44 protein-coding genes, 3 pseudogenes and 1 riboswitch (1 of these 48 running past the window's edge) are annotated in these 57,671 nt (G+C 71.3%); of the genes and pseudogenes, 24 read left to right on the top strand and 23 right to left on the bottom strand.

Annotated features, from left to right (window positions below; genetic code table 11):
- Positions 1 to 347 (bottom strand): annotated as a pseudogene (locus NON19_RS05205) (purine-cytosine permease family protein); it reaches 1,192 nt to the left of the window's first position.
- Positions 348 to 841: 494 nt separating this feature from the next.
- Between NON19_RS05205 and NON19_RS05200 the strand changes: the two are divergent.
- From NON19_RS05200 to NON19_RS05190, 3 genes and pseudogenes are all read left to right on the top strand, one after another.
- The gene (locus NON19_RS05200; RefSeq protein ID WP_255925422.1) at positions 842 to 2,080 is read left to right on the top strand and encodes a zinc metalloprotease; all 1,239 of its coding nucleotides are present in this window, start codon (positions 842 to 844) and stop codon (positions 2,078 to 2,080) included.
- A 13-nt stretch (positions 2,081 to 2,093) separates the two neighbouring features.
- Entirely contained in the window at positions 2,094 to 4,304 is a 2,211-nt protein-coding gene (locus NON19_RS05195; protein ID WP_255925421.1) for a tetratricopeptide repeat protein, read from the top strand.
- 102 nt (positions 4,305 to 4,406) lie between these two features.
- A pseudogene (locus NON19_RS05190) lies at positions 4,407 to 7,106 on the top strand (LuxR C-terminal-related transcriptional regulator); the annotation flags it as partial.
- A 17-nt stretch (positions 7,107 to 7,123) separates the two neighbouring features.
- Here NON19_RS05190 and NON19_RS05185 read toward each other — a convergent pair.
- The 3 genes from NON19_RS05185 to NON19_RS05175 form a co-directional block, all read right to left on the bottom strand.
- Positions 7,124 to 10,180 (bottom strand): helix-turn-helix transcriptional regulator, encoded by a 3,057-nt coding sequence (locus NON19_RS05185; protein ID WP_308213651.1) that lies wholly within the window; start codon positions 10,178 to 10,180, stop codon positions 7,124 to 7,126.
- Between the two features lie 285 nt (positions 10,181 to 10,465).
- The gene (locus NON19_RS05180; protein ID WP_255925419.1) at positions 10,466 to 12,835 is read right to left on the bottom strand and encodes an FHA domain-containing protein; all 2,370 of its coding nucleotides are present in this window, start codon (positions 12,833 to 12,835) and stop codon (positions 10,466 to 10,468) included.
- Between the two features lie 208 nt (positions 12,836 to 13,043).
- Positions 13,044 to 14,339, bottom strand: a complete 1,296-nt coding sequence (locus tag NON19_RS05175; RefSeq protein ID WP_255925417.1) for a serpin family protein — start codon at positions 14,337 to 14,339, stop codon at positions 13,044 to 13,046.
- 147 nt (positions 14,340 to 14,486) lie between these two features.
- Here NON19_RS05175 and NON19_RS05170 point away from each other — a divergent pair, with 147 nt between their 5' ends.
- Positions 14,487 to 15,677: a hypothetical protein gene (locus NON19_RS05170; protein ID WP_255925416.1), complete on the top strand. Its 1,191-nt coding sequence runs from the start codon at positions 14,487 to 14,489 to the stop codon at positions 15,675 to 15,677.
- 156 nt (positions 15,678 to 15,833) lie between these two features.
- On the opposite strand, the gene NON19_RS05165 is transcribed toward NON19_RS05170, so the two are convergent.
- A complete protein-coding gene (locus NON19_RS05165) occupies positions 15,834 to 16,886 on the bottom strand; it encodes a YncE family protein (RefSeq protein WP_255925415.1) in 1,053 nt (350 codons plus the stop codon).
- 140 nt (positions 16,887 to 17,026) lie between these two features.
- Here NON19_RS05165 and NON19_RS05160 point away from each other — a divergent pair, with 140 nt between their 5' ends.
- Positions 17,027 to 17,917 (top strand): LysR family transcriptional regulator, encoded by an 891-nt coding sequence (locus NON19_RS05160; RefSeq protein WP_255925414.1) that lies wholly within the window; start codon positions 17,027 to 17,029, stop codon positions 17,915 to 17,917.
- Positions 17,918 to 17,928: 11 nt separating this feature from the next.
- Here NON19_RS05160 and NON19_RS05155 read toward each other — a convergent pair whose 3' ends face one another.
- The 13 genes from NON19_RS05155 to NON19_RS33300 form a co-directional block, all read right to left on the bottom strand.
- A complete protein-coding gene (locus tag NON19_RS05155; RefSeq protein ID WP_255925413.1) occupies positions 17,929 to 18,453 on the bottom strand; it encodes a hypothetical protein in 525 nt (174 codons plus the stop codon).
- 226 nt (positions 18,454 to 18,679) lie between these two features.
- On the bottom strand, positions 18,680 to 19,141 hold the full coding sequence (locus NON19_RS05150) for a DUF6098 family protein (protein ID WP_255925412.1): 462 nt from the start codon (positions 19,139 to 19,141) through the stop codon (positions 18,680 to 18,682).
- 73 nt (positions 19,142 to 19,214) lie between these two features.
- Positions 19,215 to 19,769, bottom strand: coding sequence for a hemerythrin domain-containing protein (locus tag NON19_RS05145; protein ID WP_255925411.1), 555 nt, complete (start codon positions 19,767 to 19,769; stop codon positions 19,215 to 19,217).
- A 111-nt stretch (positions 19,770 to 19,880) separates the two neighbouring features.
- Complete coding sequence (locus tag NON19_RS05140) at positions 19,881 to 20,099, bottom strand: hypothetical protein (RefSeq protein ID WP_255925682.1); 219 nt, start codon at positions 20,097 to 20,099, stop codon at positions 19,881 to 19,883.
- A 445-nt stretch (positions 20,100 to 20,544) separates the two neighbouring features.
- The gene (locus NON19_RS05130) at positions 20,545 to 20,694 is read right to left on the bottom strand and encodes a hypothetical protein (RefSeq protein WP_255925410.1); all 150 of its coding nucleotides are present in this window, start codon (positions 20,692 to 20,694) and stop codon (positions 20,545 to 20,547) included.
- 54 nt (positions 20,695 to 20,748) lie between these two features.
- Entirely contained in the window at positions 20,749 to 20,955 is a 207-nt protein-coding gene (locus NON19_RS05125; protein ID WP_255925409.1) for a hypothetical protein, read from the bottom strand.
- An 11-nt stretch (positions 20,956 to 20,966) separates the two neighbouring features.
- The gene (locus tag NON19_RS05120) at positions 20,967 to 21,557 is read right to left on the bottom strand and encodes a DUF5947 family protein (protein ID WP_255925407.1); all 591 of its coding nucleotides are present in this window, start codon (positions 21,555 to 21,557) and stop codon (positions 20,967 to 20,969) included.
- Positions 21,554 to 22,105 (bottom strand): NifU family protein, encoded by a 552-nt coding sequence (locus NON19_RS05115; protein ID WP_255925406.1) that lies wholly within the window; start codon positions 22,103 to 22,105, stop codon positions 21,554 to 21,556. The genes NON19_RS05120 and NON19_RS05115 overlap by 4 nt, the downstream gene beginning before the upstream one ends.
- Complete coding sequence (locus NON19_RS05110) at positions 22,098 to 23,900, bottom strand: nickel-dependent hydrogenase large subunit (RefSeq protein ID WP_255925405.1); 1,803 nt, start codon at positions 23,898 to 23,900, stop codon at positions 22,098 to 22,100. Before NON19_RS05110 ends, NON19_RS05115 begins: the two co-directional genes overlap by 8 nt.
- Before the next feature lie 68 nt (positions 23,901 to 23,968).
- On the bottom strand, positions 23,969 to 25,051 hold the full coding sequence (locus NON19_RS05105; protein ID WP_372514007.1) for an NADH-quinone oxidoreductase subunit B family protein: 1,083 nt from the start codon (positions 25,049 to 25,051) through the stop codon (positions 23,969 to 23,971).
- Positions 25,052 to 25,053: 2 nt separating this feature from the next.
- On the bottom strand, positions 25,054 to 25,602 hold the full coding sequence (locus NON19_RS05100; protein WP_255925403.1) for a hemerythrin domain-containing protein: 549 nt from the start codon (positions 25,600 to 25,602) through the stop codon (positions 25,054 to 25,056).
- A gap of 14 nt (positions 25,603 to 25,616) precedes the next feature.
- The gene (locus NON19_RS05095; RefSeq protein WP_372513994.1) at positions 25,617 to 26,741 is read right to left on the bottom strand and encodes a hypothetical protein; all 1,125 of its coding nucleotides are present in this window, start codon (positions 26,739 to 26,741) and stop codon (positions 25,617 to 25,619) included.
- Positions 26,742 to 27,056: 315 nt separating this feature from the next.
- Entirely contained in the window at positions 27,057 to 27,443 is a 387-nt protein-coding gene (locus tag NON19_RS33300; protein WP_255925402.1) for a DUF4291 family protein, read from the bottom strand.
- Here NON19_RS33300 and ctaD point away from each other — a divergent pair.
- Positions 27,327 to 29,084 (top strand): aa3-type cytochrome oxidase subunit I, encoded by a 1,758-nt coding sequence (gene ctaD / locus NON19_RS05085; protein ID WP_255925401.1) that lies wholly within the window; start codon positions 27,327 to 27,329, stop codon positions 29,082 to 29,084. The two genes, NON19_RS33300 and ctaD, sit on opposite strands and share 117 nt — an antisense overlap.
- A complete protein-coding gene (locus NON19_RS05080) occupies positions 29,081 to 29,455 on the top strand; it encodes a hypothetical protein (RefSeq protein WP_255925399.1) in 375 nt (124 codons plus the stop codon). Before ctaD ends, NON19_RS05080 begins: the two co-directional genes overlap by 4 nt.
- 353 nt (positions 29,456 to 29,808) lie before the next feature.
- On the opposite strand, the pseudogene NON19_RS05075 reads toward NON19_RS05080, so the two are convergent.
- Positions 29,809 to 30,457, bottom strand: a pseudogene (locus NON19_RS05075) (SDR family oxidoreductase).
- Positions 30,458 to 30,575: 118 nt separating this feature from the next.
- Between NON19_RS05075 and NON19_RS05070 the strand changes: the two are divergent.
- The gene (locus NON19_RS05070) at positions 30,576 to 30,851 is read left to right on the top strand and encodes a hypothetical protein (protein WP_255925398.1); all 276 of its coding nucleotides are present in this window, start codon (positions 30,576 to 30,578) and stop codon (positions 30,849 to 30,851) included.
- A gap of 176 nt (positions 30,852 to 31,027) precedes the next feature.
- Here NON19_RS05070 and NON19_RS05065 read toward each other — a convergent pair whose 3' ends face one another.
- The 3 genes from NON19_RS05065 to NON19_RS05055 all read right to left on the bottom strand — a co-directional run bounded on the left by NON19_RS05065 (position 31,028) and on the right by NON19_RS05055 (position 34,648).
- Positions 31,028 to 33,337, bottom strand: coding sequence for an FtsX-like permease family protein (locus NON19_RS05065; protein ID WP_255925397.1), 2,310 nt, complete (start codon positions 33,335 to 33,337; stop codon positions 31,028 to 31,030).
- Positions 33,338 to 33,341: 4 nt separating this feature from the next.
- Positions 33,342 to 34,070, bottom strand: coding sequence for an ABC transporter ATP-binding protein (locus tag NON19_RS05060; RefSeq protein WP_255925663.1), 729 nt, complete (start codon positions 34,068 to 34,070; stop codon positions 33,342 to 33,344).
- Positions 34,071 to 34,144: 74 nt separating this feature from the next.
- The gene (locus tag NON19_RS05055; protein WP_255925396.1) at positions 34,145 to 34,648 is read right to left on the bottom strand and encodes a PadR family transcriptional regulator; all 504 of its coding nucleotides are present in this window, start codon (positions 34,646 to 34,648) and stop codon (positions 34,145 to 34,147) included.
- A gap of 296 nt (positions 34,649 to 34,944) precedes the next feature.
- Here NON19_RS05055 and NON19_RS05050 point away from each other — a divergent pair, with 296 nt between their 5' ends.
- The 11 genes from NON19_RS05050 to NON19_RS05000 all read left to right on the top strand — a co-directional run bounded on the left by NON19_RS05050 (position 34,945) and on the right by NON19_RS05000 (position 48,983).
- Entirely contained in the window at positions 34,945 to 36,213 is a 1,269-nt protein-coding gene (locus NON19_RS05050) for an ABC transporter substrate-binding protein (RefSeq protein WP_255925395.1), read from the top strand.
- A gap of 469 nt (positions 36,214 to 36,682) precedes the next feature.
- Entirely contained in the window at positions 36,683 to 38,410 is a 1,728-nt protein-coding gene (locus tag NON19_RS05045) for a glycoside hydrolase family 13 protein (protein WP_255925394.1), read from the top strand.
- Positions 38,411 to 38,444: 34 nt separating this feature from the next.
- A complete protein-coding gene (locus tag NON19_RS05040) occupies positions 38,445 to 39,788 on the top strand; it encodes an ABC transporter substrate-binding protein (RefSeq protein WP_255925393.1) in 1,344 nt (447 codons plus the stop codon).
- Positions 39,789 to 39,799: 11 nt separating this feature from the next.
- Positions 39,800 to 41,203, top strand: coding sequence for a carbohydrate ABC transporter permease (locus NON19_RS05035; protein WP_255925392.1), 1,404 nt, complete (start codon positions 39,800 to 39,802; stop codon positions 41,201 to 41,203).
- Positions 41,200 to 42,081, top strand: coding sequence for a carbohydrate ABC transporter permease (locus NON19_RS05030; protein ID WP_255925391.1), 882 nt, complete (start codon positions 41,200 to 41,202; stop codon positions 42,079 to 42,081). The genes NON19_RS05035 and NON19_RS05030 overlap by 4 nt, the downstream gene beginning before the upstream one ends.
- A gap of 83 nt (positions 42,082 to 42,164) precedes the next feature.
- Positions 42,165 to 43,283 carry an ABC transporter ATP-binding protein gene (locus NON19_RS05025; protein ID WP_255925389.1) on the top strand — a complete coding sequence of 373 codons (1,119 nt, stop codon included), beginning with the start codon at positions 42,165 to 42,167 and terminating at the stop codon, positions 43,281 to 43,283.
- 154 nt (positions 43,284 to 43,437) lie between these two features.
- Complete coding sequence (locus NON19_RS05020; protein ID WP_255925388.1) at positions 43,438 to 44,142, top strand: response regulator transcription factor; 705 nt, start codon at positions 43,438 to 43,440, stop codon at positions 44,140 to 44,142.
- Positions 44,139 to 45,533, top strand: a complete 1,395-nt coding sequence (locus tag NON19_RS05015) for a sensor histidine kinase (RefSeq protein ID WP_255925387.1) — start codon at positions 44,139 to 44,141, stop codon at positions 45,531 to 45,533. Before NON19_RS05020 ends, NON19_RS05015 begins: the two co-directional genes overlap by 4 nt.
- Positions 45,534 to 45,799: 266 nt before the next feature.
- Positions 45,800 to 46,438, top strand: coding sequence for a hypothetical protein (locus NON19_RS05010; RefSeq protein ID WP_255925386.1), 639 nt, complete (start codon positions 45,800 to 45,802; stop codon positions 46,436 to 46,438).
- Positions 46,439 to 46,790: 352 nt separating this feature from the next.
- Positions 46,791 to 47,396: a hypothetical protein gene (locus tag NON19_RS05005; RefSeq protein WP_255925385.1), complete on the top strand. Its 606-nt coding sequence runs from the start codon at positions 46,791 to 46,793 to the stop codon at positions 47,394 to 47,396.
- A gap of 225 nt (positions 47,397 to 47,621) precedes the next feature.
- Entirely contained in the window at positions 47,622 to 48,983 is a 1,362-nt protein-coding gene (locus NON19_RS05000; RefSeq protein WP_255925384.1) for a C1 family peptidase, read from the top strand.
- A 54-nt stretch (positions 48,984 to 49,037) separates the two neighbouring features.
- Here the strand turns inward: NON19_RS05000 and NON19_RS04995 are convergent, their stop codons facing one another.
- On the bottom strand, positions 49,038 to 49,457 hold the full coding sequence (locus NON19_RS04995; RefSeq protein ID WP_255925383.1) for a (2Fe-2S) ferredoxin domain-containing protein: 420 nt from the start codon (positions 49,455 to 49,457) through the stop codon (positions 49,038 to 49,040).
- Between the two features lie 62 nt (positions 49,458 to 49,519).
- Positions 49,520 to 49,643: riboswitch (cobalamin riboswitch) on the bottom strand.
- 355 nt (positions 49,644 to 49,998) lie between these two features.
- Between NON19_RS04995 and NON19_RS04990 the strand changes: the two genes are divergently transcribed.
- The 5 genes from NON19_RS04990 (at position 49,999) to NON19_RS04970 (ending at position 57,375) form a co-directional block, all read left to right on the top strand.
- Positions 49,999 to 51,810 (top strand): methylmalonyl-CoA mutase family protein, encoded by a 1,812-nt coding sequence (locus NON19_RS04990; RefSeq protein ID WP_255925382.1) that lies wholly within the window; start codon positions 49,999 to 50,001, stop codon positions 51,808 to 51,810.
- Positions 51,810 to 53,987, top strand: coding sequence for a methylmalonyl-CoA mutase (gene scpA / locus NON19_RS04985; protein WP_255925381.1), 2,178 nt, complete (start codon positions 51,810 to 51,812; stop codon positions 53,985 to 53,987). Before NON19_RS04990 ends, scpA begins: the two co-directional genes overlap by 1 nt.
- Before the next feature lie 12 nt (positions 53,988 to 53,999).
- Positions 54,000 to 54,986, top strand: a complete 987-nt coding sequence (gene meaB, locus NON19_RS04980) for a methylmalonyl Co-A mutase-associated GTPase MeaB (protein ID WP_255925380.1) — start codon at positions 54,000 to 54,002, stop codon at positions 54,984 to 54,986.
- A gap of 285 nt (positions 54,987 to 55,271) precedes the next feature.
- Complete coding sequence (locus tag NON19_RS33295; protein WP_255925378.1) at positions 55,272 to 56,591, top strand: sensor histidine kinase; 1,320 nt, start codon at positions 55,272 to 55,274, stop codon at positions 56,589 to 56,591.
- 76 nt (positions 56,592 to 56,667) lie between these two features.
- Positions 56,668 to 57,375 carry a response regulator gene (locus NON19_RS04970; protein WP_255925377.1) on the top strand — a complete coding sequence of 236 codons (708 nt, stop codon included), beginning with the start codon at positions 56,668 to 56,670 and terminating at the stop codon, positions 57,373 to 57,375.
- Positions 57,376 to 57,671: the final 296 nt, after the last annotated feature.

Raw genomic sequence — 57,671 nt, 5'->3', positions numbered from 1 at the left:
CCGCGCACCCCGAACGCGGCCCGCCCCAGCACCATGGTCGGCGCCGAACCGCGCTTGCCCGCCACCGCTATGAACCCGCAGAGCAGGAAGGAGAAGACGATGCCGACCGCACCGGCGGCCAGCCCCTGCCAGAAGGAGATCCCGAAGCCCAGGGTGAACGACCCGTAACTGAGCCCGAGGATCGAGACGTTGGCGCCGAACCACGGCCAGAACAGCTGCCGCGGGCGGCCCTTGCGGTCGGCGTCCCCGATCACGTCGATGCCGTGTGCCTCCACGGTGACCGCTCGCACCGCGCCGTCCACCCGACCGCGCGTCCGCACGCCGTCGACGTCCGCCCTGTCGGCCATGGCACCCACCTGCCGTCCGGTATGTGATCCGCTGCACTTCTGGCCCTGATCGTGGCACGTCAAGTGCAGGTAATGCGCGGCAAGTTGGCGGTTCTCGGGGAGACGCGCACCACACGAGCCTGGCGGGGACACGCGTAGGGTCACTGTAGGGATTCCCCCAATGTCCTGGATCCGCCGCGCTGCCAGTCTGGTTGCCGGTCGTCACCCCACCGGTTCGGCGGTGACGCCCCAGTGCCCCGGGTGTCCGCCCGGACGCCCGGTCGTCCCTCAGGACTTCAGGACGGAGATCCCATGAAGAAGATCGCGATCCGCAAGCCCGGTGCCGTGCGGCTGACCGCCGCGGCCCACGCACTGTACGGCTGCACCTGCGTCGCCTACGCCTGACGCTCGTCGGCGCACGAGGTGTTGTCCCGTGGATCCGGCCCTGCCCGGGCCGGATCCGCTTTCCCGGCCCTTTCCGGGCCTCCTGGCCGACGACCTGGAGCATCCCAGCCGTGTCCGCAGTGATCCCCGGTAACGAAAGCACCGGCGCGCAGGCCGGGCGACCGATCGCCCTGCACCCGCTGACCTATCTGGACCAGGGCGATGAGGTCACCGTCGGGCGCGTCGACATCGACTCGTACGCGGTACTGCCCGCCGACGGAGCCGCACTGCTGCGCCGGTTGGAGGCGGGCGCGGCGCCCGAGGTTGCGGCCGCGTGGTACCAGGAGACGTACGGCGAGACGGTCGACATGGAGGACTTCATCGCCGCCTTACGGGAGTTGGACTTCGTCCGCGAGACGGACGAGCCCGCGGCGGCGGTGGTCCCGGTGCGCTGGCGGAGGTTGGGCCGGGCCGTCTTCTCCCCGGTCTCGGCGGTGTGCTTCCTCGCGCTGCTGACGTGCTGCGGGATCGCCATGGCGCGCTCCCCGGTCCTGCTCCCCCGGTACCACAACCTGTTCTTCACGCACTACATGACCGTTCTCGAACTGACCATGTTCATCGGACAGTTCCCGCTGATCCTGCTCCACGAGTCCGCCCACGCGCTGGCGGGGCGCCGACTCGGGCTGCGTTCCAGCCTGTCCATCGGCAGGCGCCTGTACTACATGGTGTTCCTCACCACCATGGACGGCCTGGTCGCGGTGGAGCGGCGCAAGAGGTTCGTCCCCATGCTGGCCGGGATCTTCGCGGACCTCGGTGTCCTCGCGGTCCTGACGCTGTTCGCCGCGGCCACGCTGCGCCCGGACGGCCAACCGTCACTGGCGGGCGCGATCGCCCTCGCCTTCGCCTACATGACGCTGCTGCGGCTGCTGTGGCAGTTCTTCTTCTACCTGCAGACGGACCTGTACTACGTGGTCGTCACCGTGCTGGACTGCGTGGACCTGCAGACCACCGCCCGCCGCGTGCTGCGCAACCGGCTCAACCGCCTGCTGGGCAGGCGGCACGCCCTGCTCGACGAGTCGCGGTGGCACCCCCGGGACCGGGCCGTGGCCCGCTGGTACTCCTGGCTGCTGCTGCTCGGCTGGACCGTGTCGATCGGCACCCTGCTGCTGGGCGTGCTGCCCGTCGCCTGGCGCATCCTGTCGACGGTGGCCGAACGGCTGCTCCACGGACCAGCCGGACAGAGCGCCGCGGGCCTCGCGGACAGCGTCGGCTTCCTCGCCATCAACCTCGCCCAACTCGCGGTGATCGGCTACGTGGTGGCGCGCGACCGGCGGCAACGCGGCCCAGAACTCAAGCACGTGCTGTCCTGACCGGAGGATCCCGATGCCCCTGACCCCCTGTCGCCATCACTGGATCGAAGCCTCAAGCCGCCAACTTGCCCAGGTCACCGCGGGGTTGGAGCTGCCCGAGCCGCTCCTCCCGGTGGTGGACGCCCACCGGCGACTGCGCGGACCCTACACGGCCGCGGGCACGCTGATGCGCGCGCTCGTCCCCGGCGCGCTGGCCGCCGTGCCCAAGCTGGTCGAGGCCCATACGATCGAAATCCTCACGGTGGCACCCGAGTTGCGCACCCTGGTGCCGTCCAGCCACGAGACGCTGACCTCGCTCGCCGTGCCGGAGGAGCGGACCCGCTTCTACTCCAGGTTGCGCACCCTGCGGCTGGCCCATGGACTCACCGAGTTCCTCAGGGACTTCGTGCGGCACACCGCGACCGGGCCGCGCTCGCTGACCTTCGACAACGTCCACGCGGCCGACCAGACCGACCGGGAGCTGCTGTCCGTACTACTGCGCCGCCTGGATCCGGAGTTGGTCACGCTGGTGGTCGGCACCGGTACCGACGAGCCGGACAGCGCGCGGAACCCGGCAGGCGGCGAGGATCCGCTGGCCGCCGCGGTGGGCCGGTACGCCCGCCGGGCCGACGTACCGCGGAGTGACACGCCGCCGGTCGCGGCCCCCTCGCGTCAACTCGCCGAGCGGTACGTCGAATCCGACTGCACCGACGACGCCCCGGGAGCAAGGGCCGCCTACGCCGCGCTGTCCTCCGGGGCGCGGGCCGCGCTCCACGACCGCAGGGCCGACCGGCTGGCGGCCACGGGCGAGCAGAGCCTGCGGCTGGGCGCCATCCCGTACCACCGGGAACACGGTTCGGACCCGTCGGGGGCCGGTGCGCGGGCGCTGCGCGAGGCGTTGGACTACTGCATCGACATGGGGTTCTACGAGGCGACCGTCGACTTCGGGCGGCGCGGCAGGGCGGTGGTCGACTGGCGGCGGGACACCGAGATGTGGTGGGCGTTCACCACCAAGATGACCACCTCACTGGCGGCGCTGGCCCGCCCGGAGGAGGCCGAGGCGCTGTACGACGAGGTCCGTACCGTATCCACCGACCCGGCCGTCCACCTCCAGGCCGCCTACGCGACGGCGATGCTCTACACCCGCCACTTCCCCGACGAGCGACGCGACCACCGAAAAGCGCTTGCCTGGATCAACGAGTCGATCGCGATATCCGCGCTGCTGCCCGACGCCAAGCAGCGGGCGTTCCACACCGTCTTCCACCAGAACGGGTTGGCGCTGATCGAGAACCATCTGGGCCGCCCCGACGAGGCGTTGCGCCTGGTGGACGAGGGACTGGCCCGGCTCGACCGCGAGTTGGAGCCCGGCGAGCACCGGCTGCACCGCTCGGTGCTGCGGTACAACCGGGCCCAGGTGTACATGGCGACAGGCCGGTACGAACAGGCGCTGGCGGACTACACGGCGGTGATCGAGGAGGATCCGAACTACCCGGAGTACCACTTCGACCGGGCGGGAGTGCTGCGCCGGTTGGGACGGGACGACGAGGCGCTGGCCGAATACGAGACCGCGATGCGGCTGAGCCCGCCGTTCCCTGAGCTGTACTGCAACCGCGCGGACCTCCTCGCGGCCAGGGGCGACATCGACGGCGCGCTGGCGGACTTCCGCTATGTGCTGGAGATCGATCCCGAGTACGTGGACGCGCACGTCAATCTCGCGGGGCTGCTCGTCGAGTCGGGCCGTGCGGCGGAGGCGGCGGAGGTCGTGGCGGCCGGTCTGTCCGTGCGGCCCACCCATCCGCATCTGCTGTGCCTGCTGGGCCGGTTGGAGTCGGACGCGGGACGGTACGACACCGCCCGCACCGCCCTGGACACCGCGGTCGAGGCCGATCCCGAGTGCGCGCAGGCGTGGGCCACCCGCGCGGTGCTCGCGTTCGAGACCGGGGACCTGGCCGGGGCGGTCGACGACTTCAGCCGGTCGTTGGAGATCGCCGAGGACGCCGTGGTCCTCCTCAACCGGGGAAGCGTCCACCAGGAACTGAACCGGTGGCACCGCGCGATCGCCGACTTCGACCGCGCGGTGGCGCTCGACCCCGAGGAGCCGGACGGCTGGCTGCGGCGCGGAACGTGCCGCCTGCGGGTGGGTGATCTGCCGGGGGCGCGGCTGGACTTCGAGCGCTTCGTCACCCTGGCACCTGACCGCTCGGCCGAGGTGTCACCGGTGGCGTCCGCCGCGGACCGGGGCTGACCGCGGCCGGGCGTGTTCCCCAGGCGTTGACCGCCGGGGTCGCGTCCGGTTCCGCGCGGTGCCAGCGGGTAGGGGTCGGGTGGCCGGTCGTCGGGGGGAGCGATGGTGCACGGGGAGTCCGACGGGGAAAGACGGGCCGAGCGGCCCGGCGCGTTGCTCGGGCGCGAGGGCGAGTTGTGCCGGGCCGGTGAGGTGCTGCGGGCGCTGGAGGGGGGCGCCACACCGTTCGTCGAAGTCACCGGTGAGCCAGGAGTCGGCAAGTCCCGTCTGCTGGAGGAGATCGCGGCCCGTGCCGAGCGGGCGGGGGCCGCGGTGCTACGGCTCGGCGCCGGGGCGCGGGACGATGCGGCGGTCGCCGAAGTGCCCGTCAGGACGCGGTCCGGTCGTCCGGTGCTGCTCGTCCTTGACGATCTGCACCGGGCCGAGCCGGTCGTGCTCGACGCGGTGCGCCGAGCGCGGCCCGCCGTGCTGTGCGCCTACCGCAGCCGCCAGGCGCCCGCGGCGCTGTCCCGGTTGCTGTGCGGCCTGCCCGCCGACCGGCACCGGGTGCGGATCGCGGTGGGGCCGCTGACCGCCGACGAGGCACGGCGGCTGGCGGGTACGGGGCTCGGCGCGCGGGCGGCGGCCTGGTGCGCGGCGGTCGGGCAGGGGATTCCGCGCTACGTCGAATGGCTGGCGCGCTGCCCGCGGCTGCCGGGCCCGGCGGAGGTCCGCGCCGACATCGACCTTCTGGAACTGCTGCCACTGCCCGCCGAACCGGTGTCGGACGCCGAGTTCGACGGCCTTGACGACATCTGCCGACGGGTGGCGGAGGCGGCCGCGGTGATCGGAGAACCGTTTCGGCCCGATCTGGCGGCCGCTGTCGCCGGGATGACGGCACCCACGCTGTTCGCCGCCGTGGACGAGTTGGCCCGGCGCGACCTCATCCGCGCGGACCCCGGTGACGGCGGCCTGTTCCGGTTCCGCCATCCGCTGCTGCGCGCCCGGCTGTACCAGCGCATGGCACCCGAGCGCCGACTGGCCGCCCACCGGTGCGCGGTACGTCACCTGGGCGGCGCGGACGACGTGCTCGTCCGCGCCCGGCACCTGTCCCGCTGCGCGCGGGCCGGAGAGCCGGGCGCGGTGGCCGCGTTCGAGGCGGCCGCGGTCACCGCGCTGGCCTGGTCTCCGGCGACCGCCGGGTACTGGGCCGCCGAAGGGCTGCGCCGGGTGCCACCGAGCGCGGCGGGCGAGCGGGACCGGCGACGGCTGCTGGTGCTGCTGGCCAGGGCCCTGGGCGGGGACGGGCGGTTGTCCGAGGCACGCTCGGTACTCGACGGACTGCTCACCGCGCCGCCGAGCGGCGACAGCGGCGGCGCCGCGCGGCCCACGGGCGGGACGGCGGCGCAGTACGCGGCGCTGACCCAACTGGCCGCCGGCTACGCGCAGTTGCAGGGCGGCCACGGGGACGCGGCCACGCTGCTGGAAACCGCCCTGGAGCGGCTCGGGCCCGACGGCGCGCAGGCAGCGGCGTTGTCCGTCCAGGCCGGGTGTGCCGCGCTCCTGGCGGGGCAGCCCGGTGCCGCCCGCCAGTACCTGCGGCGCGCCGGGGCCACGGCGGACCACGCGCCGGGACCACGGGTGCGCCGACGCGCGCTGGACGCGGCGGTGTGCGCGCACGACGGCGACACGGCCAGCGCCCGCGGCCAACTGCGGGTAGCGGTGGCCGAGTTGGACGCGCTGCCCGATCCGGGACTGGCGGCACTGCTGGATTCGGTCATCCTCACGGCGTGGAGCGAGTGGCTTGTCGGCACACCCGGTGAGGCGCTTCGCCATGGTGACCGGGCGGTGGGCGTGGCGCGGCGCACCGGTCAACGGCAGTTGCTGCCGGGCGCGTTGCTGATCCGCGGGCTGGCACTGTACGAACTGGGCTGCCTTGACGCGGCCATCGAGTGCTACCGGGAGTCCGCCGAGATCGCGCGGTGCGAACAGGCCCCGGAGCAGACCGCGGTGGCGCTGGCGCTGCTGTGCTGTGCCGAGTCGTGGCAGGGCACGGTGCCGCCAACCGGTGCCCTGGCGGACGAGGCCTGCCGCCGCCTGCGCGCGCTGCCCCGCACGGTGGCGACGGTCGCCGCGAGCGGCCAGCTCTGGGCGGCCGGGTTGTGGAGCGCGCCGGGAGCGGGCCCCGGCGATCCGGAGTCCTTCGTCGCCGTGGCGGGCGGCCCCCGGTTGCGGTGGTTGGCACGATGCAGCCATCCGCGGTGGCTGCGGGAGCTCGCCGAGGCCGAGGCGCGGCGCGGACGCACCCAACGGGCCGACCAGTGGCTCAAGCGGGCCGACTCGGTGGCGGCCGCGTTGGGTTCGCCGGTGCAGTCCGCCCATGTCGACGCCGGGCGGGCCGTGCTCGCGCTGGTCTCGGGGAGGCCCGGTGAGGCGGTGGGTGCGGCGCGGGCGGCGGCCAGCGCGTTCAGCGAGGCGGGCATGGCGCTGGAGGAGGGCCGCGCGCTGCTGGTGCTGGCCCGCGCACTGGCCGGTGTCTGCCAGTGGACCCAGTTGCAGACGGTACTCGGCCGGGTCCGGGCGATCGCCGCCGACTGCGGGGCGGGTCGGCTGCGCGAGTTGGCGGTCGCCGAGCAGCGCCGGTCGATGTCGGTGGCCGGACGGGTGCGCGAGGGCTCACCGGCCGGAGTACCGCCCGCCGCACGGCCGGTGCCGCCGTCCGGCCTGACCCGGCGGGAGTCACAGATCGCCGATCTGGTGGCCCGTGGCCTGGCCAACGGCCAGGTCGCCGCCCGGCTCGGCATCACCGCGAAGACGGTGGAGGCCCATCTGACCCGGATCTACCGGAAGCTGGGCGTCACCTGCCGGTCGTCCTTGGTCCGCGCGCTCTGCGCCGAGCCCTCGGCGCTCGTCGCGGATGGCGCGGTCCAGACGGGCTCGCTGGCCGGATCCGGCCGCTCGTACGGGAGCATCGCCGCGAGTTCAGCGCGGGTGGCCACGCCGAGTTTGCGGTAGGCCCGGGTCAGATGCGCCTCGACGGCCTTCACGGTGACATGCAGGCGGTCGGCGGCCTCGCCGTTGGTCAGGCCGTCCTGTACCAGGACGACGACCTCCCGCTCACGCGGCGTCAGCGCGGCGGGTCTGGTGGCAGCGGCCGGACGCCCAGCGCGGCGCGGCTCTGCGGCGCCGGTCGCGGGCGATCGCCCGGTGCGATGTCCGGCGGCGTGCGCGGCGTCCGGCGGCGGTGCCGCCAACTGCCCGCTGTGGTAGGCCGCCTGATCGCGCAACCAGTGGGCGCCGCAGGACCGCCCTATCGACCAGGCTTTGGCCAACTCGGCCTGGGCGGCCTCCGGTTGGCCGACTGCCCGGCGGCCCGCCGCCACCAGCAGTCGGCAACGGCCTTCGTCCAGTGGCTGGCCGCTGCGCCGGAACGTCGCCGCGGCCCGCAGGGCGGTGGACGCGGCTTGCGCGGGGTAACCCCCGACCAGCTGCGCGTGCGCCATCGCGGCCAGCACATGGGCCCGCTGCGCGGGCAGCCGCGCGGCGGCGGGCTCGCACAGGGCCGAGTCCAGCAGCGCGGTCGCCACCGCCGCGCGCCCGCACAGCAGTTCACCTTCGGCCAGCGCCGCCAACCACATCGGGCGGGTGCACACGTCCACCCGCGGCAGCCCCTGCCCTCCCCCGGTCCGCAGCAGGATCCGGATGGCGTCCTCTCCGTCGCCCTCCAACAGCCGGACCCGCGCCAGGATGCGCCACGCCACCTCGTCCCACCAGTTGCGCCCGGACCGCCCGCCCAGCCGGGTGGCGCTCAGCGCGATCGGCGCCGCCGCGGCCGGGCCGCTGCGCCATATCCGCGCAGCGGCCCGCATGGCGAGGGTGAGGGCCAGCATGGTGTCGCTGCGCAGCAGCCGGGACCGTTCCTCCGCCTCGTCGCAGGCCCGTAACGCGTCCGGCACGTCGCCCTCGCGCAGCAGGGCGAGGCTCTGCCCGATCAGCAGATAGGTCGACAGATGGCTCTGCCCGGTCCGTTCCGCCGCCTTCACGCCGCGCGCGAAATGGACGTTGGCCCGGCCGGGGTTCTCCAACAGCACCTGCGCCCAGCCCAGTTGGCCGAGGCAGTCCAGCAGCGGCGCCACCTCCTCGTCGCTCATCCCGGCCAGCAGCCGACCCGCGCTGGCCGCGGACGCCAGGGCCCACGGGATGCTGCCGCGGCAGGCCTCGACCAACGCACGCGTGCCCAGGCACAGCGCCCGGGTCGCGGCCGCCTGGCCGTCCCGGCAGCGGCGCACCGCCTCCCTCGCGTGGCCGAGAGCCTGCGGGTCGCACGCCAGTACCTCGCAGGCGGCCCGCAGGGCGAGCGAGGCCGCCGCGTCCGGACTGGACGCGCGCGACGGGGCGTCCAGTACGGCAGCCCCCTCCTGGTACCGGCCCTGGACGCGGTTGACCAGGGACAGCAGCCGTACCGTGCGGAGGCGGTGCTCGCCTTCCGCGGGCAGGGCGGCCATCAGGCCGTGCAGGATCTCCCGGCCGCGGTCCAGATCACCGGCCGCGGCGCACGCGTGTGCCAGCAGCAGGGACAGCTCCCCGCGCTCGGCGGTGTCGCCGGCCGGCAGCACGGTGAGCGCCCGGCCCAGCCAGTGGGCGGCGGAGGCGGGCACGCTGGTGAGCACCGAGCGGGCGGCGCGGACCAGCACCTGGGCGGCCGGCCGGTCGCCGGGTCGGGCGAAGCGGGCGACGTGCGGGGCCAGCACGGTCGGCGGTGCCCCGCGCTCGGACAATGCGGCGGCGGCGCGCATGTGGGCGGCCAACAGCCAGCCGGGGCCCGCGTGTTGGTAGACGGTGCTGCGCAGCACCGGGTGCCGGAAGCGCAGCAGCCCCGGGCCGGTCGGTTCCGGACGCACCAGGTCGCGTCGGCGCAGCCGGGCCAGCGCGGCGGGGGCGTCGGTGACCTCGTCGCGGGCCAGGCAGACCACGAACTCCGGGTCGAAGGGGTCTCCGGCGACCGCGGCGGTGCGCAGCACGGCGGTCTCCTCGGGCTCCAGCGACTGGATCTCCGCGAGCAGTACCTGGGAGACCGCGAGGGTCACGTCCCCGCTCCGATCCCGCCCTTCGGTGAAGGAGGTGTCCGCGCTGGCACCGACCGCGACGAGGGCCTGCGCGTACAGCGGGTTGCCCTCGCTCCTGGCGTGCAGCCCGGGCGGGCAGGCCACGCCCGCCGCCTCCACCAGGGTGCGGATCTCGTCCGCTGACAGCGCCTGCAGCGGCATCCGTTCGCGATGGAACTCGGGGGCGGTTTCGGCGAGGGCGGTGACGAGGCGCTCGTCCGCCTGCTGCGGCCGGTAGGCCACGGCCAGCAACAGGGGGGTGCCGGACCGGCCGCGCAGCACGTACCGCAGGAGCTCCAGCGATCCGTTGTCGGCCCAGTGCAGGTCGTCGAGGACGACGACCAGGGGCGACCCGGCGGCGGCCTGGGCCAGTCGGCGCGCCATCAGACGGTGCACGCGGACGCGCTCAAGTCCCGGGAGGGTCACGGGGGTTGGCCCTGCGCCGCCGTCGGTGGGCTCCGCCGCGGTCGGGCTGGCGGCGGGGAGCCCGGGCGGGGCGCCGTCGGGGTGTGCGGGGTTGACGGAGACGTCGATGGCTCCGGCGAACGCCGAGAAGGGGGTCTGCCGTTCGTATTCGGCGCACCGCCCGGCGAGCACGGTGGCATCGGCGGCGTCCGCCAACTTGACCAGTTCGTCCAGGAGCCGGGTCTTGCCGATGCCCGGTTCGCCGGTGATCTCCACCAGGACGGAGGCTCCGGCGCCCAGTCGGCCCACCGCCTCCGCCAACCGCCGCCCCTCCTGGCGGCGCCCGACGAGCCCACCGCCCGCCCCGTTGCGTCTTCGGCCGGTCACCGCGGCCACCGACCGGATCTATTGATCATGTTCATGACCGGGAGGTTAACCGCCCTCCGCCGCGAACACACCTGCCGCCGCAGGCGGTTGCCCGCATGTCACGCATCTGCTCGGCCAGAACAGCGGCCCCGGCTCCCGACCGGATCGTACGGCCGCTACGACAGGCGTCCCACGCCAGCGGAGACCGCCCAGGCGTGCTGGCACCTGGCGACGGGCTGGCGGATGGCGATGAGCGCCGGGCGCCTGCCGCCTCGCCGCCCACCGGGCGAACCTGTCCGGCTCGCGTCACCTGCGCAGGACGGCGGGCTCGTGGCGGCGCAGCAGCTTGCGCACCAGGCCACCGAGCACCACCGCGAGGGCGATCAGCATGCCGATGTCGAGCCCCCACGCCCCGGCGGAGTGCCGGAACAGCGGGTCCGCCGTCGTGACCCCCGGCACGATCCGGTGCAGGTCGACGGTCGCGGCCATGGCGCCCAGCGCCCAGCGCGCGGGGACCAGCCAGGACAGCTGCTGCAGTCCCGGAACCCCGTTCAGCTTGAGCAGTGCCCCGCAGAAGACGACCTGCACGAGGGCGACCAGGACGAGGAGGGGCATGGTGACCTCCTCCTTGCGCACCAGCGCGGAGACCAGCAGGCCGAGCATCATGGCGGTGAACGACAGCAGGGCGACCGCCACCGTGATCTCGGCAAGGGGCGGCAAGCCGACCGCACCACCGCCCTTGACGCCCAGATCGACACCGGCGAGGGCGACCATGGTGAGCACCACCGCCTGCACCACGGTGACCAGGCCCAGCACCACCACCTTGGAGACCAGGTACGCGGTTCTGGAGAGCCCCGCCCCCCGCTCCCGTTGGTAGATCGCCCGTTCCTTGACCAGCTCGCGTACCGCGTTCGCCGCGCCGGTCAGTACACCGCCGACGCACAGGATGAGCAGCGCGTTGACCGAGGTGGTCGGCGTCAGCCTGCTGCCCGCCAGGGCCCGGGTCATCGCGCCCATGATGAACGGCAGCACCACCATGACCACCAGGAAGGTCCGGTCGGCGCTGAGAACCGACGCGTAGCGGCGGACGAGGGTACGCAGCTGTCCCGGCCAGCCCTGCGGCTTCGGCAGCTTCCCGAGGCCAGCCGCCAGGGCACGGGCCGGGCGCCGCGACCGTTCCAGAGCGTCGGTGATGTACTTGCTGCGCAGGGCGGACGCCTGGTACCGGCCCGCCCAGTCGCGTTCGGTGTCGTTCTCGAACGCCTCGAACGCCTCGGGCCACTCCTTGAAGCCGAAGAACGGCAGCGCGGCCCGAGGCGGCCCGTAGTACGCGATCTTCCCGCCGGGGGCGAGCACGAGCAGCCGGTCGCAGACGTCGAGGCTGAGCACGCTGTGGGTGACGACGATGACCGTGTGGCCCTCGTCCGCGAGGCGGCGCAGCATGTTCATGACGGAGCGGTCCATCCCCGGGTCGAGGCCGGACGTCGGCTCGTCGAGGAAGAGCAGGGACGGCTTGGTCAGCAGTTCCAACGCCACACTGACCCGCTTGCGCTGTCCGCCGGAGAGGGTGTGCACCGGCTGGTCCGCCCGTGCCTGCAGTCCCAGCTCGCCGATCACCTCGTCGACCCGCGCCTGCCGCTCGGCCTTCGCGGTGTCCCCGGGGAAGCGCAGCTCGGCGGCATAGCTCAGGGCCCGGCGCACCGTGAGCTGGGAGTGCATGATGTCCTCCTGCGGGACCAGGCCGATGCGCTGGCGCAGCTCCGCGTAGTCCCGGTACATGTCCCGGCCGTCGTACAGCACCGTGCCCTGGTCCGCGGGGCGCAGCCCGGTCAGGGCGTTGAGCAGCGTCGACTTGCCCGCACCACTCGGTCCGACCACCGCCAGCAGGCACTTCTCACCCACCGGGAACGAGACGTGGTCCAGCAGGGTCCTGCGCCCGCCCTCCACCGAGACCGCCAGGTCCTCCGCGGTCAGCGACACCTCGCCGGTGTCCACGAACTCCTGGAGTTCGTCGCCCACCAGGCGGAAGTGCGAGTGGCCGATCCCGACGATGTCCCCGGTCCGAACGGCGCACCGCTGGACCGGCTGACCGTTGACGAACGTACCGTTGTGGCTGCCCAGGTCCACGATCTCGTGGCCGCCGTCCCGCAGCGCCCGCAGTTCCGCGTGGTACCGCGAGGCGAGCAGGTCATCGACGACGACGTCGTTGTCGGCGGCCCGGCCGATGTGAACGCTCCACAGCGGCAGGGGCCGTACCGAGGCGGGACGGCGGAACGACCCCGTGGGCCATGGTTCTTCCGCGGGCGGTGCCGGGGGCGGCGGGGGCGCCGTCCACGGCGGGGGCGCGGGCGAGCGCGGCACACCGGTGACCGTCGCCCATGATCCGTCCAGCGGGTCGCCGAAGCGCAGCACGGTCCCCGGCCGCAGTTGCGCCAACCGCGTGCGGCGGCCGTCGACGTACGTCCCGTGCGCGCTGCCCACGTCCTCCAGGGTCCAGTGGCCCTCGCCAGCACGGATCACCGCGTGGTGCCAGGAGACCCGGGGATCGGTGTAGACGATGTCGCAGGCCGGGTCGCGACCGATCGAGTAGGCCTTGCCCGACCGCATCACCTTCGAGTCGCCCCCGCTCTCCAGAAGCAACTCGGGGGCGGACGGTGCGAAGAGCCCCCTGCCCATGATCAACATGATACCGCCGTACATGCCGCACGACCTGCGAAGCCGTCCGGTGCCGGGCGCGGGGGGGGCGATGCGCCACGGCGCGGCGGCTCGGTCCACGAGGTCACGGCCCTGGCCGGTCGACGCCGGGACGGCCACCTCCGCATCGCCGCCGACCGCGGCTGGGCCGGATCGCGAAGGCATGGGGTGGTGCCTAGGGCGTGACAGGTCAGCGGGCCGGGTCGGTCACTTGGCCGAGGAAGAGGATCTGCCCGGATCGCAGGTCGCGGATCAGGAACAGGAACGCGCGGTCCGCGTGGAAGGCCGTGCTGCGCGACGGGGCGGCCGCCGTCGCGCCCATGGCGATGCCGCTGCCCGCGGCGGCGGTGGTGCCGTCCTCGTCCACCGCGATGTGCGCCTTCTGCACCACGGACCGCACCGCCAGCCCCTGGCCCGCATCGGCGGGGATGCCACCGAAGTCAGCGCCCGCGCCGAAGGCGGTGGCCATACCGAGTTGGGCCAGCGTCTGGTTGAGCGACTCCTGGGAGTCGAAGGTGAAGCGGGGCAGCGCCAGGTCGAGTTCGGTGTCGCGCAGGTTCCCGAGGAGCTGTGAAAGGCGCGCTGCCGTCAGCGACTTGGCGAACCGCGGGAAGCCGTCGCTCGCGGGCAGCAGCACGTCCATGGCCAAATGACCTCCGGCGTAGCGCAGTTCGGCGGCCTGCCAGCCGGGGCCCTGGGCATATCCGTAGCTGCCCTGGTGGCTCATCATCCGCGTCGTGGTGGTGGAGCCGTCGAGGCGGTGGAAGGGACCGTCGACGGTGGCGCCAGGGTCGAACGCGTGCTGCCATTTCGCCTTGAACGTCACCGTGTCCGTGAGCAGGAGCCGGGTGTCCGGGGTGATCGCATCGGATGGGAAGAGGTCCTTGATCTCGCCGTCGGTCTGCCGCCGCACCAGGTCGTTGACGGCCCTGCGGGAGCCCTCCGGATCGGACCGGAAGTCGACGGCGTGTACGCCGGTGCCGAAGGAGGCGGCCAGCTTCTCAAGGTAGGACCGCCGCAGGCCGAACCCCTTCTGCGTCCAGACCGCGTCACCCTCGCGCAGATGGGTCCGGTCGGCGTCGGCCCGCGCCTGTTCGTCCCGGCCGAGGGCGCCCAGCGCGGCCGCGAACCGGTCAGGCGGCAGCGCACTGTGCAGCACCGAGGAGATCTCCGTGGCAGTGCGGCCGCGGGCCCCGGGCAGCAGCATGCCCAGCGCGTTCGCCATGCTCGACGGTGAGATGACCAGGTTGCCAGCGGCGCTCCCGCCCGCCAACGAGTGGTACAGATCAACTCCGAGCGCCGTCGTACCGGTTGCCGCGGCCTGCCGGTCAGCGTCGGGGACCACGGGCCGCGAGGCGGGTGCGGCGACCCTGACCAGGGTCGGATCCGTGTCCTGCGCGGCACAACCGACCGCCGTCAGCAGTGCGGTGACCGCGGCGACGCATCCGTACAGCGCCCGTCCACCGCGCGTACTCACCTTGTTCATGGCTCTCCCCGTATCGCGGTCGGGCTGTCCGCGCCGTGATCTTCGACGGTGCGCAAGGGTGATCGGTTCCACCGCCCGCCGTTGTCAGACCCTGCGTGCAGACTGTCCCAACTGCTCGGTGAAACACCAAGCGTTGAGGGGAGCACCATGCGCACCGTGCTGGACGGAGAAGTGCACGTCCATTACCACCAGCTCTATGTGGAGAGCGACATGGACGACGAGGTGTACGGGATGCGGGACGCCGCGGGGGGCCAGGCCAACGGGCTCTGCGGTGCCGCCATCCCCGGGTTTCTCCATCTGATCACCGGGCTGCACACCGGCAACGTCGGCTTCACCGTCGAAGTGCACGACGAGGAGCCGCCGTTGGACGGCACCTGGCAGGAGGTGGTCGAGGTGTCCTTCACTCCGGCGTCGGAGGAAACCCTCCTCGTCGAGTGGGGCGGCGGCGAGTGCTGGCCGATGGACCTGGCGCCCGTTCCCCACCGGGTGCGGTACTGCGCGACGGGCATGGACGAGGCGAACGCCGCCGACACCAGGATCGACCCGGAGCCGCAGTACGACCGGTACCTCCTCCAGTTCTGGCCCGCACCTCCCGCCGCGGACCGCGTGGTGAAGCAGACGAGCGAGATCGCCGCCTACTGGCACGGCGTCGCACGGGAGCTTCCCCCACCCCCCTCCCCCGAGGAACGGGCCGAGGCCAAACGCCGGGAGCGCCAGGCCGAGGAGGAGGCGGCCGAGCGGCAACGCCGGGAGAGGGAGCTGGAGTGGGAAAGAGAGGAGTGGGGCGGGCGGCTCCCCAGCGAGCGTCTGCGGCAGCTCGGCGGCAACGCGATGGGCATGGCGCGGCTCGACCGTGATCTGGTCGACGTGATCGCCGCCGCGACCGCGAACTCCCAGCGGACACTGGCCTGTTGGGCCGCAGGCCGCGCCTATGCCCTGGCTGGCCTGGCTGAGATCGACTGGATCGCCCCGGCGCTCCGCGCCGCCGAGCACGGCGAACCGCTGCCCGCTCCCTTCGATGACGCTGCCAACGGGTTCGAGCGGGTCTGGGACCGGCTCTGGAGCGATGAGCGCATACCCGATACGAGGGTGCCGTCGATCATCGGGGACACGGACGTTCCGGCCATGTCCCAGCAGGCCATGGCCGTGCCCGCGCTCTTCGCCGCCGTGGAGTCCGACCCCCTCCAGGCCGCGCTGGACGCCCTCTTCGCCGCGGCGGCCGCCTACGGGGCCGACCGTTTCCCGGACCTGCTCGCCGAGGCCCGGCGGACGTTCGCGGCGGCCCACGCCACGGCATCCCGCACGAGTACGAGCGTGCCGCCTGACGTTGCCGGATGAGACCTCTTCGCATGGTCAGCGGCTCCGACCGCGCGGCCACCGCCGCGCCCGCGGCGACGGGGAGTCGGGCACCACCCGCCAGTACCTCGGGAAGGTGACCGCCAGCGGCGCCAACGGTGTCGCCCAACTACCGCCGATTGCTGGCGCGTTGCGGGTTCAGCTCGGACGCGGAATGTACGCCAGTCCATGGGCGCCGGGTTCGCCGAGCTTGGCGATGTCCAACCGCCCCAAGGGGTGCAGGGTGTCCAGGTCAATGATGTGGACGGTGGAGGAGACGCCGCAGGCCACATAGCCGATCCGGCCGTCGGTCGAGGAGGTGACGGTCAGGGGGAAATGACCCACCTCCACCGCACCCAGGCGTTCGTGGCTGTCCGCGGAGAACACCGTGAGGCGTCCAGGTGCGTGCCGCCCGAGCCGGGAGGCCTGGTCGTGTTCCATGCGCACTTCGCCGACGAGCAACTTGCCGGTCGCGGTCAGGTGTACCGGGAAGACGACGTTCTCGGTGGGCAGGGTGTCGACCACGCGCGCCGTCCCGGCGTCGATCACGCGGATTCCGGTGAACGGCCGTTGGGCGCGGGTGGTCGAAAAGGAGCCGTAGGGGGCGGCGACGAAGGCGTGCGCGCCGTCGGCGGATACCGCCAGACCCTCGCTGCCCGGCACCTCGACCTTGGCGGTCAGGGCGCCTCGTTCGAGATCGACGACGGATATGAACGGTGCCTCCTTGTTGGTGGCGTAGCCCGTCGTGCCCGTCGGGTCGATGGCGAACCAGTGCGGACCGGGAGCGTCGGTGTCGATCCGTCCGAGCGGGCGCCGCGTCGCCGTGTCGATCACGACAACGCCACCCGGCCGGTCCTCGCGGGCTTCCACGCTGACGTACAGGCGCCCGCGTGCCGCGTCCAACGCCAGCCCGTGGGGCCCGTGTTCGGGGGCGATGTCGATCACCTCGACGATGCGGCGGCTGTCCGGGTCGATGACGGTCAGCTCGCTGCGCCGACCGCTGTTCGAGTGGTAGTAGCCCGAGCGATAGGTGGTCGTGCACCACAGCAGCCGTTGTGCCGGATCGAAACACAGCTCGTGCGGTTCCGCGAGAACCTCGATCGTCTCAAGATGTTGATCGGTGGCGGCGTCGAAGAACGTCACAGTGGGCCCGCTCTGGCTGACCACAGCCAGGACGTCGCCCTCTCGTCCGGAACGGACGGACTGCTGCATGGGATCACTTCTCCATCGCGTAGGAACGGCCGCGCGTTGGTGCGGCCACCTTCACTCTCGGCGCACGCGGATTCCGCAGCAATGCAAAAATGGGCACGCAATCATTGACTCTGGCGTAATGAGCCAGGTCAGGGGGATGGATGGATCTCAACCTGCTGCGCGCCCTGGACGCCCTGCTACAGGAGAACAGCGTCACGCGGGCCGCTGAGCGGCTCGGCACCTCACCCGCCGCGGCCAGTCGTACCCTCGCCCGGCTCCGCCGCGCAGTCGGCGATCCGCTGCTGGTGCGTGCCGGTCAGACGATGGTCCCCACCCCGCGTGCGCTGGAACTGCGGGACGAGGTGTCCGCGCTGCTGCGCGGCTGCGACCAACTCTTCCGCCCCGCAGCCGAGTTCGATCCCGTGGACCTGCACCGCACGTTCACCGTGCAGGCCACCGAACTGCTGCTGGCGGGCATCACCGGGCCGTTGATCGACCGCGTCCGTGCGCAGGCGCCCCACGTCGACATCGTCTTCCTCCCCGAGGCGGTCGAAGGCAGCCCGGCGCTACGTCAGGGCTGGGTGGACGTGGAACTGGGAGTGCTCGACCACCTGGACCCGGAGACCCGTACCGAACCACTCGTCCAGGTGTCGCTGCTCGGCGTAGCGCGCCGCGATCACCCGCTCTTCGACGGGCCGATCGACGCTCGCCGCTTCGCCGCCGCCGACCACATCGGAATTTCCAGACGGGGCAAACGCCACGGCCCCATCGACCGCGCGCTGGCCCAGCTGGGCCTGCGCCGACGCGTCGCAGTCGTCGTCCCCAGCCATACCAGTGCGATGATCCTGGCCCGGAACACCGACCTCATCGCCCTCACCCTGCCTGGCTGGCTCCCCGACACCACCGCGGCGCTGGGTCTGCGCACGTTCCCCATCCCGCTGGACCTGCCACCACTCGACCTCGGCATGGCCTGGCACCCCCGCAACTCCGCCGACCCCGCGCACCGCTGGTTCCGCGGTCACATCAGGTCCGCCGTGCCGTCGCACCTGTGAGTCGGCCGAGGTCAGTCGGCGCCGATGGGATCGCCTTGCAGGTGCCGGAGGAGCTCCGCGCGGTGCAGGTCGGCGACGGGGGCGAGCAGATCCGGGTGGCGCAGCAAGGCCGCCGCCCGGCGGTCACAGCCGTCGGGGTCGGTCAGCCGCCGGAAGTCGCAGGGCAGCCCGGCCAGGTGCTCGCATCCGGCGACCGCCGCCACCGCGTCCGTCGCCAGTGCTGGCGCGGTGAGCAGGCAGGCGGCCCAGCTGGCCACCACCTCGTCGACCCAGCTGCGCCAGCCGTACTCCGTCTCCTCGATCGCGGCTGTCTCGGCTCCGGTGAGCCAGTCCAGCCGGGCGGACCCGCCGGGACCCACGAAGGCGACCAGCGCCGCGTCGGCCGCTGTCGGGTAGCGCAGCCATGCGGCTACGGTGGCCGCCTGGCGGGCCTGGGCCTGGGCGAGAGCGGAGTCCAAGGCGCCGCCGGTCACCGGATAGGAGCGGACCAGCCACTGCGCCGTGGCGGCTATGACCGGCGAGAGGTCGGCAGACACAGTGCGGCCTCCTTTTCTCCGGCACGCCGCGATGCTGGGGCGTGCCGGGATACTGCGGATGGCCGCTAACCGTACACTTCGCCACGAATCTGGAAAATGAGGTGGGTCACGAGGGCTATGCGCCTGCGTCGCGCCCGGTACCCGGGAGGGCTGATCCGCTCCTGGCACTCGCCGCTGCGGCAGACGCGTCCCGGTCAGCCGTACCCGTGCCGGTCGGGTCTGGCCGCTACGCGTTTTCCGGCGGGCGGCGCATCGGACCCCATCGGCCTTCCTGGCGAGCCACTTCTTCCGCCGCTTCGGCGATGACCCGGTCGTCGATCCATGCGATGGGCCGGGCGTCGCGGACCAGGGGCTCGTTGTCCGGGCCACGCCCGACCTCCTCGCCGTGCAGGACCCACGGCCGCACGCCCGGCCCCTGCTCGCGGGGCAGATGGCTGTAGTCGTGGAGTCGGCGGGCCACCCACAGCCGCACCGAGTGGCCAGCCCACCAGGGTTCCAGGTCCAGGGCGTTCACCGACAGGCCCGGCAGCCGTACGCCGCTGAGGCCGTCGACGCTCTCCTCCTGCCGAACGTCGGCCCGCGGATCGTGGGACCACCGCACATACAGGCCCTGGCTCCGCTGGACCAGGTCCGCCACGTCATCGAGCGACATCAAAGTCGCCAACGGCTCGCCGCGGGCGGAACCCATCAGGCACCTGCCGGGTGCGTGTGCGGCCCGGCCCCGCCGTCGACGGCATGCCGGTCAGCGTGTCCGTTGGCGTTCAGGACTTGCCGCGGCCGGTGACGAAGTCGCGGACCCGATCCACCAGCCCGGCGCCCGGCGCCAGCAACTTGTTCGCGGGGGGCTTGTCCGGCGCCGCCGGGTGCGGACGGGTGGGGGCCATCTTCTTGGCGGTGCGGATCTTGTTCCCGAGGCTGTCGAGGGCCTCCTGCGAGCAGGTCGCCATCAGCTTCGGGAAGAGGTTGCCCTCCTCGTCCTGGACGTGGGAGGTCACCTCGGTCTTCAGGGCCAGGAAGAGCTGGTCGAACCGCGGGTCGTCGGCATCACGGCCCTCCAGTTCCTTCAGGGTCTCCTCGACCCTCGCGTGGTCGGCGATCTCCTTGTCGGCCAGGGCGTCGCCCCCGTTGATGTGCTCACGCACCGCGGGGTACAGGTACTCCTCCTCGGCCACCGAGTGCCGCACCAGCTCGATCGTCACCTCCTCCATCAGCCTCTTGCGGTCGGGATGACCGCTCGGCAGAGCGGTCATCCGTCCGAAGATCTGCTCCACCTCACGGTGGTCCGACGTCAGTTCCGCGATGATGTCCTTTTCCATGCCCGCCTCCGAATCGCATACCGAGGCAGCGACGCCCGCTGCGCCGCAAGCCACCTCACGGGTTCCCAGGCAACGCACTTCGTAACGTCAGGTCCGGTCAACGTCGCCCGGCTACGCGAAGTCGGCAAGCGAAGCGCGCCCCGCCCGCACCGGCCATGGGGCGAGCCAGCCGGGCGCGTCCGCTGGCAGGGTGTGCCTGGGCGTGCGCCGGTCACCGTCGGTGACGCACTGGATCGGCGGCGTCGATGGCCGCCGGGAACGCGCCGACGCGACGGTGGCCGCCTGTGCGCTGGCGACCGCCGCCGGGGCGCGTGCGTGGTACGTGTCCATGACGCCGGGGCGCGCGACGCGGTGGATCTGGCCGCGGCGCTGGCCCGCGCCACCGGCACTGAGCCAACGTCATCCCATCCCCCCGGAAGATCTCCGACCACGCGGTGTCATGGGCGACACCGGCCGCGGCCAGCGCCGCCTGGACGTGCTCGGCGGCGAGCACGTCCCCCGCGGTCGCCTCACCATCATGAAAGCTGAACCAACCGGTGATCAGGACCGGTGTGGTCACGTTGGACGATCCTCCCGCGGGCGGTCCAGCGCGCCACAACTGGTGTCTGCGAACGGGGCCGAACCATGCGGAGGGGCGGCCTTTCGCTCCATGGCCTCAGGGTCCGCTTGGCCTGCCGCACCCGCATCTTGAACGGGCCAGCGCCGCACCCGGGCGTGGCCCGGGTGTGACGCTGGCCACTGGGAAGGGGGGCGCGACAAGCCGACGAAGCGGGCCCTAACTCGGGTGCCTGGAACCGGACTTGAGATCTGCCATCCGCCAGATCCTGACTTCGCGGACGAGCCCTGGGAACTCCTTGGCGAGGATCACCAGCGCGGCCGCTCCGGCCAGCACGGCTTGGGCGATCAGTACTCGCTTGGCCGTCATCGTTCACCCTCCTTTCCTGCCGCTCGACGTTCCACGGAATGTGGTCCTCCTCTTTCAGCCGGGCGGGAGGTTCGGCATGATCTCCATGATCGCGTTGTGCTTCTTCCAGTGGATCCCGGTGGAGCGCCGAGCGTCGGCGGTGCCGTCCTTGTGGAGTCCGGGCTGCCTCTTGTACGGCGCTTCGTTGCCGCGGTGGGTTCCGAAGACGCTCGTCGGGGTGTCGGTTTTGACGTCGGGCTTTCCTACGCGGATGTTCCCCATCTCACTCCTCCTCACTGCTGTTCGGTAAGTTCGGTGAAGAACTGTTCGATCGCGGGCCACACCCGGCTGCCGCCGGACAGGCCGCGCCACTCCCGGCGTACGACCGCGACCATCCGATGGCAGTCGTCGACGGGAACGATCCAGTGGTGTTGTTGTCCGCGCGCGGTGTTGACCAGCAGTGCTTCCACGTCTGCCACCAGCGTATCCAGCTCGGGGCGACTGCCGACGACCTCCTGCCAGGCGCTTGGGTCGACCTCCCACCGGGTGGCCCCGGCCGGGCTCGGATAGTGCGCGAGCACGGTGCCGTCGCCGCGGGGTACGAAGAACGCCAGGCCGACCGGGACGCCCAGCGGTTTGGTGGATACCGGGGCGAGCCGGATCCGCCGTCGCGGTACCAGCCGGTAGTGCCCCTTGCTGGCCGCGTCCTGAACGAAGAGCACAGAGCACGCCCGGCAGGCGCACAGCACTTCCGCGCGGTCGGTGTCGAACATGTGCCGGTGGTCGGCCGGTAGCGTTTCGCCGCACAGGTCACAGCGTTCCTCGGTCTCGGTCCACCGGGCGCGGGCCTGGCGGGTGAGGCGTTCGAGCGTGCCGGAGGTCATGCCGGGCCGCCGGACGCGGACGAGGCCACCGGCCGCTGGGCGAGGGCGTCGAGGGGCACGAAGGCACGGTCGCCCGCCGCCTCGCGCCGGACCTCCGACAACTCGGGCCCCACGGCCAGCACGGCTTCGCGAACGGCCTTCTCGACGGTGGCCGAGGAGGAGTCGCAGCCCTTGAGGGCCAGCCGTACGGTGGCGACCCCGTCGGCGACCCCGGCGAGTTCCACCTCGCCGCCGCGGTCCCGTACGGCGGGCCGGATGTCCTCCAGCGCGCGGGCGACCCTGCGTTCGAGGGGGTCGGGGTGGATCTCGTGCAGGACCAACAGGTGGGAGAGGAGTTCGTCGTCGGCGAGCGCGGCGGCCAGCCGCGGGCCGACGATGTCCTGCACCCGGGCGAGCGCCTCGCCGTACACCTCGGTCAGTGCCTGGACGGCCGCGATCGCCGCCTGCGACGTCGGTCCCGGTACGTCCTCCACCCGACCCAGGAGTTCGTCGATCCGGGCCAGCCGCTGCTCCACCGCCGGGCCGTCGAGGCGCCGGGCGTCAGTCATGGGAGGCTCCGTAGGTCGGCGTGTGGGTCCTGGTCAGTTCCTTGCCCTTGCCGAGGTACATGTGCACCCCGCAGGGCAGGCAGGGGTCGAAGCTCCGTACGGTGCGCATGATGTCGACGCCCTTGAAGTCATCCGGGCCGTTCTCCTCGAAGATCGGCTGCCCCTGGACGGCGTCCTCGTAGGGGCCGGGGGTGCCGTAGCTGTCGCGCGGGCTGGCGTTCCACGGCGTGGGCGGGTACGGGTGGTAGTTGGCGATCTTCTTGTCCCTGATCACCAGGTGGTGCGAGAGCACGCCGCGCACGGCTTCGTGGAATCCGCAGCCGATGGCCTCGTCGGGGACGTCGAAGTTCTCGAAGGTCTTCATGTCACCGGCGCGCACCATCGACATGGCCCGCTCGATGAAGAAGAAGGCCATCGCCGCGGAGTACGCGACGAAGTACGGTCGCGCCCGGTCGCGCTCAAGTGTGTTGCTCCACTTGGGGATCTTCCACTCCAGCGTCATCTCCGGCAGCTTTTCGCTCTTGGGCAGCGAGATCTGCACGCTGTGACCGGTGGCTTTGACATAGGGGGTGTCGACCAGCCCGTTCAGCGCGGTCGACCACAGGCGCGCCAGCGGGCCTCCGCCGGTGTCCAGCGCCAGGTGCTGGTCGGCGTTCTTGTCGTACCAGCGCGGACTCATCACCCAGCTGTAGTTGCCGCCGTCCAGGTCGCGCTTCTGCGGTACGGGGACGGTGGTCTGGTTCCATGGATGGCGCATGTCGACCAGGTTGCCCAGCGGGTCGTGGGTGACGAACGGCTCCCGGTCGGCCCAGTCCTCGTAGTAGGAGCTGCCGAGCAGGATCCGCATTCCGAGGTTGATGTCCACCAGGTTGTTGGTGACCAGGCCGCCGTCCACGACGATGCCGGGCGTGACGAACATCTGCCTGCCCCAGTCGCCCATCGACTCGTAGCGGTAGTCGCAGAAGTTCGAGTCCTGCCAGGCACCCCAGCAGCCGAGCATGATCCGGCGGCGCCCCACCTCCTCGTAGCCGGGCAGCGCCTCGTAGAAGAAGTCGAAGACGTCGTCGTTCATCGCCACCGACTGCTTGATGAAGTCGAGCACCCTCACCAGCCGGGTGAGGTAGTCGGTGAACGTGGTCGGCTCCGGCATGGTGCCCACCCCACCGGGATACAGGGTCGAGGGGTGGACGTGGCGGCCCTCCATCGTGCAGAACATCTCGCGTGTGACGCGGCTGACCTTCAGCGCCTGTTTGTACACCTCGCCCTCGAACGGATTGAAGGCCCGCATGATGTCGGCGATGGTTCGGTAGCCGTGGACAGCCGCGCCCGGGGCTTCGGTCCGCTCAGCCTTGGCCAGCACGCCCGGGTTGGTCGCCTTGACCATCGCCTCGCAGAAGTCGACGAACACCATGTTGTCCTGGAAGATGGTGTGGTCGAACATGTACTCCGCCGCCTCGCCGAGATTGACGATGGCTTCGGCGAGCGGCGGCGGTTTGATGCCATAGGCCATCTGCTGGGCGTAGTTCGAGCAGGTGGTGTGGTTGTCGCCGCAGATGCCGCAGATGCGGCTGGTGATGAAACCGGCGTCGCGCGGATCCTTGCCCCTCATGAACACCGAGTAGCCCCGGAACAGCGACGAGGTGCTGTGGCACTCGACCACCTCGCGGTTGGCGAAGTCGACCTTGGTGTAGATGCCGAGGTTGCCGATGATGCGGGTGATCGGATCCCACGACATGTCCACGATCTGTGCGGGCTTGCGCTCCCCCGCCTGGGAGCGGTCCTCGGTGGTTGTCATGACTTGCTACCTCAATCTCACTGGAGGGTGGGCGGTTCGAACGGTGCTTGGGCCTCGGGATCCGGGTGTCAGGAGCGCCAGTTGGGGTCGTATCCGCTGGTCAGCTCGGCCCGGTTGTGGTGCCACTTCGGCTCCCGGTTCACGGCCATGTTGGTGATGCCGCGCAGGCGCCTGACGAACGCCCCGTACGGTTTGATGAGCATCGAGGACAGGCTGCCGCCGGCTGGTTCGTCCATGAACGGCATGAAGGCGTCCGGGAAGCCCGGCATGGTGCAACCGATGCAGATACCGCCGACGTTCGGGCAGCCACCGATACCGGACATCCAACCGCGCTTGGGCACGTTGCAGTTGACCACCGGCCCCCAACAGCCCACCTTCACCTGGCACTTGGGTGAGTTGTAGTCCCTGCCGAAGTCGCCCTGCTCGTAGTAGGCGGCGCGGTCGCAGCCCTCGTGCACCGTCTTCCCGAACAGCCACTGCGGCCGCAGCATGTGGTCGAGCGGTGGGGGTGGTGCCGAACCCGCGGCGTGGTAGAGGACCCAGGTCAGGGTCTCCATGAAGTTCTCCGGCTGGATCGGGCAGCCGGGAACGTTGACGATGGGCAGTGCGCCTTGGGACTTGAAGTCCCAGCCGAGGTAGTCGGCCAGTCCCATGGAGCCGGTGGGATTGCCGGCCATGGCGTGGATCCCGCCGTAGGTCGCGCAGGTGCCTGCGGCGACGACCGCCCATGCCTTCGGGGCAAGCTGGTCGATCCACCAGTTGAGGGTGAGCGGCTCGCCGGTGTCCGGGTCGTTGCCGAACGATGTCCAGTACCCGTCGCCCTGGATGATGTTCTGGTTGGGGATCGAGCCCTCGATGACCAGGATGAACGGGCTCAGCTCGCCACGCGCCGCGGCCCGGAAGGGGGCGAGGAAGTCCTCGCCGCCCTCGCTGGGCGAGAGCACCTTGTTGTGGAGGTTCACCTTCGGCAGGCCGGGGATGAGCCCCAACACGACGTCCTCGATCGCCGGTTGCCCCGACGCGGTCATCGAAACGGTGTCGCCGTCGCAGCTCATCCCCTCCGAGATCCACAGGATGTCGATCTCGTCGAAACCGCGCCTTTCGCCCGCACTCGCGGGCTGCTGGCTGGCTTCTCGCATGTCGCTTTCCATGGTCATGTCCTCGGCCTTCCTTGCAGCCGGTCACGGAACCGGTCGTAGATGGCGGCCACCGGGCCCGCGAGCGCAAGCGCGGGCGGCTCGTCCGGCGCGTTCGGGTGCGGCCGGGTGGGCGCGGTCTGCTTGGCGTTGTCGAGCGCCTGCCCCAGTTCGGCGAGGGTCTGCTGGTCGACCGCCGCACGCAGCTTCGGCATCAGCACCCGTTCCTCCTCCCGCACGTGTTCCTCGATCTCTCGCTGCAACTCCGCCATCAGCGCGTCCGCCTGGCCGTCGCCTTTGGCCGAGAGCTTGTCCAGGCCCAGCAGGGTCTTCTTGACGCTCGTGTGCTCGGCGAGGTGCCGGGCGACCTCGTCCGGACCGTCGGGCAGCACCTTCTTCGCCAGCGGATAGACCATCAGTTCCTCAAGCGCCGCGTGCTTGGACAGCTCGCGGATGAGGACCTCGACCACACCGCGGCGCTGGGCGTCGGACCCTGCGGCGTGGTAGTCACGGAACAGTTGCTCGACCATCCGGTGGTCGTGCTTCAACAACTCGATGGCGTCCATCGCGCCTCTCCTCGTCACCGCGGCGGAACGGCGTCGGGCCGCCCGGAGGGCTTCCTGGGCTGCAGGGACCGGATCGCGCCGTGCAGTCGGGCGAAGACCTCCGGCGGCATGGCCTCGGTTCGGTCGAGGATCTCCGCGGCACGGGCGTCGGTGGCACGCGCCTCGCGCTTCTCCTCGTCGGTCAACAGGAGGGTGCGCAACGTGAGGATCTCGTCGATCTCCGCGGCGTCGTGCAGGTCGCCCGGGCTCTCCGGAGCGACCTGCGGGTGGTCAGGCAGGATGATCGGCGACGACAGCACGAGATCACGAGTTCCCGGGTCCCCGGCCAGGACGGGGAAGGTGTGCACGTTCGCGCACCCCTGGGCGTGGGCCTGGGCCCACTCGGGTGGATCGGTCAGCGACCAGAACTCCAGCCGGTCGCCGCCGATGAAGGTGTGCGTGGCGATCAGCGCATGGCGCAGTGCCTCGTCGCGCGAGGCGCCCCGGCGCGGCGACTGCCCGGTGTTCTCCGTCCGTACCCGGAGCCGGTATGTCGCCGAGGGCGCGTCAAGCCGCTCGGCCCGCACGGTGGTCGTACCCACGACCGGGTACCGCTGCCGCACCACCCGCCCCACGCCATCGGCGAGCACCTCGGTCTCTTCGCCACCCGGCACACCGACCTGGAAGGCGAGCCCACCAGCGAGCACGTCGGACAGCGGCGCCACGATGTCGGTCTCCCGTGGCACCGCCTCGTCGAACGCGAGATGAACCGCGTCCGCGACCTCCAGCGACTCCACCGGCACATACCGGCCGTCGCTGGCCTTGCGCTCCACACGCTTGCGCTGAAGTTGCAGATAACGCACCCGAACGTGCAGCACCGCGTCAGCCGCCGCTTGGAACAGGCACTCGGTCTGCTGGTACCAGGACTCAGCGGACCCGGCGACGCCCGGTGCGACCGGACCGTCCGCCTCGACCCAGGACCGCGGCGCGAGGACGCCGAACTGCCACCGCACCTGGTTCTTCGGCGAGGACTTGCGATAGGGGTAGAGCAAGTACCCTTCGAAGAGAACGGCGTCCGCGACCGGCCGTACTCGCCCGAACCGCGGCTCCACCGACTTCGTATCAGGACCTGGCCCGATCGCTGCCGGGACGTTCAGCATCTCGTCTCCTGTCACATCTGCCGGAAGCAGGTGTGAACCACCGCGGCTCTCTCCCGGACCAGGGCGAATTCCCACTTCTGCCGTAGCGTGCGCCAGCCACCGCCACCGGCAGCCGCACGTCCCGTTCCCTTCCCACCATCACACCGCTCGCGTCGCGATCGCGCGTTTTTGGGTGCGTCTGAGTGATCGTCGGACCGCCGGAAGCCTGAACCGGGCACCGGTCCGGCGAAAGGAGGCCTTCCAGTGCCCGGGACAGTGGGTAGGCGCGTTCCGTGGGGAACAGCCGCTGGGCTTGGGCGGCGTGCCCGGTTTGCATCAGTGCCGCGGCCTTGCGGACCCGGGCGTGAGATCGGTGAGGCTGACGATCCAGTCGTCGTTGAACGTACGGATCAGGTGGCGGCCGATGCCGACCTGGACGCTGTAGTGGTTCAGCGCCGCCCCGCGCGGGGAGCGCTCCGGGCATACGAGTGGGCCGAAAGGCTCATTTCCCGGCCGTACGCGGTTCGGTGGCCTGACCCGAATGGCTCGCAATGGGAGGGTGACCCAGGTATTCGAGCATCTGGATGGCGTTCCGGGAGTGGCGCAGTGAGCATCCTCAACGAGCCCAGCGGCGCTGCCGTCGGCGGAGCCACCGTGCTGCCGCCGGTACGGCGAAAGCAGCCGGGCAACGCGATCGTGAAGTGGCTGACCACCACCGACCACAAGACGATCGGCACGCTGTACTTGGCGACGTCGTTCGGGTTCTTCCTCATCGGCGGCATCATGGCGCTGCTGATGCGCGCCGAGCTGGCCCGCCCCGGTCTGCAGATCATGACGACCGAGCAGTTCAACCAGGCGTTCACGATGCACGGCACGATCATGCTGCTGATGTTCGCGACGCCGCTGTTCGCGGGCTTCACCAACTGGATCATGCCGCTGCAGATCGGCGCGCCCGACGTGGCGTTCCCCCGGCTGAACATGTTCGCCTACTGGCTGTACCTGTTCGGCTCGCTGATCGCGGTCGGCGGCTTCCTCACCCCGCAGGGCGCGGCCGACTTCGGTTGGTTCGCGTACTCACCGCTCAACGACGCGGTTCACTCCCCGGGGGTGGGAGGGGACATGTGGATCATGGGTCTGGCCTTCTCCGGCTTCGGCACGATCCTCGGTTCGGTCAACTTCATCACCACGATCATCTGCATGCGTGCCCCCGGCATGACGATGTTCCGGATGCCGATCTTCTGCTGGAACGTGCTGCTGACCGGGGTGCTGGTGGTGCTGGTCTTTCCCCTGCTGGCCGGGGCGCTGCTGGCGCTGGAGGCGGACCGCAAGTTCGGGGCGCATGTCTTCGACGCGGCCAACGGCGGTGCGCTGCTGTGGCAGCACCTGTTCTGGTTCTTCGGCCATCCCGAGGTGTACATCATCGCGTTGCCGTTCTTCGGCATCATCACCGAGATCATTCCGGTGTTCGCCCGCAAGCCGGTCTTCGGCTACATCGGCCTGGTCGCCGCGACCATCACCATCGCGGGGCTGTCCGCCTCCGTTTGGGCGCACCACATGTTCGTCACCGGTGGTGTGCTGCTGCCGTTCTTCTCCTTCATGACGTTCCTGATCGCGGTGCCGACCGGTGTGAAGTTCTTCAACTGGATCGGCACGATGTGGAAAGGGTCGCTGAGCTTCGAGACCCCGATGCTGTGGGCGGCGGGCTTCCTCGTGACGTTCCTGTTCGGTGGTCTGACCGGCATCATCCTGGCCGCGCCGCCGCTGGACTTCCATGTCTCCGACTCGTACTTCGTGGTGGCCCATTTCCACTACGTGGTGTTCGGCACCGTGGTCTTCGCGATGTTCGCCGGATTCTATTTCTGGTGGCCCAAGTTCACCGGGAAAATGCTCGATGAACGCCTGGGCAAGTTCCACTTCTGGACCCTGTTCGTCGGCTTCCACACCACCTTCCTCGTCCAGCACTGGTTGGGCGTGGTGGGCATGCCGCGCCGCTACGCCGACTACCTGGCGGCCGATGGCTTCACCACTCTCAACACGGTTTCCTCCATCGGCTCGTTCATCCTCGGCGCATCCACGCTGCCCTTCTTGTACAACGTATGGAAGACCGCCAAGTACGCGCTGTTCGTGGGCGTTGACGACCCGTGGGGCTACGGGCGTTCCCTGGAATGGGCGACCTCCTGCCCGCCGCCGCGACACAACTTCCTCACTCTTCCCCGCATCCGCTCTGAATCCCCCGCCTTCGATCTCCACCACCCGGACATCGCCGCAGGCGAGTTGAGCCCGCACGTCGTGCGCGCCCCCATCAGCGCGGAAGGGCAGCGGGCGGGCGAACCGGGCAGTGGACAGGAAGGAACCGACGAGTGAGCGCCAACACCGACAAACCCAACTGGCAGCCGTCCGGACGCGACCAGTCCCACGGACTGAACATCGACGAGATCGAGTCGTACCTGTGCCAGCAGGCCTATATCGGAAAAGCCCAGCACTTCGCCGAGCGATTCGCCGACCGAATGCCCTGGCTGACCACCTCGCAACGGCAAGTCGTCATCCGCCACTACAGCGCCGACTGGCTGAACCACATGGACCATCTGGCCTCCCGCTACGAGGAACGGCGGCAGCAGGACAGCCTGCGCCACCGATCGCAGAAGGCACGCCTGGTGGCCCTGCTACTGGGGGCCGTGGCCGTCACCGCGGGCACAGTGGCGGAACTGACCTCGCTGCTGGCGGCACGACGCTGAGGGCCCGGCGAAGGCCAGAAAGGCGCGAAGGCCAACAACGCAGGTCTTGATGGCGAGTTGACTTCATGGCCGCGTCGCCTTTCACCCTCGCGTGTGCGATACCGAGGGCTTGTTCGTCGGCGGTATCTTGGTGGTCGCCGCGTCGACGACCAAGAAGACGAACACCACGACCGTCAACGCAGTTGCCACAGCCACCAGAACGGTTCCCACCGAGTCCTGCGCGGATCGCATCGCCTCTCCCGTCACCGTCAAGAGCGTCCACCGCCCTCTCCACGAAACCGGGCGGCCGCAGGTTCACCGCTGCCGTCGGGAGCGCCGGGGCGAATCAGGTCGGCTGCGACTCCGCAACGGCTTCAGGGGCTGTGCGGCGGCCCACCGTGCTGTGGAAGCAGCGGACCGCCAGGGACAGCACTGGCTGACGTGCGGAGAGGAACGGGCAGCACCCGGGGCCGGATCCCCGCCGCCGCAGGGGTGTTGACCATGTAGGGCAGGACGGTCGTGATGTGGATGCCGTGGCCGCGCAGTTCACGGCGCAGGCTCTCGCCGAGCGCCACGACACCGGCCTTGGTCGCGCTGTAGACGGCGACTCCGGGCAGCGGTTTGACGGCCAGTACGCTCGCGATGTTCACGATGTGCCCGCGCCGGTGCGAGCACATGCTGCGTGCGGCGGCCTGACAACCGTGCACCACCCCGGCGAGGTTGACGTGGCAGGTGCGGGCCAGCAAGTCCGCGTCCTGCTCGTCCAGTCGGCCAACCGGCACCAGTGCGGCGTTGTTCACCCACACATCCAGCCGTCCGAAGCGGCGCCGTGCCTCAGCGGCCAACTCTCGCGCGCCGTCGGCACCGGCGGCATCCGTGCACGGCGGCGTGCTGCGCGCCGAGTGTGCTGGCCAGTCGGCGCAGCCGCTGCCCGTCGATGTCACCGAGCACCAGCCGGTAGCCGTCGTCGGCGAGGCGGCCGACGATCGCCTGCCCGATCCCTCGCGCCGCCCCGGTGACCACCGCGACCGGGGGATGGACTGCGTCGAGGCCATGTGCCGCTGCCTGACGAAGCACTGCACGAGGCCGGGGTGCGCCGCACGACCTGCTGGAGGGGCGGAGCACCCCGGCCTTCGAGGAGATGGTGCGTCGCCTCGCCGACCGGGCCCACGCGTGGTTCGACCGAACACCGCCACCGGTGCTGCATCCGGCGATCGCTATCGCGCTCGACACGTACACCGGCCTCTACCGGCTACGGCTGCGGGCCGTCGCCGAGGACCCGGCGGCGCTCCTGCACCGCAAACCGACGGTGTCCCGGCGCGCCCGTCTGCGGCTGTCGCTGCCCGCCCCCGCCCAAGTCGCCCTGGCCTGCGCCCTGTTCCCGTTCCCCACCCGTCCCGCCACCGCACCGGCCTGACACGGCCACCCGGTGAGGAACCGGTCGGCGACATCCGTCGCGCGAGAGGACGGCTGGCGGCCGTGGACGTCGTTGTAGCAGCCGGTGATGGTGACATGCGGACTCGGGTGGGCCTCAGCCGGGCGCCGTAGACACACGGAGGCGGTCAAGTGCGGACGGTAGACACGCGGAGGCGGTCAAGTGCGGTTTGCGCTCAGCGCGGCGGTGATGCGGGCTCGGGTCGCTCTGGTGGCCGGGACCACCGAGACGCAGGCCGCCACGGCCACCGCGACGGCACCGGCCATCAGCAGGGTCTCCGGTGCGGGCATCCGCGCGATGCCCGCACCGACGCCGCTCGCCTGGCCCTCCATGTTGATCAGCCGGTTCGACAGCAGCACCCCGAGCCCGGTCCCGGCCAGCACCGCTGCCGTCGTGAGCAGGGCGGTGCTGGTCACGATGATGGCGGTGACCTGCCGTGGCGTCAGGCCCATGGCCCGCAGGACGCCGAGGTCGCGGACGTGGTCGCGTAGGCCGGAGGCGGTCGCGGTGACCAGTTCGGCGAGGCCGATCAGCGTCAGGACCCCGACCAGGCCGACAACCACCACGCGGACCAAGCCCAGTTGGGCCGCCGGGTTGGCCACCGGGCGTACGTCCAGGCGGCCGTGCGACGCCGCGAGCAGATCGGTGCGCACCGCCGTCGGGTTCGCCCCCGGGCGCAGCACCAGGGCGTAGTACTGCGCCTTGGGCGTTCCGCCGGGCCCGGCCAGCGCGCCCAGGTCCACCGAGAGCATCTCCCCGTTGTGGTCGGGCTCGATGTCCCGGCCGACGATGTGCAGGATGTGCGGAGTCCCCCCGGCCGTCACCCGCACCCACTCGCCCACCTTGGCGTGCATCAGGTTGAGTGCCCCCTGCCCGGCCACCGCCTCGTCCTCGTCGCGGATGAGATGGCCCGCGGCGAGGGCGAACGGATAGGGATGGTCGGCGGTGCCCAGTGCGCGCAGGGTGATCGTCGTGGTCTCTCCGGGCACCAGTGCCGGTATCTCCGCTCCCGGATAGGCGGCCGCCACCGCGGGCTGCTCGGTGAGCAGGCGGCGCGCCGCCGCGTCGTCGATGCCGCTGGGGCGCGCGGTCAGGCTCGCCGCCAGGCCCAACTGCCGGGGATGGTCCTGGAAGCCGTCCAGCGTGGCCCAACTGCCCAACGCCACCGTGATCATCATGATCGGGATGGCCAGCCGGGCAACGGTCAGCCCGGCGCGCAACGGGCGGTGGAACGCCGCCCGGCTGCCCAACGCCAGCGCCGGGGGCAGCTTCAACAGCAGTGCCAGGCGGGCCAGTCGGGAGATCCCGCTGGCCGGGCGGTCGGCTCGTACGGTGGGCGCCGCCGGAATCCGCCCGGCCCGCCAGGCCGGGAGGGCGGTGGCCAGGGCGATGCTGAGCACCACCCCGGCCCCCGTTGCCGCCAGCGCCCCGGCGCGGGCGGGTTCGGCCTGCCACACGCCCATGGCCTCCCCGAGCGCACCTGGCAGCAGTGGGCCGAAGAGGCTGGCCGCGCCCGCCCCGAGGGCCATCCCGGCCAGTGCCAGGGCGGTGTGCTCGTACAGGAAGAGCCGGACCACCTGCGCCGGGGTGAACCCGACGGTCTTGAGCATGGCGATGTCCCGTACCTGCGCCAGCACCCGGCCGCCCGCGGCGCCCGCGGTGGCCAGCGCCGCCGCCACCAACGCGACCAGCCCGAACACCCCGAGCAGCAGTCCCAGGAGCCGGTTGTCCTGGCCCATGGCGGACCGTACCTGCTGCCAGGTGGTGACCTGCGTCACCTGGCCGCTGCCCAGTGTGGTGACGGCCTGTTGGGCGGTGAAGTCGGCGGAACCCGGATCGCGCAGCCGCAACCCGATCGCCTGCTGGATGTGGGCCGGGTCGGGCTCGACGCGGTCCAAAGCGGTGGGCAGCACCCAGCCGAGACCTGGCGTCCAGTCCGGGTACGAGCCCTGGTCCGCGCTGTCGGCGACGCCGAGCACCCGCATGGTCCGGGTCGCGCCGTCCCGGGCGCGTACGGTGACCGTGCCGCCCACGTCCGCCCGCATCGCGCGGGCCAGCGAGCTTTCCAGCACGATGCCGTCGGACCGGGCCGGGTCCAGCCACCGGCCGGAGCGCACCAGCGGGCGGGCCACCGACGGGAGCTGCGGGCCTGCCGCGCGCAGTTCGAGGGAGACCTTCTCGGCGCCGCGCACCAGGTCGGCGGAGGCGGTCGAGTAGGGCCCGGCGACCCCGGTGACCCCGTCGAGGCGGGTGAGCGGTGCGGTGTCGGCGCCGGAACGCACGTGGATCCACACGTGGGCGCCACGGGACTGCAGGAAGATGCGCTGCCAGGGGTTGGCGGCATCCCGCAACAGCGCGTTCGCCAGGATCAGCGAGACCGCTATCACCGCTGTGACCAGGACCATCAGCGCGGCCTGGCCACGGTGGGCGCGCAGGTCGGCCCGTACCCAGCGAAGCAGCGCGCGCATCCGGTCAGCCCTTCAGCCGGAGCACGTCGGCGACGGTCGTCGGACCGTCGGCGGGGGCATGCAAGGCGGTGTCGTCGGCTATCTCGCCGTCGAACAGACTGATCACCCGGTCGGCGCCGCTGGCGACCCGGGCGTCGTGGGTGACCAGCAGGATCGTCTGGCCACTGGCGTGGTAGCGGGCCAGCAGGCGGAGCACATCGCGGGTGTTGCGGCTGTCGAGGTTGCCGGTCGGCTCGTCGGCGAGCAGCAGGCCCGGCTCGTTGACCAGGGCCCTGGCCAGCGCGACGCGCTGCTGTTCACCGCCGGAGAGCGCGGCGGGGGTGCTGCGGGCCCGGTCTTCGAGGTCGAGTTCGGCGAACAGTTCCTCACGGCGCGCCCGCGCCTGCCGCGGGGACATCCCGGCCAGCAGGGCGGGAAGTTCCACGTTGTCGGCCGCGGTCATGTTGGTGACCAGGTTGAAGAACTGGAAGACAATCCCGACCGTCCGGCGGCGCAGCAGCGACCAGCGGGCCTCGCTCAGACCGTCGACCCGCTGCCCGTCCAGCCATATCCGGCCGCTGTCGGGGCGGTCGAGGCCGCCGAGCAGGTGGAGCAGGGTGGACTTGCCCGCTCCGGAGGGGCCCATGATCGCGACGAACTCGCCGCGGTCGACGCGCAGGTCCACATGGCGTACGGCATGGGTGGCGGTCTCCGCGCCGCGGTGGGTCTTGACCAGGTCCTGGGCCCAGAGCATGGCCTCGGCGGGCGGGAGGACGTGGTCGGCGTCCGGGGTCGCGGCGACGCGCGCGGTGTCGGGGCCCGAGCGGCTCAATCCAGTTCCTCCTGACAACGCTCCAGCCAGTCGAGGTCGGCCTGCAGGTGGAGCATGGCGCCCTCGATGAGCAGTTGTGCGACGCGGTTGTCCCGGTCCTGCGCGGCAAGCCGCGAAAGACCCCGCATGACGTTCAGATAGTGGCGGCGTTGTGTGTTGATCAGCGCGAGCCGGTCGCTGCCGCCAGCGCCGGGTGCCAGGACCAGTTTCATGAAGAACTCGTCCCGTACCCGAGGTCCCTCGGTCGGCTCGGCGAACCAGGCGGCGAGTTCCTCGCGCCCGGCGTCGGTGATCTCGTAGACCCGTTTGTTCGGCCGGTTCGACTGGTCGATGTCCTGGCCCTTGATCAGCCCGTTCTTCTCAAGCCGCCCCAAAGTGACATAGATCTGTCCGATGTTGGGCTGAGGGTACGCCGCGCCGAAGGTTTGCTCAAGGGCTTGTTTGAGCTCGTAACCATGGGCGGGTTCCTTGGCGAGAAGCGCCAGCAGGGGCAGGCGCACGGGCCTCGACTCCTCCTCACGTGCCGGTCGGGCACGATCTCCGCTCGGTCACCGCGCGACCCATGACAGACCCCGGCGCGGGCGTTATGGTTCGGCCCAGCCCCCGGCGCCATCCCTGGCTCGCGCGTGTGCTCCCCAGTGCCGTCGCCGTCGGGCGCGGGTCCGCCGCAACGGGCTCCGCGTCGGCCTCGGGGTCGGCCGTGCGGACCGATGCCCTGTTCCCCCTCATAGATGCGAGGTATACATAACCGAATACTACCGCCTTTCCGCAGGACGGCGGTGAGCTGGAGGAACGCATGCGGCGGGTCAGGGTGACATGCTGGCTGGTGGCCGGGTTGCTGCTGCTGGCCGGGTGCGCCGTGCCCTCGGGCTGGGTGCGCGGTGGCGACGCCGACGGAACGGGTCCGGTGACGCTGGTCACCGGGCAGGATCTCACCGGCTATCTGCAGGGGCGGCTGGCGGTGTGGAACGCCGCCCATCCGGACCAGAAGGCCACACTGATCCAGCTGCCCCCCGCCGCCGACGACGTGCGGGCGCAGATGATCAGCAACCTCCAGGCGAAGAGCGACCGCTACGACGTGCTGAACATGGACGTGGCCTGGACCGCGGAGTTCGCCTCCGCCGGGTGGATCACCCCGCTGGACGCCCAGGGCTTCCCGCTGGAGAAGTTCCTCAAGCCGGTGGTCGACACGGCCACCTTCCGTGGCCGGCTCTACGCGGTCCCCTACGTGACCAACGCCGGAATGCTCTACTACCGCAAGGACGTCCTCGACCAGGCGCACCTGCCGCCGCCGCGCACCTGGGCCGAACTGGCGGCGGACGCGCGGACGGTGGCGCCCAGGTACGGGCTGAAGGGCTACGCGGCGCAGCTGCTGCCGTACGAGGGGCTCACCGTCAACTACGCGGAGGCGGTGCAGTCGGCGGGCGGGGCGATCCTGTCCGACGAGGGCCGGAAGGTCGCCGTCGACTCACCGGCGGCCCGGCAGGCATTGGACTTCCTGGTCAACGGGGTGCGCCAGGGCTGGATTCCGCGCGAGTCGCTCAGCTTCACGGAGGAGGAGTCGCGGCAGGCGTTCCAGAACGGCGGCTACCTGTTCATGCGCAACTGGCCGTACGCGTACGGCCTGGCCGAGGCGCAGGGCTCGAAGGTCGCCGGGAAGGTCGGCGTGGTGCCGCTGCCCGGCCCTGACGGCCCGGGGTCGAGTTCGCTGGGCGGTTCCAACCTGGCGGTCAGCAGCTACTCACGGCACCAGAAGACCGCCCGCGCGCTGATCCGGTTCCTGACCGGGCTCGACAACGAGCGCCAGGTGTTGCTCAAGGGTTCGCTGCCGCCGGTGTGGGCCCAGTTGTACACCGATCCCGCGCTGATCAAGCGGTTCCCGTATCTGCCGGTGCTGCGGCAGAGCATCCTGTCGGCCAAGCCCCGCCCGAAGAGCCCGGCGTACGACCAGGTGAGCCTGGCGGTGGCCGGGGAGGTGCACGACGCCCTCACCCTGCGGCGGTCACCGGCGGCGGCGACGGCCGCGCTGGCGCAGGACCTGAAGGCGATCCTCCGGGATCCCTGACGGCGGCGGACGCCGCCCGTCGTCCCGCCTTCCGCTCAAGGCCGACCGTCCCGCCGGGACCGTTGGCCTTGAGGCATGCCCGTACGCCCCGCGTGCCCGGACGCCCCGCACGCCCCGCACGCCCGGACGCCCCGCACGCCCGGACGCCGTCCGCTGGCGTGCGAAAGCGCCTCGCAACACCGCCGACACCTGCCCGTCATGCATCCCCGCGGGCCTGGCCGGATGACCTGGGCCGCCGCTGAGCCAGGAAATCTCTGTTTTCACCGTTGACATCTACTCGACAGCTATACATAACATGCATGCACCTCGCGGCGGTCCGGTGAGATCACCGGCCCCGGGGACATCGCGCAACCGCGCGGCAGCCCGGCTCGCGCGTCCATCCCCGGAGAACGGATCGGCGCCCCGCCTGGGCGAACAGAACAACCGACGGCCCCAGTGGGGGCCGTACGACGGGCCAGGATGGTGACGGATGATCGGCGCGCCGGTCGAGGACAACCCGCCAAGAGCGACAGCGCGGTTCGGGCCGCTGCACAGCCCGGACACCCACAGCACGCCGCCGGGGGCGCCCCACCACTGGTGGCGCGACGCGGTGATCTACCAGGTCTACATCCGCAGCTTCCTGGACAGCACCGGCGACGGCATCGGCGACCTGGCGGGCGTCGCGGCCGGACTGCCGTACCTCAAGCGCCTTGGGGTGGACGGCATTTGGCTCACCCCGTTCTATCCCTCACCGCAGCACGACCACGGCTACGACGTCGCGGACTACTGCGATGTGGACCCGGTCTACGGCGACCTGGCGGCGTTCGACCGCCTGGTCGCCCAAGCTCACCGGCTCGGCCTGCGCTGCCTGGTCGACATCGTGCCGAACCACTGCTCGCACCAGCACCCCTGGTTCCAGCAGGCACTCGCCGACGGGCCGGGCAGCGCGGCGCGCGGCCGGTTCCACTTCGCCCCGGGCCGCGGCGCGGACGGCGAACTGCCGCCCAACAACTGGCGGGCGATGTTCGGCGGTCCCGCCTGGAGCCGCGTCGTCGAGCCCGACGGCACCCCGGGAGAGTGGTACCTGCACCTGTTCACGCCCGAGCAGCCCGACTTCAACTGGCGCCACCCCGACGTGGCGCAGCACTTCGAACAGGCGCTGCGGTTCTGGCTCGACCGCGGTGTCGACGGCTTCCGCATCGACGTCGCGGCCGGACTGTACAAGCACCCCGACCTGCCGGACTCGCCCGACCCGGAGGCGGACGAACGCTCCCGCGACTCGGTCAACCCGCTGGCCTGGAACCAGCCGGAAGTCCACCAGGTGTGGCGCGCCTGGCGGGCGATCTGCGAGGAGTACACCGCACGGGACGGGCGCGAGCGCCTGCTGGTCGGCGAGGTGTCGGTGCCGACCGCGGCCGAACACGCCCGCTACGTACGCCCCGACGAGTTGCACCAGGCATTCTTCTTCCACCTGTTGACCGCGCCCTGGGACGCGGAGGCCTTCCAACGGGTCATCTCCGACGCGCTGCGTGACATCGCCGGGACCGGGTCCACCATCACCTGGGTCCTCAACAACCACGACCAGGTCAGGTCGGTCACCCGCTACGCCGCACCGGCTCCCGCCGACGGCGCCGACCTGGCCGACCTCGGCGCCGCCCGAGCCCGCGCGGCCGCCCTGCTGATGCTGGCGCTGCCCGGCGCCGCCTACATCTACCAGGGCGAGGAGTTGGGCCTGCCCGAGGTCGTCGACCTGCCGGACGAGGCACTGACCGACCCGATATTCCGGCGCACCGGCAGCCGGGCGAAGGTGCGCGACGGCTGCCGGGTGCCGCTGCCGTGGTCCGGACACGCCTCCCCGTTCGGCTTCACCGCGGGCGACGCCCCGGCGCGGCCGTGGCTGCCCCAGCCGGACTGGTTCGCCGACCACACCACCGAGCGGGCGCTGGTCGACACCACGTCCTTCTGGCACCTGTACCGGGACGCGCTCCACCTGCGGCATGGTCTGCCCCAACTCGGTGAGGGGCCGGTGCGCTGGCTCGACTCACCGCCGCAGGTGCTCGCCTTCGAGCGTGGCGAGGGCCTGGTGTGCGCCGTCAACTTCGGCGCCCAGCCGGTGCCCGCCCCGGTCGACGGCGCCCCGCTGCTCGCCAGCCGCCCCTGCCCGCCGGGCACCCTGCCGGGCAACACGGCCGCCTGGTGGGTCACCGCAACCCCCTGATCCCGTACCGCACTCCACCAGTCAGGAGAACCCCATGAAAAGAACCGTCGCACTGGCGGCCACCACCTGCGCCCTGACCCTGCTGACCACCGCCTGCGGCGGCAGCGGCGCCAACTCCTCCTCCCCCAGCGGCGCCACCGCCTCCAACCTCAACCTTCCCGATCTGCACGGCCAGCACCTTGAGGTGGCCGCGGTGTGGACCGGGCCGGAACAGCAGAACTTCATGAAGGTCATCAAGCGGTTCGACCAACTCACCGGCGCCCAGACCGACTTCGTCCCGACCGGCGACAACGTCTCGACCTTCCTCGGCACCAAGATCCAAGGCGGTGCGGCGCCTGACGTGGCGTTCCTCCCGCAGCCCGGTGTGCTGGCCCAGTTCGCCAAGTCCGGCTGGCTCAAGCCCGTCAACGCGGCCGTCGAGAAGCAGCTCCAGGGCAACTACAGCACCGGCTGGCAGAAGCTCGGCGCCTACAACGGCACGCAGTACGGGGTGTACTTCAAGGCCGCCGACAAGTCCACGGTCTGGTACAACACCAAGGCCTTCTCCACCGCGGGAGTCTCCACCCCACCGACCACCTGGTCGGAGTTCCTCAAGGACGCGCAGACCATATCCGACTCCGGCACTCCGCCGGTCTCCGTCGGCGGCGCGGACGGCTGGACGCTGACCGACTGGTTCGAGAACATCTACCTCAGCCAGGCCGGTCCGGCCAAGTACGACCAACTCACCAAGCACCAGATCAAGTGGACCGACCCCTCGGTGGGCAAGGCCCTGACCACCCTCGGTCAGCTCTTCGGCAAGCCCAGCCTGCTCGCCGGTGGTACGCGCGGCGCCCTGGCCACCGAGTTCCCCGCCTCCGTGGACCAGACCTTCGCCGATCCCGCGAAGGCCGCCATGGTCTACGAAGCCGACTTCGTCGCCACCAACATCACCAGTGACACCAAGGCCAAGATCGGCACCGATGCCAAGGTGTTCCCGTTCCCGGCGGTGGACGGCGGCCAGGCCCCCATGGTCGTCGGCGGCGATGTCGCCGTGGCGCTGAAGAACAGCAAGGGCGCCCAGGCCCTGCTGACCTACCTCGCCTCAACCGACGCCGCACGCACCGAGGTTGAGCAGGGCGGCTTCATCTCCCCCAACAAGTCCCTGGACCTGTCGGCCTACCCCGACGAGACCGAGCGGTCCCTGGCCAAGTCGTTGACGGCCGCGGGCGACAACTTCCGCTTCGACATGTCCGACCAGGCCCCGGCGGCGTTCGGCGGCACCAAGGGCCAAGGCGAGTGGAAGGACCTGCAGGACTTCCTGGCCAACCCCTCGGACGTGGCCGGTGCGCAGCGCAAGTTGGAGGCGGACGCCGCCGCGGCGTTCGCCAACGCGGGCTGAGGTGACGGTTGATGGCAGCACAGACCGCGCCCCCGGCAACCTCCCAGGCACCGCCGCCCCGGTCCGGCACCGCCGCCCCCCGACGCGGGGGGCGGCGCACCGCCCGCCGCGCGCGCTCGGCGATCGGTGCCCACCCGTGGGCCGCCGCCTGCTTCCTGCTTCCGGCACTGGTGGTGCTGGGGGCGCTGGTGGTGTACCCCATCAGCTGGACGGCGGTGCGCAGCCTGTTCGGTGCGGACGGCTTCACCCACTTCGTGGGCCTGGGCAACTACACCAGCGTCTTCCATGACCCGCAGACGCTGACCGCGCTGCGCAACAACGCCCTGTGGGTGGTGGTCGCGCCCAGCGTGGCCACCGGTCTGGGGCTGATCTTCGCGGTGCTGACCGAGCGGGTCCGCTGGGGAACCGCCTTCAAACTGGTGGTCTTCATGCCGATGGCCATCTCGATGCTGGCGGCCGGAATCATCTTCCGGCTGGTGTACGACCAGGACCCCGGCAAGGGCGTGGCCAACGCGGTGGTGGTCGGGGTGCACGACACGTTCGCCAAGGCGTCCGCCTACCCGGGGGCCAAGCCGCGCATCGGCGGCGGTCTGGCCCCCTCCGGCGGCGGCTACGTCACCACCGCGACCATCGCCCCGGGCACCACGGCGGCGGCGCTGCCGCTGGTCGGCATCCCGCCCGCCACCCTCTCCGGGGCGCGGCAGGCCGCCGTGCCGTCCCACTGCCCGACGGGCGCCGTGTGCGGCACCGTCTGGCTGGACTTCACCCCCGGCGGTGGTGGGACCCCGGGGCGGATCGACCCGGGCGAGAGGGCCCTGGCCGGGGTCCAGGTGCAGGCGGTGCGCGGCGGCCACACCGTCGCCACCGCCACCTCCGGCCGCGACGGCACCTTCGTGCTGCCAGCCGGCACGTTGGGCACGGGGCCGGTACAACTGAAGCTGCCCGCCGCCAACTTCACCGCCCAGTTCCAGGGCGTCACCTGGCTCGGCCCGACCCTGGTCACCTGGTCCATCATCGGCGCCTACGTGTGGATGTGGACCGGCTTCGCCATGGTGCTCATCGCGGCGGGGCTGGCCGGAGTACCGCGCGAACTGCTGGAGGCGGCCCGGATGGACGGCGCCAACGAATGGCAGGTCTTCCGCCGTATCACCGTCCCGCTGCTGGCCCCGACGCTCGTCGTGGTGCTGGTGACGCTGGTCATCAACGTGCTGAAGATCTTCGACCTGGTCTATGTCATCGCACCGGGCTCGACCCAGCAGGACGCCAATGTCCTTGCCCTCCAGCTCTATCTGGCCTCTTTCGGCGGCGGTAACGACCAAGGCGTCGGCAGCGCGCTCGGAGTGCTGCTGCTGGTGCTGGTACTGCCCGCCGTCTTCTTCAACATCCGCCGCTTCCGGAAGGAGCGCACCCGGTGACCGCCATCGACACCCCCGCCCGGCGCGGTCCCGGCCCGGCCGCCCGTCTGGCCGCCCGGGCCGGAAGCGGCGCGGTCCGTGTCGGCCTGCTGCTGACCGCCGTCTTCTGGCTGGTCCCCACGGTCGGCCTGCTGATCTCCTCGCTGCGCGGTCCCGCCGACATCAGCACCACCGGCTGGTGGCGGGTCTTCACCGACCCGGCGCAGCTGACGCTGCACAACTACGCGGATCTGATGGGCAACAGCACCATCACCCACGCCCTGCTCAACAGCGTGCTGATCACCGTTCCCGCCACCGTGCTGGTCATCGTGATCGGCGCGATGGCCGGATATGCCTTCGCCTGGCTGGAGTTCCCCGGCCGGGACTGGCTGTTCCTGCTGCTGATAGCCCTGCTGGTGGTCCCGATCCAGGTCGCGCTGATCCCGGTCACCAAGCTGTACGCGACGTTCGGCATCTTCGGCAGCCTGGTCGGTGTCATCCTCTTCCACACCGCCTTCGGCCTGCCGTTCGCCATCTTCCTGCTGCGCAACTTCTTCGCCGAGATACCGCGCGAGCTGCTGGAGGCGGGTCGCCTCGACGGCGCGGGCGAACTGCGGCTGTTCGCCCGGGTGGTGGTGCCGCTGGGCGGCCCGGCCATCGCCTCGCTCGCCATCTTCCAGTTCCTGTGGGTCTGGAACGACATGCTGGTGGCGCTGATCTTCGCCAACAGCGGCTCCGCCCCGCTCACCGTCGCGCTCCAGCAGCAGACCCGTCAGTTCGGCGACAACATCGACGTGCTCTCCTCCGGGGCCTTCCTGTCCATGGTGATACCGCTCGCCGTCTTCTTCGCCTTCCAGCGCCAGTTCGTCAGCGGCATCACGGCGGGCGCGGTGAAGTAGCGGCGGCCATCGGCCAGAGCACCCACCCCAACCCCCACTCGGATCGTCCGGCACGTTCCTGCCGGTGAAGGGATCACCGCACCATGGCCACTGTCACGTTCGACAAGGCGACCCGCCGCTACCCCGGCGCCGAGCGGGCCGCCGTCGACAAACTGGAGATCGAGATCGCGGACGGCGAGTTCCTGGTACTCGTCGGACCCTCCGGATGCGGCAAGTCCACATCCCTGCGCATGCTCGCGGGCCTGGAAGACGTCAACGACGGCGCGATCCGCATCGGCGACCGCGATGTGACGCACCTGCCGCCGAAGGACCGGGACATCGCCATGGTGTTCCAGAACTACGCGCTCTACCCCCACATGACCGTCGCCGACAACATGGGCTTCGCACTCAAGATCGCCGGGGTGAACAAGGCGGAGATCCGCACCCGGGTCGAGGAAGCCGCCAAGATCCTCGACCTCACCGAGTACCTCGGCCGCAAACCCAAGGCACTCTCCGGCGGCCAGCGGCAACGCGTCGCCATGGGCCGGGCCATCGTGCGCGAGCCGCAGGTGTTCTTGATGGACGAACCGCTGTCGAACCTCGACGCCAAACTGCGGGTACAGACCCGCACCCAGATCGCCGGGCTCCAGCGGCGCCTGGGCACCACCACCGTCTACGTCACCCACGACCAGGTCGAGGCCATGACCATGGGCGACCGCGTCGCCGTACTCAAGGACGGCCTGCTCCAGCAGGTCGACTCCCCACGCAACATGTACGACCGCCCCGCCAACCTGTTCGTCGCCGGGTTCATCGGCTCCCCCGCCATGAACCTGGTCGAAGTACCCATCACCGACGGCGGAGTGACGTTCGGCAACAGCATCGTCCCGGTCAGCCGCGAGGCCCTCACCGCCGCCGCCGAAGGCGGCGACCGCACCGTCACCGTCGGGGTGCGACCCGAACACTTCGACATCGCAGGCTGCGAGGCGGCCTCCCTGGCCAAGGACGAACCCGCGGGCGTCGCCGTCACCGTCAACGTGGTCGAGGAACTCGGCGCCGACGGATACGTCTACGGCACCGCCGAGATCGGCGGAACACCCACCGACATCGTCGTCCGCGTCGGCGGCCGCCACGTCCCCATGAAGGGCGAAGTCCTGCACGTCGTACCCCGCGCGGGCGAGATCCACGTCTTCTCCACCTCAACCGGCGAACGCCTCAGCGACTGACACCGCCTACTACCAGCACCATGCGGCGGCCCTCCCTCCTACCGACGGCCGGTTCCACGTCGGCCGGGCAAAGGTTCCCGGGCGAGCCGTGTCAGCCGGGGTGCTCGCGGACCGCTGGTCAGACGCGCCTTCCGGGCAGCCTAGGCTGACGGCCATGGCGCAAGGCATCGGTTCCGGGGCGGGCACTGAGGTGCTCAAGGTGCTGGTCGTTGAGGACGATTCGGGCATCGCGGGGTCATTGGTGCGCGGCCTGGACCGGGCGGGCTACCAGGCCCGCAGCGTGGACACCGGGCGGGCGGCGCTGGTGTGCAGCCCGGTGCCGGACGTGATCCTGCTCGACCTGGGTCTGCCGGACGTGGACGGCTTCGAGATCTGCCGTCTGCTGCGTCGCCGGTCCGACGCGGTGATCATCGTGGTGACCGCCCGGGGCGAGGAGGGCGACCGGGTGGCCGCCCTGGACGAGGGGGCGGACGACTATCTGGTCAAGCCCTTCGGCCTGGCCGAACTGCTCGCGCGTATCCGGGCGGTGCTCAGGCGCATCCGCCCGTCCGCACCCGAGGTGCTGGCCCACGGTCCGCTCGTCGTCGATCCGCGTACCCGCAAGGCCTCGGTCAACGGGCGGGAGATCGCGCTGACGCCCAAGGAGTTCGACATCCTGCACTGCCTGGCGGCCGACCCGGGCCGGGTGGTGGCCCGGCAGGAGATCCTGGAGCGGGCCTGGGACGCCCACTGGTACGGCCCGACGAAGGTGCTGGACGTGCACATGGCGGCACTGCGCCGCAAGTTGGGTGTGCCGGGGCTGGTGGAGACGGTCTACGGGCGTGGTTTCCGCTTGGCCGAAGTCGGCCCGTCGTCGTGACCCGGCGCATCGCGCTGTCCGTGCTCGCGCTGATCACCGTGCTTTTGGTGCTGGCGGTGGTGCCGTTGGGCCTGTTGATGACGGAGCGCGAGAAGACCTCGTTCCGGGAGCAGTCGGCGGCCATGGCGCGGTCGATCGCCTCCGCCGCCGAGGAGCACCTGTCCGACCACCGCTCCGAGGCGCCCGCACGGCACCTGCTGGCGGAGGCCCGGCGCCGAGGCGACTGCGCCACCGTCTACGACTCCTTCGGCACGGCGATCCTTTCCGTCCCGTGCGCCTCCGTCTCCAGTGGCGGCGCCTCCCGGTTGGTGGCTTCGGTGCTGGCACATCCGCAGCCGCGGACGATCGAGGACGGTCAGCGGTTGACGATCGTGGTACCGATCGGTGACGACTCCGACGCCAAGGGTGTGGCTGTCCTCAGCCGCTCCACCGACGCGCTGAACGACCGCATCATGGTGCTGTGGGGCTGGTCCGCGCTGATCGGCTTCGGTGGTCTGGGTGCCGCCGTGGCGGTGGCGGTGTGGCTGGCCCGCTGGGTGAGCCGCCCGTTGCGCGTCGTCGACGTGGCGGCTCGACGGCTCGGCGAGGGCGCGCTCGACGCGCGGGTTCCGGACGCGGGCGGGCCGCCGGAGGTGCGGCGGCTGGCGGCCACGTTCAACACCATGGCCGGTCGCACCGAGGCCCTGGTGCACGGCCACCGCGCCGTCGTCGCCGACGTATCGCACCAGTTGCGCACCCCGCTCACCGCACTGCGGTTGCGCCTGGACCTGCTCGCCGCCGACGCGGACGGCGAGACGGCGGCGGAACTGTCCAGCGCGCAGGGGGAGATCGCCCGGCTGTCCCGCCTGGTGGACGGGCTCCTCGCGGTGGCCAGGGCCGAACACACCGTTCCGCGCCCGGTGTCCGTCCGGGTGGACGAGGTCGTGGCCGAGCGGGTGGCCGCCTGGGAACCGGTGGCCGGCGAACGCCGCATCGAGCTCCTCGCCGACTGCCGAACCGGGCTCACCGCCTCCGCCGGAGCGGGCGACCTGGAGCAGGTGCTCGACAACCTCATCGCCAACGCGCTCGGCGCGATCCACGAAGGCGGCCGGGTACGGATCGAGGGCACGGCACACGGCGACACGGTCCGGCTGTCCCTGGTCGACAACGGACCCGGCATGAGCGCGACGGCGCGAGCGACCGCCTTCCGCCGCTTCGGCAACCCGCAGGCGCGCGGCACCGGACTCGGCCTGGCCATCGTGCACCGGCTGGTCACCGCCAACGGCGGCACCGCCGAGCTGGACGAGACACCGGGCGGCGGCCTGACGGCCCGGCTGACCCTGCCCGCGGCGCGCCGTGGCCGCGACCGCGGCGCCGATCCGAACAGCGCGCCGCACTCCGGCGATCGCTGACCCGCACCACGGCGCGACCCCGAACATGCCCTGTCCACCTGGGTGTCGGCCGATCTCCCAACGCACTGCCCCCGTCTGCCCCGTTCCCGCCACGCACCCTGGCCGGGTGGCTCGGCCGCGGTGAAGCTCTCCGCGCGTCGGCGCCGCTCATCCGGACGTGAACCATTTCTTAACCATCGCTCGGGCACACTGCTGCGCACCCACGGCGTACCCATGCGATCTGACGCTTCGCACCGTTGGAGCCGGACCACTGGAAGGACGGTCGAGTGACCTCGATCAGCAGCATGATGGCGGTCGACAGGCAGCCCGAACCGCCAACGCCAGGGCATGGCGGTCCCGAGGGGAACGCGCGGCTCACCGCCGCCGTCGGCGCGGTGCTGCTGGTCCTGTTCGCCGTCCAGGGCGTCACGATCCTCTTCCTCGGCCAGCTCCTCACCGTCCACTTCTTCGTCGGGCTGCTGCTGATAGGCCCGGTGGGCCTGAAACTCGCGGCCACCGGCTACCGGTTCTTCCGCTACTACACCGGCTCCCCGGCCTACCGGCGTGAAGGCCCTCCCGCGCCGCTGTTGCGTGCGCTGGGCCCCCTGGTCGTGGCCAGCACCGTCACCGTGCTGGCCACGGGTGTCCTGATGGCCCTGTTCGGCAGGCACGCCGGACCGGTGCCCCTGCCCCTGCTCCACAAGGCCAGCTTCCTCGGCTGGTTGGCGGTCACCGGCCTCCATGTACTGGCGCACGTCTGGCGGTTGCCCCGCCTCATCGGCGCCGACCTGCGCAACCGTCCAGCCCGGCACGGTACTTCGGCCCCCGGCCGGGGCCGACGCTGGTCCCTGCTGGCCCTGGCACTCGCCGCCGGGCTGGCCCTCGCACTCGCCGGGACGCAGCTGGCATCGGGGTGGCGCCGTTAACGCCTGATGACAGGCGGTCCCGGCGCATAACTCCGCCACAAGTTGGCAGCGAGACGCCGCTTGACCAGAAGCAATGGATTGGAATCTCACAGGCCCCGGAGAGAAAACGGGCGATCGGAATTTTTTGTCGGCCGCGGAGTCTGGCGCCTTGGCGGTCGGATTGGCACCATGATGGCCACCCCGCACAGTGGTGGCGCAAGTGACCCGCTCGCGCCGATCACACCACAGTCGTCTTGCGCCCGGGGTTCCAACCGCACCGACAACAGCCCTACTTGGACATCGCACACAGCGCTGCGCCGCGTTCCTTCCCCCTCACCCGCAAGGCCTTCCGGCCTTTCGGAAAGGAGAAACAGTGGCCACGACCGCGAATCCAGACCGTGTCCCCGCCCACCACAGCGCATCACTTCCCTTGGCCGCGCTACGCCGGTTGCACACCGCCGCGGCGGTCCGCATCGGCTTCGGGCTCCTGTGGGCGATCGACGCCTCGTTCAAATGGCTACCAGCGTTCATCCACGGCAAGACGCTCAACGAGGAGTTGGGCAAGGCCGCCACGATCCACACCCCTGTCATCCACCAGTGGATCCAGCTCTGGCACGACGCGGGCACGGCCGACCCCGGTGTCTTCGCGGTGGGCACGGCGCTGGTCGAAAGCTGCATCGCCCTCGGCATGATCTTCGGTGTCCTCACCAACCTGGTCTTCATCGGCAGCGCGGTGTTCTCGTTCGGCATCTGGTCAGCCGCCGAAGGCTTCCACCTGCCGTGGACCAGACCGGGCATCACCGACCTGGGGCCCTCCGCGGCCTACGTCTTCGCCTCCCTCGCGCTGTTCACCGCCTTCGCCGGCGCGACGTGGAGCCTGGACACACGACTGCGCCCCGCCCTCGGCAGACTGGCCTGGCTCGCCAGTCCCACCGCGGCAGAGGTGGCGGCCCGCAAATCAACTGCGACCGGACGGTGACAGGCGGGCCGGTGTGACCAACCAGGCGAATTCCAACTCCGCGCGTTCCAGCGGTAATTGGAACAGGAGTTTTGCCGACTCCGTCGCTTTCCGCGGATGTTCAGGCGGTCCGGTCCGGATCGGTGATCGGCGTGGGCGCTATTGCGTTGACTGCGGCTGAACGACCGTGCGACGGTGAGAGTTCACTCCGCTCGGAGGACCACTGGGAACTGGAGGCAGGCCGCTGTGACCTTCGGAACCGATGACTCCCGCCAGGCCATGGGCCGCGGTCTGACACCTGATCAGCTTGAGTTGTTCGAGAAGGAGTTCGCCGCCCGACCGGTGAACCGGCTGATGCAGAACGCCGTCACCCAGACACCGGTGGACGATGTCGCCCTCGACCGTCGGATCCTCACCAGCATCGACCACTCGGTCTCCCACCACCTGGACGACTGGAAGGCCACCAACCAGAAGCAGAGCGGCCGCTGCTGGATGTTCGCCGGACTCAACCTGCTCCGGGTCGGCGCCGCGCGGAAGTTGGGCGTGAAGGACTTCGAGTTCTCCCAGAACTACCTTCTGTGGTGGGACAAGTTCGAGCGGGCGAACCACTTCCTGGAGGCGGTCATCGAGACCTCGGACCGGGAGGTGGACGACCGCACGGTGGCCCACCTGCTGGCGGACCCGATCGGCGACGGCGGGCAGTGGAACATGTTCGTGGCGCTCGTCGCCAAGCACGGCCTGGTGCCCAAGTCGGCGATGCCGGAGACCGACAGCTCCTCCGCGACCCGGGCGATGAACCGGACCCTGAAGACCCTGCTCCGCCAGGGCGCCCGCGACCTGCGCGGACAGGCCGCCGAGGGAGTCGAGGCGCAGCGGGAACGCAAGCGGGAGGTGCTGGCCGCCGTCCACCGGGTGCTCAGCATTCACCTCGGCACGCCTCCGCAGCGGTTCCTGTGGCAGTGGCAGGACGAGAACAAGGAGTTCCACCGCGACGGCTGGCTCACTCCGGCAGGGTTCGCCGCCGCGTATGTGCAGCTCCCGTTGGACGAGTACGTCTGTCTGGTGCACGACCCGCGCGAGTCGAGCCCGGTCGGCCGTACCTTCACCGTCGAGTACCTGGGCAATGTCGTGGACGCCCCTCCGGTGGTCTACCTCAACGCGCCGATGGAGCTGCTGAAGCAGCTGGCCATGGACGCGATCGTCGGTGGCGAGCCGGTGTGGTTCGGCTGCGACGTGGCCAAGATGATGCGCGCGGACGTCGGCGTCTGGGACGCCGGTCTCTTCGACTACGCGGCCGTCTACGACGCCCCCTTCACCATGGACAAGGCCGCCCGGCTGCTGCACCACGACACGCGAATGACCCACGCGATGCTGTTCACCGGCGTCGACGTGGTGGACGGCGGCCCGCGCCGCTGGCGGGTGGAGAACAGCTGGGGTGAGGAGAAGGCCGACAAGGGCTTTTGGACCATGAACGACTCGTGGTTCGGTGAGCATGTCTTCGAGATCGCGGTCCGGCGCTCCGCGCTGCCGCCGCAACTGGCCGCCGCCCTCGACCAGCCGCCGATCGTCCTTCCCGCGTGGGACCCCATGGGCGCCCTCGCCGACTGAGGATGCGCGCACCCCGCCGCTGGTGGGCACCGTTGGGCGGCGTCGGCGGCCCGATCACCGGTCGTACTGCCGCGCCCGCGCGCGGCGCCGGGGCGGAGTGACGGCGTACAGGTCCAGGATCTCCGGCCGAGGAGCGACGCCGGGACCGCCCGCGCGAACCCAGGCGGCGATGTCCTCGGTGGCGTACGGGTCGTTGACCAGGCCCAGCCACACCGGCCGGGCACCGGCGGCCCGCCCGGCGCCGGAGGGCTGGACGACGATGACATTGGCCTGGTCGCACACGTCCAGGCAGGTGGAGATCCGCACCGGCGCCGCGGCGCGCAGGCGCGCGGTCTGCGCCTCGTGGTCGGCGCCGGTCACCTTGGGGCTGCCGCAGCAGCAGTCGCGGCACACGACGACCCGGCACGGTACCGGGTCGGCGACCGCGGGATCCGGCGCGTCGTGGGACGGTGTTCCGGTCGGCCTGGTGGGCATGCCGCGTCCTTCCTCCTGCCGGGGAGATCCGCCCCGGGGCTTCCACGAGGAGGCGACCGCGTGAGTGTCCTGGCTCTCGGGTCGATGCTCGTCCCGGCCTTCCCACCCACATCCGGGCAGTGGCCAGTAGGGATCCGCTCGCCGATCACAGTGGCGGGACCGCGCCGGATTCGCACCGGCTTCCTCGAACCGCCGTCGCCCTGTCGCCGACCATCATTCCATCCGCCGGTTGTGCGTCACCGCACGATTCGCGCCAGCGGGGAGAGGTTGCCCGCGAGACGCGCCGACAGCGGGTAGGCCCCACGACAACTGGGCCTGGTACCAGAGCGGTTCGGGCATGTCCGTCGACGCTGCCCTGGTCGGGCGTACGCCGGTCGTCCCCCTCTCACCGGGCCATCGCGGCGCCCTCGACGTGCCCGCCGCCGCGTGGTGACCGCGCAGTGCCCGACTCCGCTCACGGCGCAGTTCTCACGCCCGAAGAGAAGAAGGTCACAACGGTCCCCACTGCTGCTCGTCTGCCGACCTGCCCTAGCATCCGAGCATGACGGTCTTGCCTGACGATGAGCTCTCCCTGGCGGCGGAGTTCCCTGACGCGACGCATGAGCAGTGGCGGAACCTGGTGGCGGGCGTCCTGCGCAAGTCGGGCAAGGAGGTCTCGGACGCCGACGCGGAGCACGCCTTGTCCACCGCGCTGGAGGACGGGCTGCGCGTCTCGCCCCTCTACACCGCGCTCGACGCCGCGCCCGACCCCGGCCTTCCGGGATTCGCGCCCTTCGTGCGCGGCGGTCGCGCCGAGGGGAACACGGGCGGCGGCTGGGACGTGCGCCAGCGGCACACGGTCGCGGACGCGGGCGCGGTCCTGGCCGACTTGGAGAACGGCGTCACCTCCCTGTGGCTGGTGGTCGGCGAGCACGCGGGAATCCCGACAGCCGAACTCGACCGCGCCCTAGACGGCGTCTACCTGGACCTGGCGCCCGTCGTCCTGGACGCGGGCGGCGAAGTCGAGCCAGCCGCACGGCGGTTGCTGCGGCTGTACGAGGAGCGGGGCATCGCCGCGGACGCGGCGCGCGGCAACCTGGGCGCCGACCCGCTGGGCCACCAGGCCCGCACCGGAGCCCGCTACGACATCGCGCCCGTGGCCGAGCTGGCCCGGTTGTGCGCCGGGCGCCATCCGGGGCTGCGGGCGCTGACCGTGGACGCGCTGCCGTACCACGAGGCCGGGGGCTCGGCTGCGCAGGAGCTGGGCTGCTCCCTGGCGACGGGTGCCGCGTATCTGCGTGAGCTGACCGGCGCCGGGTTGAGCGTCGAGCAGGCCTGCGCGCAGCTGGAGTTCCGGTACGCCGCGACCGCCGACCAGTTCCTGACCGTCGCCAAGCTGCGCGCGGCGCGCAGGCTGTGGGCGCGGATCGCCGAGGTCTGCGGGGCACCGCGGGCGGGTGCGCAGCTCCAGCACGCGGTGACCTCGCCGGTGATGATGACGCGCCGCGATCCATGGGTGAACATGCTGCGCACCACGGTCGCCACACTGGCCGCTGGAGTGGGGGGCGCCGACGCCGTCACCGTGCTGCCCTTCGATGACGCGCTGGGCCTGCCGGACTCGTTCGCGCGCCGCATCGCCCGCAACACCTCCACCATCCTCATCGAGGAGTCGCACCTGTCCCGGGTGATCGACCCGGCGGGCGGCTCCTGGTACGTGGAGCGGCTGACGGACGAACTCGCCAGCGCGGCCTGGGAGTTCTTCCAGGAGATCGAGCGGGCGGGCGGACAGGCGACGGCCCTGCGTTGCGGGATGGTGGGCGAGCGGCTGGCCGAGACCTGGTCGGTACGGAGCGCGAAGCTGGCGAAGCGCCGGGAGCCGGTCACCGGCGTCAGCGAGTTCCCGCACCTGGCCGAGAAGCCCGTGGTCCGCGCCCCCGCGCCCGCGCCGCCGTCCGGAGGGCTGCCCCGGGTGCGGCGGGACGAGGCGTTCGAGGCGCTGCGCGCCCGTTCCGACGCGCACCTGGCCGCGACCGGCGCCCGGCCCCGCATCCATCTGGCCGCGCTCGGCCCGGCCGCCGCCCACACCGCCCGGCTCACCTTCGCCGCCAACCTCTTCCAGGCGGGCGGCATCGAGCCGGTCACCGAGGGCACGTTCGAGGAGAGCGGTGCGCTTGAGGTGTGCCTGTGCTCCAGCGACGCGCTGTACGAGGAGCAGGCCGAGGCGGTCGCCGGGCGACTGCGGGCGGCGGGGGCCAAGCACGTGTTCCTCGCGGGCCGTCCGGGACCCTACGCGGGTGTCGACACCTACGTCTTCGCCGGCTGTGACGCCGTGTCCGTACTCTCCGCCACGCTCGACCGCATGGGAGTGTCCTGATGTCCATCCCCGACTTCTCGGCGATCGAGCTGGGGACCCCGACCGCCGACGGCGGCCTCGACGAGTGGCGTACGGCTGTCAAGAAGGCGGCCGACGGCGCCGACCTGGAGTGGGAGACGCCCGAGGGCATCACGGTCAAGCCGCTGTACACCGGGCGGGACCTGGAGGGCCTGGACTTCCTGGGCACCTACCCGGGCATCGCCCCGTATCTGCGCGGCCCGTACCCGACGATGTACGTCAACCAGCCCTGGACCATCCGCCAGTACGCGGGCTTCTCCACGGCCGAGGAGTCCAACGCCTTCTACCGCCGCAATCTGGCGGCCGGTCAAAAAGGCCTGTCGGTCGCCTTCGACCTGCCGACGCACCGCGGTTACGACAGCGACCACCCGCGGGTGACCGGTGACGTCGGTATGGCGGGCGTGGCGATCGACTCGATCTACGACATGCGGCAGTTGTTCGACGGCATCCCACTGGACCGGATGACGGTGTCGATGACGATGAACGGCGCGGTGCTGCCGGTGCTGGCGCTGTACATCGTGGCGGCGGAGGAACAGGGCGTACCGCCCGAGAAGTTGGCCGGGACCATCCAGAACGACATCCTCAAGGAGTTCATGGTCCGCAACACCTACATCTATCCGCCGAAGCCGTCGATGCGGATCATCTCCGACATCTTCGCCTTCACCTCGCAGCGGATGCCGCGCTACAACTCCATCTCCATCTCCGGCTACCACATCCAGGAGGCGGGCGCGACGGCCGACCTGGAGCTGGCCTACACCCTCGCCGACGGCGTGGAGTACATCCGGGCCGGGCGGGAGGCGGGGCTGGACGTGGACGCGTTCGCGCCGCGGCTGTCGTTCTTCTGGGCGATCGGCATGAACTTCTTCATGGAGATCGCCAAACTGCGCGCGGCCCGGCTGCTGTGGGCGAAGCTGGTCAAGCAGTTCGAGCCGAAGAACACCAAGTCGCTGTCGCTGCGCACGCATTCGCAGACTTCCGGCTGGTCGCTGACCGCGCAGGACGTGTTCAACAACGTCACGCGCACCTGTGTGGAGGCGATGGCGGCCACCCAGGGCCACACCCAGTCGCTGCACACCAACGCACTCGACGAGGCACTCGCCCTGCCCACCGACTTCTCCGCCCGCATCGCCCGCAACACCCAGCTGTTGATCCAGCAGGAGTCCGGCACCACACGGGTGATCGACCCGTGGGGCGGCAGCGCGTACGTGGAGCGGCTGACGTACGACCTGGCCCGCCGCGCCTGGCAGCACATCCAGGAGGTCGAGCGGGCGGGCGGCATGGCGCAGGCGATCGACGCGGGCATCCCCAAGCTGCGCGTCGAGGAGGCCGCGGCCCGCACCCAGGCCCGCATCGACTCCGGTCGGCAACCGGTGATCGGTGTCAACAAGTACCGGGTGGACTCCGACGAGCAGATCGAGGTGCTCAAGGTCGACAACTCCTCGGTGCGCGCCCAGCAGATCGCCAAGCTGCGGCGGCTGCGCGAGGAGCGGGACGAGACCGCCTGCCAGGACGCGCTGGACGCGCTGACCCGGGCGGCCGGCGGCGAGGGGAACCTGCTGGAGCTGGCGGTGCGCGCGGCCCGCGCGAAGGCCACCGTCGGGGAGATCTCCTACGCCCTGGAGAAGGTGTACGGACGGCACGCGGGCCAGATCCGTACGATCTCGGGTGTGTACCGCAACGAAGCAGGCGAGTCCCCGGCCGTGGACCGCACCCGCGCCCTGGTGGACGCCTTCGCCGAGGCCGAGGGCCGCCGCCCGCGCATACTGGTCGCCAAGATGGGCCAGGACGGCCACGACCGCGGCCAGAAGGTGATCGCCACCGCCTTCGCCGACCTCGGTTTCGACGTGGACGTCGGCCCGCTGTTCCAGACCCCGGCCGAGGTGGCCCGCCAGGCCGTCGAGGCGGACGTGCACATCGTCGGGGTGTCGTCACTGGCCGCCGGGCACCTCACGCTGGTACCGGCGCTGCGCGAGCAACTCGCCGAGGAGGGACGGGAGGACATCATGATCGTGGTCGGCGGGGTGATCCCGCCGCAGGACGTGCCGACCCTGCTGGAGATGGGTGCGGCGGCCGTCTTCCCACCCGGCACGGTCATCCCGGACGCCGCCCACGACCTGGTCTCCCGGCTGGCGGCCGAGCTCGGACACGACGACCTGTGAGGCCGTGACTCGATGGCCATCGACCTCGACACGTACGTCAAGGGCGTCCTCGACGGCAAGCGGGCTGTCGTCGCCCGCGCGATCACCCTCGTGGAGTCCACCCGGCCCCAACACCGGGCGCTCGCCCAGGAGTTGCTGACCGAGCTGCTGCCGTACAGCGGCAGGGCCCGGCGGATCGGGATCAGCGGGGTGCCGGGCGTGGGCAAGTCGACGTTCATCGACGCCTTCGGCACGATGCTGACCCGCCTCGGGCACCGGGTGGCCGTGCTCGCCGTCGACCCGTCCTCCAGCCGGACCGGCGGCTCGATCCTCGGCGACAAGACCCGCATGGAGCGGCTGGCCGTCGACCCGGCGGCCTTCGTCCGGCCCTCCCCCAGCGCGGGCACGCTCGGCGGGGTCGCGAAGGCCACCCGCGAGTCGATCGTGGTGATGGAGGCCGCCGGGTACGACGTGGTGCTGGTGGAGACGGTCGGCGTCGGCCAGTCCGAGACAGCCGTCGCGAACATGGTCGACTCCTTCCTGCTCCTGACACTGGCCCGTACCGGGGACCAGTTGCAGGGCATCAAGAAGGGCGTCCTGGAACTGGCCGACGTGATCGCCGTCAACAAGGCGGACGGTCCACACGAACGCGACGCTCGCGCCGCCGCCCGTGAGTTGGCGGGCGCGCTGCGGCTCATGCACGGCAAGGACGCCTTCTGGACACCGCCGGTGCTCAGTTGCAGCGCACGCGAGTCGAGCGGCCTGGACACCGTGTGGGAGCGGCTGGAAGAGCACCGCGCGCGGCTGGACGCCACCGGCCGCCTCGCCGCCCGGCGCCGCGACCAGCAGGTCGACTGGGCGTGGACCATGGTCCGCGACGAACTGCTGGGCCGCCTGCACGCCGATCCGGCGGTCCGCTCCCTCGCGCCCCTGCTGGAGCAGCAGGTCAGAGACGGTCAGCTGACGGCCACCCTGGCCGCCGAACGCATCCTGAACGCCTTCGGGGGCCAGCGGAGTTGAGCCTCGCGGTCGACTCACGGCACGGCCCGCGACGGTAGTTGGGCGTCACACGCCGGTCGCCGGGAAACGTGACTGGGCGGAGATCCTCCCCCGGCTACGCGCCGTGAAGCGCCGCTGCGCGGGCGGCGCGGCACGCTGTCGCGGCGGCGCCGGGTGCCCGCCCCCGTTGCCTTCCACCCAGCGTCGAAAGTCGTTGCTGGCCAACGACTTTCGGGGGACGTAACGGTGGTGCCCGCAGCCCTACGCTTGCGGCCGATGGATGCGAAATCAGTGAGAGTCCCCCTCGTGCGGCGTGTGCTGCCCGGGCCCTGGACGACTCGGATGTGGTGGGCCGAAGGGCTCGGTGCGCTAGCGGTCGGTCTGGTGGCCGCCCTGTCGCTGACCGGGGGAACGGCCGGGCCGTTGGCGGCCGGGGCTGCCGGTCTCGCGGCGGCAGGGCTGTACGTGCTGCGTCGCGGCCTGCCCGGCGTGGTGTTGGTGGTGTCGGCGGTCTGCGGCACCGCGGTCGGGGGGTTCGCCCTGGTCCAGGTGTGTGCCGCTTGGTCGGCGGGGCAACGGCTGCTGCGGGCCCGGGCGGCCGCGGCCGCGTTCGCGGGGGCGCTTGCCGCCGTGCTCGTCGTCTGGTGGTGGCAGCAGGCCGGGCAGTGGAAGGCGAGTGCGATCGTGCTGTTCGCGGCGGCGCGGTACTTCGTGCTGGTGCTGCTGCCGGGCCTGTTCGGGCGGTATCAGGCGCAGCGCCGCTCCCTGCTGGGCGTCCTCCAAGAGCGGCACGACCAGTTGCTGCGCGAGCGCGCCATGGTGGCCGGGCAGGCCCGGATGCGGGAGCGCTACCGGATCGCGCACGACATGCACGACAGTCTCGGCCACCGGCTGACGCTACTGGCGGTCCAGACCGGAGCCCTGGAGACGGACCGCACGCTCGGCGGCGAGCACCGGGAGGCCATCGACGCCGTACGCCTTACGGCCGTGGCCGCCCTGGAGGAACTACGGCAGGTGGTCGGGGTGTTGCGGGAGGAGGGCGAGGACGTCGGCACCGGCGGCGTCGCCGACATCGAGAGCCTGGTGGCCGCAAGCCAGCAGGTGAGAGGCGAGGTGGTGTTCCGGCGCACCGGTGTGGTGCGCGACCTGGCCGCGGTGACCGGGCACGCCGCGTACCGCATCGTGCAGGAGGCGCTGACCAACGCGCACAAGCACGCGCCCGGTACGGCCGTCGAGGTGGCGCTGCACTACGACCCGGACGCCCTGGTCGTCGAGGTCGTCAACTCCGCGCCGATCCAAGGGAGTTGCGCCGCGCCGGTGAGCGGCGGACAAGGGCTCGCCGGGTTGCGGGAGCGGGCCCGGCTGGCGGGCGGGATGGTGCACACCGGCCCGGTGCCGGATGGCGGCTTCCGGGTGGCGGGCGTGCTGCCGTACGAGGTGGTCGGCGCCCGGAGCGCCGGCGTTGCGGCGGACGGTGACCCGGCCCTGGCCGAACCACCGCTGCCGGGGGAAGGTTCGGCGAGCATGTCGTCGGAGCGGCTGCGGGACTTCGGCTGGCTGCTGGCCGTGACGGTCGCGGTCACCGTCGCCGCGGTCATGGTGACGGCACTGTACGTATCGTCGTGAGTCCGGTGCGGTTCGGGCGGCGCGTGGCAGAGTGATCGCGTGCCGCCGGGCGCACCACCCGTTAAGGAGACCCTTGGTGATCCGCGTCCTCATCGCCGACGACGAGCCGCTCATCCGCGCTGGTATCCGCGCCATCCTCACCTCGGCGGACGACATCGAGGTGGTCGCCGAGGCGGGAGACGGCGGTCAGGCGGTCGAACTCGCCCAACGGCACCGGCCGCAGGTGGTGCTGCTGGACATCCAGATGCCGCACGCCGACGGCCTCACCGCACTCGGTGAACTCCGGCAGGCCGTACCCGCCGCGCGCGCCCTGATGCTGACCACCTTCGGCCAGCGGGAGAACGTGCTGCGGGCGGTGGCCGCGGGCGGTGCCGGATTCCTGCTGAAGGACACCGCTCCAAACGAGCTGATCCAGGCTGTCCGGGCCGCGGCGGGCGGCCAGGCGTTCCTGTCCCCCACCGCCGCCCGCCACGTCCTGGACACCCTCGCCGCCGACCCCGCGCCCGCCCGGCAGGTGGCGGCACGCCGCAGGCTGGAGGCGCTGAGCGAACGCGAGTTGGAGGTGCTGCGGCTGCTCGGTGAAGGCCTGTCCAACGCCGGGCTGGGCGCCCGCCTGAACATGAGCGAGGCCACGGTGAAGACCTATGTCAGCCGGATCCTCGCCAAACTGGACTGCGCCAACCGTGTGCAGGCCGCCCTGCTGGCCCGGGATGCCGGTCTGGACGCGGCCGGGCCAGTGGCAGCCGTTCAACGCCCTTCGGAGAACGGCAAACCGCGCTGGTAGGCGCGGAGACAGGACGTCTGGCGTACCTGAGCCGTATGACGTGGGCGGTATGACGTGGGTGGTCGCCTGCCGGTTGAACGCGCGGCAGCGGATCCTGGCTCTGGCGGGTGCGGCGTGTGCACCATCGCACGTTCAACGGCCTGGCCCCGAAGCTCCTACCGACGAGTCAAACGCCGCCTGGCTGCGGTGGTCGGCTCGGGTCGCGATCGCGGCGTGCTGCCCGCAGGCTGGGTACTCGGGCGCCGTGGACGGCGCCGTGAGCGGACCGGTCTTTTGCTGGTGCTTCACCCCGGACG

It is taken from the genome of Streptantibioticus rubrisoli (genome assembly GCF_024436055.1).
Lineage (GTDB): Bacteria > Actinomycetota > Actinomycetes > Streptomycetales > Streptomycetaceae > Streptantibioticus_A > Streptantibioticus_A rubrisoli.
This window is presented reverse-complemented; position numbering and strand designations above follow the sequence as displayed.

Bases quoted from the DNA above. Each gene is read 5' to 3' on its own strand.
- NON19_RS05100 (WP_255925403.1), bottom strand. From the start codon at position 25,602: ATGGACGCCATCGAGTTGTTGAAGCACGACCACCGGATGGTCGAGCAA.
- NON19_RS05145 (WP_255925411.1), bottom strand. From the start codon at position 19,769: ATGGAAAAGGACATCATCGCGGAACTGACGTCGGACCACCGTGAGGTG.
- NON19_RS05175 (WP_255925417.1), bottom strand. From the start codon at position 14,339: ATGAACAAGGTGAGTACGCGCGGTGGACGGGCGCTGTACGGATGCGTC.
- NON19_RS05170 (WP_255925416.1), top strand. From the start codon at position 14,487: ATGCGCACCGTGCTGGACGGAGAAGTGCACGTCCATTACCACCAGCTC.
- NON19_RS05105 (WP_372514007.1), bottom strand. From the start codon at position 25,051: ATGGAAAGCGACATGCGAGAAGCCAGCCAGCAGCCCGCGAGTGCGGGC.
- NON19_RS05160 (WP_255925414.1), top strand. From the start codon at position 17,027: ATGGATCTCAACCTGCTGCGCGCCCTGGACGCCCTGCTACAGGAGAAC.
- NON19_RS04995 (WP_255925383.1), bottom strand. From the start codon at position 49,457: ATGCCCACCAGGCCGACCGGAACACCGTCCCACGACGCGCCGGATCCC.
- NON19_RS05095 (WP_372513994.1), bottom strand. From the start codon at position 26,741: ATGCTGAACGTCCCGGCAGCGATCGGGCCAGGTCCTGATACGAAGTCG.
- NON19_RS05150 (WP_255925412.1), bottom strand. From the start codon at position 19,141: ATGGGTTCCGCCCGCGGCGAGCCGTTGGCGACTTTGATGTCGCTCGAT.
- NON19_RS05065 (WP_255925397.1), bottom strand. From the start codon at position 33,337: ATGCGCGCGCTGCTTCGCTGGGTACGGGCCGACCTGCGCGCCCACCGT.
- NON19_RS05180 (WP_255925419.1), bottom strand. From the start codon at position 12,835: ATGGGCAGGGGGCTCTTCGCACCGTCCGCCCCCGAGTTGCTTCTGGAG.
- NON19_RS05035 (WP_255925392.1), top strand. From the start codon at position 39,800: ATGGCAGCACAGACCGCGCCCCCGGCAACCTCCCAGGCACCGCCGCCC.
- meaB (WP_255925380.1), top strand. From the start codon at position 54,000: ATGGCCATCGACCTCGACACGTACGTCAAGGGCGTCCTCGACGGCAAG.
- NON19_RS05110 (WP_255925405.1), bottom strand. From the start codon at position 23,900: ATGACAACCACCGAGGACCGCTCCCAGGCGGGGGAGCGCAAGCCCGCA.
- NON19_RS05120 (WP_255925407.1), bottom strand. From the start codon at position 21,557: ATGACCTCCGGCACGCTCGAACGCCTCACCCGCCAGGCCCGCGCCCGG.
- NON19_RS05165 (WP_255925415.1), bottom strand. From the start codon at position 16,886: ATGCAGCAGTCCGTCCGTTCCGGACGAGAGGGCGACGTCCTGGCTGTG.
- NON19_RS04990 (WP_255925382.1), top strand. From the start codon at position 49,999: ATGACGGTCTTGCCTGACGATGAGCTCTCCCTGGCGGCGGAGTTCCCT.
- NON19_RS05070 (WP_255925398.1), top strand. From the start codon at position 30,576: ATGGTGCGTCGCCTCGCCGACCGGGCCCACGCGTGGTTCGACCGAACA.
- NON19_RS05115 (WP_255925406.1), bottom strand. From the start codon at position 22,105: ATGACTGACGCCCGGCGCCTCGACGGCCCGGCGGTGGAGCAGCGGCTG.
- NON19_RS05040 (WP_255925393.1), top strand. From the start codon at position 38,445: ATGAAAAGAACCGTCGCACTGGCGGCCACCACCTGCGCCCTGACCCTG.
- NON19_RS05020 (WP_255925388.1), top strand. From the start codon at position 43,438: ATGGCGCAAGGCATCGGTTCCGGGGCGGGCACTGAGGTGCTCAAGGTG.
- NON19_RS05050 (WP_255925395.1), top strand. From the start codon at position 34,945: ATGCGGCGGGTCAGGGTGACATGCTGGCTGGTGGCCGGGTTGCTGCTG.
- NON19_RS05025 (WP_255925389.1), top strand. From the start codon at position 42,165: ATGGCCACTGTCACGTTCGACAAGGCGACCCGCCGCTACCCCGGCGCC.
- scpA (WP_255925381.1), top strand. From the start codon at position 51,810: ATGTCCATCCCCGACTTCTCGGCGATCGAGCTGGGGACCCCGACCGCC.
- NON19_RS05195 (WP_255925421.1), top strand. From the start codon at position 2,094: ATGCCCCTGACCCCCTGTCGCCATCACTGGATCGAAGCCTCAAGCCGC.
- NON19_RS05060 (WP_255925663.1), bottom strand. From the start codon at position 34,070: ATGCTCTGGGCCCAGGACCTGGTCAAGACCCACCGCGGCGCGGAGACC.
- NON19_RS05045 (WP_255925394.1), top strand. From the start codon at position 36,683: ATGATCGGCGCGCCGGTCGAGGACAACCCGCCAAGAGCGACAGCGCGG.
- NON19_RS05140 (WP_255925682.1), bottom strand. From the start codon at position 20,099: ATGGACACGTACCACGCACGCGCCCCGGCGGCGGTCGCCAGCGCACAG.
- NON19_RS05125 (WP_255925409.1), bottom strand. From the start codon at position 20,955: ATGGGGAACATCCGCGTAGGAAAGCCCGACGTCAAAACCGACACCCCG.
- NON19_RS05130 (WP_255925410.1), bottom strand. From the start codon at position 20,694: ATGACGGCCAAGCGAGTACTGATCGCCCAAGCCGTGCTGGCCGGAGCG.